Origin of the sequence: Streptomyces sp. F63 (assembly GCF_018070345.1) — a bacterium.
In the GTDB taxonomy this organism is placed as follows: Bacteria; Actinomycetota; Actinomycetes; order Streptomycetales; family Streptomycetaceae; genus Streptomyces.
The window spans coordinates 1-56,802 of sequence record NZ_JAGPXX010000009.1 but is presented as its reverse complement, the minus strand read 5'-3'; the positions used below and the strand labels follow the sequence as shown (position 1 = coordinate 56,802).

Sequence of the window (56,802 nt, the reverse complement as noted above, 5' to 3'; positions counted from 1 at the left end):
CCGGCAGTGTCGTCTGGCAGCTCAACGACTGCTGGCCGGTCACCTCCTGGGCCGCCGTCGACGGCGACGGGCGCCCCAAGCCGCTCTGGTACGCGCTGAAGCACGCCTACGCGCCCCGGTTGCTCACCCTCCAGCCGCGCGACGGGGCGACCGTGCTCGTCGCGGTGAACGACACGGACGGCGCCTGGGCGGGCACGGTGCGGGCGGAGCGGCAGGCGTTCGACGGGACCGTCCTGGACGCCGCTAGTATCGAACTGGACGTGAAGCCCCGGTCGGCAGCCCCGTACACCCTCGCCGAGTCCCTGCTCACGCCCGCAGATCCCGCCCAGGAGGTGCTCGTGCTGACGTGCGACGACGCGCGTGCCGTCCACCTCTTCCGGGAGGACGTCGAACTGGCCTACGACCCGGCGCCGCTGACCGCTGAGGCCGTCGCCGTTCCCGGCGGCTACCGGATCGACGTCACCGCGGCCTCCTTCGCGCGCGACGTGGCCGTGCTGGCCGACCGGCTCGCTCCCGACGCCGAGGTCGACGACATGCTGGTCCCGATCCCCGCGGGTGAGACCCGTTCCTTCACCGTCCGCACCGCCGCCCGGCTGGATCCGGAGCGGCTGACCGGGCCGCTGGTGCTGCGCAGTGCCAACGCGCTCCACGCCCCGGCGGTGTCTTCCTGAGTGGCCGGAGCACAGCGCGAGCCGGCGGGACGTGAGCCGGCCGGGACGGGAGCGGTCGGACTCGTGCTCGCCCGCCCCGCCCGGCTGCTCGGCGTCGAACCCTTCTTCATGGAGTTCATCGCCGGTATCGAGGAGACCCTGGCGGAACGCGGCATGTCCCTGCTCCTCCACGTTGTGCCCGCGCAGGACGCCGAACTCGCCGCCTACGGGCGCTGGGCCGAGCGGCGCCTGGTCGAGGCCGTCGCCGTCGTCAACCTCACCGCGGGCGACCGGCGGCCCGCCCGCCTGCGGGAACTCGGCCTGCCCGCCGTGCTCGTCGGCACCTGGGAGCAGGACCCGTCCGCCCCCGCCGTCCGCACCGACGACGCCGGGGCCGTGCGCGAGGCGCTGGCGCGGCTGCTGGACCTGGGTCACCGGCGCATCGCGCGGGTGAGCGGTCCGGCGGAGCTGCTGCACACCCGGGCCCGGACCGCCGCCCTGGAGGAGGGCTGCCGCGCGGCGGGCCTGGCGCCCCCGGTGATCGTCGAGGGCGACTACTCGGCCGAGTCGGGCGAGCGGCTGACCGCCCGGCTGCTGGGCGCGCCCGAGCCGCCCACCGCGATCCTCTACGACAACGACGTGATGGCGGTGGCCGGTCTGGCGGCCGCGAAGGAGCTCGGCTTCGCCGTGCCGGAGCGGCTCTCCCTCATCGCCTGGGACGACTCCACCCTGTGCCGGCTGGCCACCCCGCCGCTCACCACCATGAGCCTGGACGTACACCAGTACGGCGTCCTGGTCGCCCGGTCCGTGCTCGAACTGGTCGACGGGGGACCGGTGGCGGAGCGCTCCCTGCCCACCGCCCGCTACGTGCCGCGCGGCAGTACCGCTCCCGGTCCGGCCGGTCCGGCCGGCGCCGCGGGTGCCGCGGGTGCCGCCGGCGCCGCGGGTACCGCCGGCGTCTGATCCGTCCCGCACCCCGCCGGCCCGCGGCGCGCCGCCGTCATCCCCCCGCTGTGCCTCCCTCACCGGATGGACACCGGGTATTGGGCGGTGCCCGGGACAGTCATGGCATGCTCTCGACACCGACCGCTTCGGCGGGCACGTCCTCGTACACCATGGCGATAGCCGACACCGATGAGCTGATCCACGCCGCGCAGCGACTGCGCCACCAGGTCTTCGCGGAGGAGCGCGGCGCCCGGCTGCGCCCGACGGCGGACGGGCGGGACACCGACGCGTTCGACGACGTGATGGACCACCTCGTCGTCACCGACACGGCGACCGGCGAAGCCGTCGGCACCTACCGGCTGCTGCCCCCCGGCCGCAGCGAGCACCTGTATTCCGAAACCGAGTTCGACCTGCGCACGCTGCCCGCCGAGGTGCGCGCCTCCATGGTCGAGGCCGGCCGGGCCTGCGTGCACCCCGCGCACCGCACGGGCGGGGTCATCAACCTCATGTGGTCCGGGCTCGCCCGCTACGTCCTGCTCTCCGGGCACCGCTATCTCGCCGGCTGCGCCTCGGTGCCGCTGGGCGACGGCGGGCAGGCGGCGGCGAACGCCTGGCTGCTGGGCACCACCCGGCACGCCGCCCCGCCCGAACTGCGCGTCCAGCCGCTCGACCCGTGGACCCCGCCCCGCCCGGTGGACGCCCGGCCGGACCCGCTCGCCCTGCCACCGCTGCTCCGCGGCTATCTGCGGGCCGGCGCCTGGATGTGCGGACCGCCGCAGCACGACCGGGTGTTCGGCGACGCCGACTTCTTCGTCCTGCTCGACACCGAACGCATGAACGACCGCTATCGGCGCTTCTTCCTGGGCGACCTCCGGTGAACCCGAACCCCTGGGCCCCCGGCTCGTCCTGCGCCCCGGCCCGCTGCGTCGCGCACGCCGTCCCGCCGGTGCGCCCGGCGCGTGCCCTGCGCCGCACCGCCGGCTTCGCCCGGGAACTCGCCGGAGCGCTGCGCGACGGCGACGGCATCGCCCGGCCGGAGACGCTGCGCCTCCGGGCCCGGGCGCTGCTCGACGCGCTCGGCGTACGGCTGGAGACCCCGGACGGCGCCGTCCTGAGCGCCCCGCGCGCCCCGCGCGCACAGGCCGCGCGGGGGGAGCCGGGCGGCCCCGCCGCCGCGCCCGGCACCCTGGTCGTCGCCAACCACATCTCCTGGCTCGACGCCGTCGCCCTGCCGGCCGTCGAACCGGTGACCCTGCTCGCCAAACGCGAGGTCGGGGAGTGGCCGGTCGTCGGACCGATGGTCCGGCGCGCCGGTACGCACTTCATCGACCGGGGAAGCCTGCGCGAACTCCCCGGCACCGTGGAGGCCCTGGCCGGGCTGCTGCGTGCCGGACGGTCGGTGGCCGTCTTCCCCGAGGGGATCACGCACTGCTCGGCTCCCGGCGGCCGGTTCCGGCCCGCCGCGTTCCAGGCGGCGCTCGACGCCGGGGCGCCGGTGCGTCCCGTCACCATCGGCTACGAGCAGGCGGGCGTCCCGAGCACCGTGGCGGCGTTCGTCGGCGAGGACGGTTTCGCCGGCTCGCTGCACCGGGTGCTGACCGCCGGTGCGCTCACCGTCCGGATCCGTGTCCATCCGCCCCTGCTGCCGGTGCCCGGTGTGGACGACCGGCGCTCCCTGGCCCGGCGCGCGCAGGCGCTCGTACGGGAAACCGCCCCGGCGCGGTGCCCCGGCGCGCGTTCCGTCGGCTCACTCCCCGCCGCCACGGATCCGGGTCTCCGGCCGGCGGCGGCGGGCACGGGAGCAGGGAGGCCCGGGCCGCTGCTCACCGGGCGGTCCGGACCCCCTGAACATCCGTGAACATCCCCTGACCCGCCCTCCGCCGGCCGCGGGGGGCGGAAGCGGCCGCCGGCGTCCCGTGCCCGGGCGGACGGGTGTCCGCGCCGTCAGGCCCGCGCCTTGGCGCGGTCGAGCGCGGCGATGCCGACGGCGGCCAGTGCGATCTGGATCAGCCACTCGATCCAGTCGGGGCCGCTGGTGTCGGAGACGCCCAGAGCCCCCGCGAGAGCCGTACCGATCAGCGCGGCGACGATACCGACGAGGATCGTCCACAGCACACCGATCCGCTGCCGGCCGGGCAGGACCAGCCGGCCCAGCACCCCGATGACGATGCCGATGATGATCGCACTGATGATGCCCGAGATCTCCATGACTGCCTCTCCGTACCGACTCCGTAGTGACTTCGGTTCGAACCGCGGTGTGTACGGTCCTTCTGCCCCGGCATGTGCGCGTCACTCGGGTCCTGTCGCCGGAGCCCCGCCCGGCCGGTTCCTCAGCCCGCCGGGTACAGCGCCCGTACGGCGTCCACCGTGTCCGCCTCGGACGCGGGCTTGTCCTCGCGGTAACGGAGCACCCGCGCGAAGCGGAGGGTGATGCCCTCCGGATAGCGGGAGGAGCGCTGCACGCCGTCGAAGGCGATCTCGACGACCAGCTCCGGCCGGACGGTCACCCCCCATGGCTCCCGCGCGGTGGCCAGCTCCAGCAGCCGCTCCGTCTGCCAGGCGAGCAGCCGGTCGGTCAGCCCCTTGAACGTCTTGCCGAGCATGGCGAACGAGCCGTCCGGCCGCCGTGCGCCGAGATGGAGATTGGAGAGCTTGCCGCTGCGCCGTCCGTGGCCCCACTCCGCGGCGAGCACCACCAGATCGAGGGTGTGCACCGGCTTCACCTTCAGCCAGGAGGCACCGCGCCGCCCCGCGCGGTACACGGCGTCCAGTGCCTTCAGCACGACTCCCTCGTGCCCGCGCTCCAGGGTCTCGGCGGCGAACTCCCGCACCGCCCGCCGCGTCTCCTCGGTCTCCGGGGCGGCCGCCACCAGACGCCGTACGCGCAGCGGCTCCGGCACCACCCGGGCCAGCTCCGCATGGCGCGCGGAGGCGGGGAGTTCCAGCAGGTCACGGTCGTCCACGGCCAGCAGGTCGAAGAAGACGGCGGAGAGCGGCAGCGACCGCCGGGCGGCGGAGACGTCCACGCGCGAACCGACCCGCCCGGAGACCTCCTGGAAGGGCCGCGGCCGGCCGTCCTCCCCCAGGGCGATCACCTCCCCGTCGAGCACGGCGCGGTCCGCCGCGAACTCCCGGGCCGCATCGGCGACTTCCGGCAGCCGGCCGGTGATCTCGTCCAGTGTGCGGGTCCAGATCCGTACCGTGTCGCCGTCCCGGTGGACCTGCACCCGGATGCCGTCGAGCTTCTCCTCGACCGCGCACGGACCCAGTGTGTCCAGGGCCTCGTCCACGGTGTTCGCGGTGTGCGCCAGCATCGGCAGCACCGGGCGGCCGACCCGCAGCCGGAAGCCGGCGAGCGCTGCCGGCCCCCGCTCCAGCAGCACCTCGGCGACGCCGCCCAGCGAGCCGCCCAGCATCACGGCGCGGCGCACCTCGGCGGGCTCCGCGCCGGTGGCGGCGGCCAGCCCCTCCACGGCGAGCGCGTCCAGCGCGCCCTGCCGCGGCTCGCCGGAGAGCAGCCCGAGCAGGAAGCGTTGTTCCTCCTCGGTCGCCGCTTCCAGCAGCGCACCGACCAGCCGTTTCCGCTCCGCCAGGGCGCCGGTGCCGGAGACGGCCGCGATCGCGCCGAGCGCGGCGTCGACCTCCAGGACGGACAGCCGCGGCTCGGGTGCGGGCGGGCGGGGCTCCCTGAGCACGCTCCAGCCCACTCCGATCCGCCGCTGGGGCAGCCGGCCCGCCAGATAGGTGATGATCAGGGGGGCCTCGGCGGGTTCGGCGTCGCGGAAGAGCCGGGCGAGGAGACGCGTCTTCTCCGAGCGGGCGGCGGTGGCGGCGACATCCCTGGACGTCTCCGCGAGTTCGGCCAGCAGCATGCCGTCATCCCTACCCGCGCTCCCGCCCCGCAGCCCGGAAAACCGGCATTCGGCCGCACACGGGTGATACCTCTTCCGCTTCTTCCGGCGGTGCGGCGGAGGATGTGACCGCCGGTCCATTGCCCCTTGCCCAGCGCGACGAAAACCGCGCCGGTGGCTGTGGGGAAAAGCTTCCGTGATCCCGCTCCGGAAAAGCTGCCAGAAATTCCCTGCCGGGAACCAACCGGTGGAACGTTCCGCACGTCATCCCTATCGACCGGGAGACCTGGATTGAGGCCCCGGCCTTCTGCTCGCGCCCCGGGAGGTGAGGCCCGTGGGGGTGGAGTGACGCATGTCACGGCGTGCGGTTACGGCGCTGACGTGCGCCCCCGGGAAAGGCGAGGGGGCCGGAGCGGTGCGCACCGCTCCAGGGAAAAGGGGGAATTGCGGACTCCGCGGAAACGGTGCGGAGCGGCTCGGATACCTGTGGTGCACGTGCAAAGGCTCATGCAGGTGCATGGGGACGCGGTTATGATCCGGGCAGCCCACAACCCCCCACACATGCGGCGGGATACCGCCGGCTATTTCGGGAGAGTCCTGTGCATCACACGTACAACGGTATGGCCGCCACGGAACTGAGGGAGGTGGTGTGGCAGAAGAGCCGGCACAGCAATTCTCAGGGCGCTTGTGTGGAGTTCGCCAAGCTGCCCGGAGGGGACGTCGCGGTGCGCAACTCGCGCCATCCCGACGGGCCCGCACTGATCTACACGCCCGCCGAGGTCGAGGCGATGCTGCTGGGCATCAAGGACGGGGAGTTCGATCACCTGATCAGGGACTGACCTGCCGCGGCAGGCAGTCCTCACGAGGAGAGCGAGCAGGCAGGCCGGGTCGCCGTCCCCGGCCGGTCCACCCGGGAGCCCGCACCCCACCCCACGATCCGGGGGCTCCCGGCGCACAGGGTTCCCCGGCGTGCACGCACCCGTCCGGAACCGGCGCCTTCCGTGCCGGCCCGTCGGCACGGGCGGTCGGAGCGGGGTCCGTCAGCCCGCCGGTACCGCCGGCAGCCGGAACAGCGCCCAGACGACCTTCCCGCGCAGCGTCCCCGCGAGCGGATGCCAGCCCCAGTTGTCGCTGAAGGCCTCGACGAGATGGAGTCCGCGGCCGGATTCCCCCGCTCGGTCCGGATCCTCCGGCAGATGCCTTCCCGTGACCGGGCTGTCCCGGCTGGGATCCCGTACGGCGCAGACCAGGTGAGTGGTCCACCGCATCAGGTGCAGCCGCACGGCCGGTTCCGCCCGGCACGCCCCCGCGGCCGGGTCCTGGCGGACGGCGGCGGCCAGGGGCTCCGGTACGACGTTCGGCAGGGCGTGCCGCAGCGCGTTCGTGACCAGTTCCGAGACCACCAGCGCGACCGTGTCGGCGTGGTCGTCCAGACTCCACTCCGAGAGCGCGGCCGTGGTGAACCGGCGTGCGCCGCTCACCGAGGCGTAGTCCGGGGTGAGGGAGCAGGTGGCGCTGCTGGAGACCGCCTCATAGCCGATGGGCGGAAGCTCCCGCCGTAACGGCTCGAGCATGGTCGATCCTTTGGTCCCCATGCGAGGCACTCCTGGCCCAAGTGGAATCGGTCGAGGCAGCCGTGCTGTGGTGCTTGGGTCCATCGTTCCCAATGCGCACCCCGGATGCAAGGGCAGATGCACGTGCAGCTGACGTGATCGCCCCGGTATGCCAGGAGTTGGGCGGTTAATCTTCGGCCGCTGCTTTACCAGATTTCCCGTCCCCATCTCATCTGTGTAACCGGACCGGCACGCAACGGAGCCCGGAAGTGGCAGACTTCGTCTGTTGACGGTCGCGGTGCATCAACTACGGAGACAGGTAGTCGGTACATGAGCACAGGGCAGCCGGGAAGCGGAACCGACGGAGCGGGAGGATCCAGTGGCTCGATGGTGCGCCGCATCCTCCTCGGCTCACAGCTCAGGCGGCTCCGCGAGTCCAGGGGCGTCACCCGCGAGGCGGCGGGATACTCGATCCGCGCCTCCGAGTCCAAGATCAGCCGGATGGAGCTGGGCCGGGTGAGTTTCAAGGCCCGGGACGTCGAGGACCTGCTCACGCTCTACGGCGTCACGGACCCGGCCGAGCGCGACGCCCTCCTGGGCCTGGCCCGGGAGGCCAATGTCGCCGGCTGGTGGCACAGCTTCAGCGATGTGCTGCCGGGCTGGTTCCAGACCTATGTCGGCCTGGAGGGCGCGGCCTCCGGCATCCTCGGCTACGAGGTGCAGTTCGTCCCCGGCCTGCTGCAGACGGAGGGGTACGCCCACGCCGTCGTCACCCGCGGCCAGCCCGGCGCCGCGCCGTCCGAGGTCGAACGCCGCGTCGCCCTGCGCCTGGAGCGGCAGAAACTGCTCGTCGCCGAGCACGGTCCGGAGTTCCACCTCATCCTGGACGAGGCGGCGCTGCACCGGCCGTACGGCGACCGCGGTGTGATGCGCGATCAGCTCCGCCATCTCACCGAGCTCTCCGAGCACCCGCGGATGACGCTCCAGGTCATGCCGTTCTCATTCGGCGGCCACGCCGGTGAGAGCGGGGCCTTCACCCTGCTGCGCTTCCCCGAGTCCGACCTCTCGGACATCGTCTATCTGGAGCAGCTCACCAGCGCGCTCTACCTGGACAAGCCCGAGGACGTGCGGCAGTACCGGCGCGTGCTGGACCGCTTGCGCGCGGACAGCCCCGACCCGGCGGGGAGCCGTGACCTCATCGGGAAAATCCTCCGGGACCTCTGAGACATCAGTACGATGACAAACCGTCAGGAGTCCGAACCCTCCGCGGGCGCCCCGCCCGGCGCTCCGGTCTCCACGTCAGGGGTGGCATGTCCTACTTCGCAGAATTGGCCCACCAGTACATAGCCGGTGAATGGAAAACCGGCTCCGGATCGTGGGACATCATCGATTTCAACCCCTACAACGGGGACAAACTGGCGGCCATCACCATCGCCACCACCGACGAGGTCGACGAGGCGTACCGGGCCGCCGAGCGGGCCCAGCGCGCGTGGGCGGCCACCAATCCCTACGCCCGCCGGGCCGTCTTCGAGCGGGCGCTCACCCTCATCGACGAGCGCCAGGAGGAGATCACCGAGGCGATCATCGCCGAACTCGGCGGCACACGCCTCAAGGCGGCCTTCGAACTCCACCTCGCCAAGGAATTCCTGCGCGAGGCGATCCTGCTGGCGGTCCGGCCCGAGGGGCGGATCCTCCCGGCGGCGGCCGACGGCAAGGAGAACCGGGTCTACCGGACGCCGGTCGGCGTCGTCAGCGTCATCAGCCCGTTCAACTTCCCGTTCCTGCTGTCGTTCAAGTCCGTCGCCCCGGCCCTCGCCCTCGGCAACGCCGTCGTCCTCAAGCCGCACCAGAACACCCCGATCGTCGGCGGTTCCCTGGTCGCGAAGATCCTGGAGGACGCCGGTCTGCCGCCCGGGGTCCTGAACGTCGTCATCACCGACATCGCCGAGATCGGTGACGCCTTCATCGAGCACCCGGTGCCCAAGGTCATCTCCTTCACCGGCTCGGACAAGGTCGGGCGCCACGTGGGCACCGTCGCCGCCTCGCACTTCAAGCGCTCGGTCCTCGAACTCGGCGGCAACAGCGCCCTGATCGTGCTGGAGGACGCCGACCTCGACTACGCGGTCGACGCGGCGGTGTTCAGCCGCTTCGTCCACCAGGGACAGGTCTGCATGTCCGCCAACCGTGTGCTGGTCCACCGCGCCGTCCTCGACGAGTTCACCGAGAAGTTCACCGCCAAGGTCCGCTCCCTCAAGGTGGGCGACCCGGCCGACCCGGAGACCCAGATCGGCCCGCTGATCAACCCCGCGCAGGCCGAGGCCATCACCGCCCTGGTGGAGCGCACCATCGAGGCCGGCGCGACCGCCCTCGTCCGCGGCGAGAGCGACGGCACCCTGGTGTCGCCCACCGTCCTCACCGATGTGCCGGAGGGCTCGGACGCCCTCTGCCAGGAGATGTTCGGACCCGTGGTCGTCCTCGTCCCCGTCGAGGACGAGGACGAGGCGGTGCGGATCGCCAACGACACCCCGTACGGGCTCAGCGGCGCCGTTCACACGGCCGACGTCGAGCGCGGTGTGCGGATCGCCCAGCGGATCGAGACGGGCATGATGCACGTCAACGACAGTACGGTGCACGACGAGCCGATCGTGCCCTTCGGCGGGGAGAAGCACTCCGGCCTCGGCCGGCTCAACGGCGACGCCATGATCGAGGCCTTCACCACCACCAAGTGGATCTCGATCCAGCACGGCAGGAGCGTCTTCCCCTTCTGACCCCGGCGACGCCCCGGCGCGGGGGAATCGCCGGGCGCACGCGGACAGCCGCACGCACCACCGCATCACCGCACCGAGGCCCGGGCACCCGCCGCCCGGGCCTCGGTGCGTTGCCGGTCCCCTGCGTTGCGGACCGGAGCTGACCGCAAGTCCTCATAGCGTGAGGGATGTTCCGAACGACCGGTGCGTATGCGGCCGGACCGGCGCGTACCCCTACAGAAAGGCCATCCCCATGCCCACTCTCGTGGAAGCCGAGGACCGCGGTGACGAGCGCGGCGCCCTGCTCGCCTACCTGGAGGCGCAGCGCGGTGCGGTACGGCGCTCGCTGCTCGGGCTCACCGAGGAGCAGGCGGCGCGGAAGCCGACCGCCGGCGCGCTCTCCCTCTCCGGACTGCTCAAGCACCTGGTGGAGACGGAGGACGGCTGGGTGCGCACCGCCCGGGGCCTGAAATACGCGGCGGAGCGCGACGAGTCCAACTGGCACGAGAGCTTCCAGCTGATCGGTGACGAGACGATCGCCGGCAAGCTGGCCGAGTGGGAGGAGGTCGCGGCCCGCACCGAACGCTTCGTCCGCGCGGTGCCGGACTTCGACGCGACCTTCGCACTGCCCGAAGCGCCGTGGTTCCCGCGCGGCGCCGAGCGGTCGATGCGCTGGCTGGTCCTGACGCTCATCCAGGAGGTCGCCCGGCACGCCGGCCACGCCGACATCATCCGTGAATCCCTGGACGGCAGGACGGCGTTCGAACTGGTCGACATGGCGGCCGGGGCGGAGGAGGACCGGGGCGCCCGGAAACGCGCCACCGCCTGACCCGCCTTCCCGAGCCCCGCGTGCCGCTGCCGGGCGCCCGCCGGGAATCGCGGGACAGCCCTTAGGGTGACGCCGTACGGACCGGACGGCAGGGAGGGGAACGGCCGATGTCGGCGACGCGACTGCTGGTGCTGGGCGCCGTCCGCCAGCACGGCCGGGCCCACGGCTACCAGGTCCGCAGCGACCTGGAGTACTGGGGCGCCCACGAGTGGTCGAACGTCAAGCCGGGCTCGATCTACCACGCCCTCAAGCAGATGGCGAAGCAGGGCCTGCTGCTGGCGCACGACACCGAGCCGAGCCCGGCCGGCGGCCCGCCCCGCACCGAGTACGAACTGACCCCGGAGGGGGAGCGGGAGTATCTGGCGCTGCTCCGCGAGGCCCTGGTCCGGCACGACCAGAAAACCGATCTGCTGACCGCGGGGGTCGGCTTCCTCGTCGACCTGCCGCGCGAGGAGGCCGTCTCCCTGCTGAGGCGGCGGGTGGCGGCGCTGGAGGCGTGGCGGGACGAGGTCGAGCGGGAGTGGCTGCCGCCGGCACCCCCCGAGGAGTGGGGCCACATCGGGGAGATCATGCGGCTCTGGACCCATCTCGCCGAGAGCGGCGCGGAATGGACGCGCGGGCTGATCGCCCGGCTGGAGGGCGGCGCCTACGTCATGGCCGGTGAGGGCGAACGCTCGGTGGACGTCCTGCCGGACGGCGCGGAGAACCCCTACGCGGACCGGAACGCCCGCCGCCTCCGGGCCCCTGGTTCCGGGCCCGAGCCGGGACCGGAACCGGAGTCCGAGCCCGGCTCCGGTTCCGGTCCCGGTCCCGGACGGGACGGGGCCGGGAGGCAGGGCTGACCGGCCCCGTCCCGCGTTCCGTCCGTCATCCGCCGTCCCCGGCCGCCCCGGCCTTGAGCGCCCGGGCGAACCGCACCACCCGCTCGGCCTGTACCCGGGCGGCCCGCAGCGTGGTCTCGTCCACCGGCTTCTGCCCCTGGGCGTCCACGTGCGAGGTGCCGTACGGATTGCCGTCGGTGAACTTCGACGGATCGGTGTAGCCGGGGGCCACCACCACCCCGCCGAAGTGGTAGATCGTGGTGTAGAGCGCGAGCAGAGTGGACTCCTGGCCGCCGTGCGGCGTTGCCGAGGAGGTGAAGCCGCTGTAGACCTTGTCGGCCAGCTTCCCCTCGGACCACAGCCCGCCGAGGCTGTCGAGGAACTGCTTGAGCTGTGAGGACACATTCCCGTAGCGGGTCGGAGTGCCGAAGATCACCGCATCGGCCCAGAGCATGTCGTCCGGGCCGGCCTCGGGGACACCGGCCGTCGCATCGGCGTTCGCCGCCCATGCCGGATTGGACTCCACCGCAGTCCGGGGCGCGAGTTCGGCCACCCGGAGCAGCCGCACCTCCGCTCCGGCCTTCGTCGCGGCGTCCGCGATCTCCTTGGCGACGGCGGTGTTCGTCCCGGTGGACGAGTAGTGGATGACGGCCAGACGCACGGCGCCGGTCATGAAACGGACTCCTCCCTTGACGCGAACCCCGGTGAGGGGGCGGACCCACCGGGTGCCCGCTGCGGCGACGGGCAAGCCCCGCACCGGCGATCCGGTACCGCACGGCGGGGCGGCGGACGGGTACGGGCTCCGGAACCCCCCGCATTTCCGGGGCGTTGGTAGCTTTGGGAGGGCTGTACAGTCGCCCCACGAACCGCGCCCGGGCCCCGCTTGAGCCTGCGCCCCGAACCTGGAGTCTCTACTTCCGTGACCACCCTCGCGCTCGGCCCCAGCTGGCTCGACCCGGACTATCTGATCCAGACCTTCGGCCTGATCGGCGTGCTGGCGATCGTGTTCGCCGAGTCGGGCCTGTTCTTCGGCTTCTTCCTGCCCGGTGACTCCCTGCTCTTCACCACCGGTCTGCTGGTGGCGACGGACACGCTCAGTTACCCGCTCTGGCTGATCTGCACACTCGTCGTCGTGTCGGCGGTCCTGGGCGACCAGGTCGGCTACCTCTTCGGGCGCAAGGTCGGGCCGGCGCTGTTCAAGCGGCCCGACTCCCGGTTCTTCAAGCAGGAGAACGTCGAGAAGGCGCACGACTTCTTCGAGAAGTACGGCCCCAAGTCGCTGGTCCTGGCCCGCTTCGTGCCGATCGTGCGGACGTTCACCCCGATCGTCGCCGGTGTGAGCCGCATGAACTACCGCTCGTTCATCACCTTCAACGTCCTCGGGGGCACGCTCTGGGGCGCCGGTGTGACGGTCCTCGGCTACTTCCTCGGTCAGATCGACTTCGTGCACGCCCACATCGAGAAGATCCTCATCCTGATCGTGCTGGTCTCGGTGCTGCCGATCGTCATCGAGGTGCTCCGGGCCCGTGCCCAGTCCCGCCGCGCGGCGGGAGGCCCCGAGGAGCCGGCCGCGGTCCGCCCCGACCCCGCCCCCGGGCCGCAGGACGGCCCGGAGCCGTTCGGGCAGCCGGGGCAGCCCGCCCCCGCATACGGCGGGCAGCCGCAGCAGCAGCCGTACGGTCACCCGGGCCAGTACGGCCAGCAGCCGCAGCAGCAGCCGTACGGGCAGCCCGGTCAGTACGGTGAGCAGCAGTACGACGGCCGGTACGGTCAGCAGGGCTACGGCGAGCAGCAGCCGTACGGCCGGCCGGATCAGTACGGCCGGCAGCAGCCGCAGCCCTATGGGCAGCCGGATCAGTACGGCCGGTAGCCCCTGCCCGTACGGACGGACGGCCGGCCGTCCGTCCCGTCCCGGCCCGGCCCGGTCGGCCGGGCGGCACCGGCGCCGTCGCCCGGGCTGCGGCCCCGCGGTCAGAATCCGCGGGTGCGCTTGGCCGCCCGCCGCTCGCCCGTCTCGGCCTCCACCGTCGGCCGCTTGAGGAAGAGCCGGGCCAGCTCGCCCCCCAGGTTCACCCCGATGGCGATGGCCAGAGCCAGGGCCACGGCCTTGGTCAGCGAGCCGAGTCCCGCGTTGAGATCGCCCTGCGCGATGCCGAGCAGGCCGAAGTAGGTCGCGCTACCGGGCAGCAGCGGCCCGATCGCGGCCGTGACGTACGGCAGCGCGGAGGCGTACCGGTAGCGGGACAGCAGTTGTCCGAAGAGACCGACCAGCCCGGCCGCCACGGCGGTCGCGGCCACCGGCGAGATCCCGCCGACGTTGTTCATCGCGCCGTAGACGGTCCAGGCGATGCCGCCGTTGAGGGTGGCCGCCAGCACGGTGGAACGTTCCTGCTGGAGCATGATGCAGAAGGCCAGCGCCAGCAGCATCGCCGCGACGATCTGGGTCACCGGCCGGTAGTCGCTGCCCAGCGACTCGGCCGGTTTCAGTCCGGCGCCCAGCTCCACGCCCACCACCAGCACCAGCAGCACCCCGGTCACGATGCCCACGATCAGATACGCGACCTCCAGCAATCGGGCGGACGCGGTGATGTAGTAGCCGGTCAGCCCGTCCTGCACCCCGGCGACCAGCGCCCGCCCCGGGATCAGGGCGAACAGCCCGCCCGTGATCACCGCGGACGGTTTGACCTCCGCGTGCACCAGCACCAGCGTCACGCCCATCGCGGCCGGCGGCATCGCGGCCGCCACGAACTGGTAGAACTCCGGGAGCCCGCGGCCCGAGGCCAGCCAGGCCAGCCGGTCGCCGAGCATGGCCCCGGCCGCCGCCGCCAGGAAGACGAGCCAGCCGCCGCCGACGAGGGTGCTCGCCGAGCCCGAGAGCAGTCCGGCGGCCAGGGTCAGCGCCCAGCCGGGGTAGGGGTGGCGGTTCCGCCGGATGTCGGCCAGCCGCCGGTACGCCTCCTCCAGCGTGATTTCCGTGTCCTCCGTGGTGATGTCGTCCACCAGCCGGTAGACGGCCGACAGCCGCGTGTAGTCGGTGACCCGGCGGCGCACCGTCCGGCTGGCCGTGACCGGGTCGTCCACCAGCGACGGCTGATAGGTGACGGAGAGCAGGGTGAAGGTGACGGTCGGCTCACAGCGGTCCAGCCCGTAGGCGTGGGCGACGCCGAACATCGCCGCCTCGACGTCCTCCGCGCCCTCGCCGCCCGCCAGCAGGAGTTCCCCGATCCGCAGCGAGATGTCCAGCACCCGGGGGACGGCGGGCCCCGACTCGTCCTCGTGGCGCTCCGCCCGGTCGGGCAGCGGGCGGTCCCCCACCGGCATCCGCAGCATGGTGCGCATCCGGTCCTGCCAGGGCTGGTCCTTGGAGAGCCGGACGGCGGGTATGCCCTGCGGGGGAGTGAAGGCGGGGAAGGCGCTGGGCCGGTTCCGGCCGTTCCCGTCCGGCGTCTGGGGCTGCCGCCCGCCCGGGGGCGCGAAGGCCGAGCCCTCCGGTTCGGGCGGCGACTCCTGCGCCAGGCCGGTGGGCAGGGCGAACTCCGAGGTGGGGTGCTCGTCCTCCGGGGGCGGCGGCAGGGGGACGCCGAGCGGTGGTGTGAAGGCGCTGCGCGCCTCGTCGGACTGCGGCTTGCGGTCCTCGGCGTCCTCCGCGCGCTCCGGCCCGTGGGCACCGCCGTGCCGCTGGGTGTCCGCCACCACGTGCTCCGTTCCTCCTCGTGGAACTCTCGTCCGTCCCTCCGGGTCCCCCGTTCCCGGCCCCGCCCGCCACCAGCCACCATGGCGCATTCCCGAGGTGCTCGCCCGGTATGTCGCACCCGCCCGGGCGCCCCGGGCAGCGAGCGGGCGGCGCACCCGCGTGGAGTGCGCCGCCCGTCCGTCCCGCCGTCCCGCCGGGCCGCCGCGCCGGCGGGCCCGTGGCCGGATCACTCCGGCGCGATCACCGTCAGTGCGCCCCTCCGGAGGCCTCCAGGCGCTTGATGGACGCCTCGACCTCGGCCTCGGCCTCGGCGCGGCCCACCCAGTTGGCGCCCTCGACCGACTTGCCGGGCTCCAGGTCCTTGTAGACCTCGAAGAAGTGCTGGATCTCCAGGCGGTCGAACTCGGAGACATGGTGGATGTCGCGCAGGTGCTCGACGCGCGGGTCCGAGGCCGGCACGCACAGCAGTTTGTCGTCACCGCCCGCCTCGTCCGTCATCCGGAACATGCCGATCGCGCGGCACTTGATGAGGCAGCCGGGGAAGGTCGGCTCGTCCAGGATGACCAGGGCGTCCAGCGGGTCGCCGTCCTCGCCGAGGGTGTTCTCGACGAACCCGTAGTCGGCCGGGTAACTCGTCGAGGTGAAGAGCCGGCGGTCCAGGCGGATACGGCCCGTCTCGTGGTCCACCTCGTACTTGTTGCGCGAACCCTTCGGGATCTCGATGGTGACGTCGAACTCCACGGGTGGCTCCTCCATGATCAGGCCATAATTCTGATGGTTAAGTGTCCCTTACGCGGGGGCGTGGGTGCGAAAGGGGCTGGTCCGAAGTGCCCGAGGCCGGATGGTGGCGGTTCAGGTGGCCCGTCGGCGGGTGGTTGGCCCTTCCGCCGTGGCACCTGGCGGCGGGTTCCGCCGTACTCGGGCTCGTCATGGCGGCCGGAGCGGTGACCGCGGCCGGCCCATGGGACTCCGGACAGCGTACGGCCGAGCGGGCTCGCGCGGCCCACTGGAACGGCGAGGGTGGCGAGCGTCACGATGGCCGGTCACCTGCGACGTCGGCCACGGAGGAGTCCGCTTCCGCGGCCGCCGCGGTCCTCGCCGCGCTCGGCGGCGCGGCGGACTCGCCCGGGGCCGCCCCGCCGCCCACCGCGACGGGCCTGGAGGACGCTCTGACCCCGCTGCTGGACGATCCGGCCCTGGGCGCGCTGAGCACCGCCGCGGTGGCCGACGCCGCCACCGGCGAACTGGTGCACGGCACCCGGGAGAAGACCCCCGCCGTACCGGCCTCCACGATCAAGATCGCGACATCCGTGGCCGCCCTCACCGCCCTCGGCCCCGACCACCGGCTGACCACCGAGGTGGTCTACGGGCCGGGCAAGGGCGAGGTCGTGCTGGTCGGCGGCGGCGACCCGACCCTCACCGCCCGGGACGCCCGGCAGCCCGGGAACCCGGCGAGCCTGCGCGACCTTGCCGACCGCACCGCGCGCGCCCTCAAGGAGGACGGCGTCGGGAAGGTCGCTCTGGCGTACGACACCTCGCGCTGGTCCGGACCCACCCGGCACCCCATAGGGCCCAACGACAACATCGCCCCGGTCGTCCCGCTGAGCACCGACGCGGGCCGCCTGGACGACAGCCGCCGCGGCCCGGCGCCCCGGTCCGCCGACCCCGCCGCCGACGCCGCGAGGACCTTCGCGGACCTGCTGCGCGACCGCGGCCTCACCGTCAAGGGGAAGCCCCGGCACGCCGAGGCCGGAAAGGACGCCGAGCGGGTCGCCGCCGTCCGCTCCATGCCCGTCTCCGCCCTCGTGGAACGGGCCCTGACCAACAGCGACAACGACATCGCCGAGGCCCTCGCCCGGGAGACGGCCGTCGCCGCCGGCGAACCGGCGAGCTTCACCGGCGCCGGCCGGGCCGTACGGGCCCGGCTCGCCGGACTCGGCCTGCCGCTGGCGGGCGCCCGGTTCGCCGACGGCAGCGGCCTCGACCGGGACGACAAGATCTCCGCGGCACTCCTCGCCCGGCTGCTGGTCCGGGCCACCGACCCCGAGCGCCCCGAGCTCCGCCCGGTCCTCACCGGTCTGCCCGTGGCCGGATTCAGCGGCACCCTCCGCAGCCGCTACGCGGACGCCTCCGCGGGCACCGGCATGGTCCGCGCCAAGACCGGCACCCTCACCGGTGTGAACGCCCTCGCCGGCACGGTCGTCGACGCCGACGGCCGGCTGCTGGCCTTCGCGTTCCTCACCAATGGCAGCAGCGACGCCCACGGCGCCCAGGCGGCCCTGGACCGCATGGCCTCGGCCCTGGCCAACTGCGGCTGCCGCTGACCACTCCCGGCCCGGGCGGGCGCTCACCGGCCCGGCGGCCGCGCCCCGGCCCCGGCGCGCCGGGGCCGGGCCGGGCACGTCACCGGAGCCGCCGCACCGTGCGGGCCCGCCGCCCGCCGCCCGCCCCCGGCGCCCGCCCCCCGGGTCCCGTCCGGTCCCGTCCGGAGACGTGACGGACACCTCCGCCCCCGCCCGGCCCGCACCCCGCCAGGAGCTTCTCCCGCTCCCTCCGCATGCCACGTACGGTGAAGTCATGACGAGTTTCGGCGGTGCCCAGATGGTCGACTGGAATCTCGCGGTCGCGACCGCGACCCGGCTGGTACGGCCGGGCCCCGAGGTGAGCCGTGACGAGGCGCGCGCGATCGTGTCGGAGCTGCGCCGGCACGCCGGTTCCTCCGAGGAGCACGTGCGGGCCTTCACCCGGATGGCGGCAGCGCACGCCGACGGTGCCGTGCCGGACCCCGGCGCCGGTACCCCGGTCCTCGTCATCGACCGGCCGGGCTGGATCCGGGCCAATGTCGCCGGCTTCCGCGAGCTGCTGAAGCCGCTGCTGGAGAAGGTCGAGGGCCGCCGCGCGGCCCGTCCCGGCGGGGCCGTGCTCAGCGCCGTGGGCTCCAAGGTGACCGGCATGGAGCTGGGTGCCCTGCTCTCCTTCCTCGCCTCCCGCGTCCTCGGCCAGTACGAGACCTTCGCCCCGCCGGGCCGCGACCTGCCGGCCGGGGCGAACGGCGGCAGGCTGCTGCTGGTGGCCCCGAACATCGTCCACGTCGAGCGCGAACTCGACGTCGAACCCCACGACTTCCGGCTCTGGGTCTGCCTGCACGAGGAGACCCACCGCACCCAGTTCTCGGCCGTCCCCTGGCTCAGCGATCACATCGAGGGCGAGATCCAGACCTTCCTCGCCGAGACCGACATCGACCCCGGCACCCTCCTGGAACGTGTCCGCGAGGCCGCCCAGTCCCTCGCGGGCGGCCGGCCGGAGGGCGAGGGGGACAGCGGCCGCAGCTTCGTCGAGCTGGTGCAGACCCCCGCCCAGCGGGAGGTGCTGGGCCGCATCACCGCCGTGATGTCCCTGCTGGAGGGCCACGCGGACTACGTCATGGACGGGGTGGGGCCGGACGTCGTCCCCTCCGTGGCCGAGATCCGCGAGAAGTTCCAGCAGCGCCGGGCGAGTGGTGCGGGGCGGCTCGACCAGGCCCTGCGCAAGCTCCTCGGCCTGGACGCCAAGCTCCGCCAGTACCGCGACGGCGAGCGCTTCGTCCGCGCCGTGGTGAACGAGGTCGGCATGGACGGCTTCAACCGGGTGTGGACCTCGCCCAACACCCTGCCGACCAAGGCGGAGATCGCCGCCCCGGCCGAGTGGGTCGCCCGGGTGCACCGCAAGGAGGGCTGACCCGGGCCGCCGGCTGTCCGGCGCCGGCCCCGCCCCGGTCCCCGCGGTGAGCGCGGGCCCTTGTCAGTCCGCGTGCGGTCCGCCCCGGTCGGGGACAGGACCGAATGGAAGTCCTGCAGATCACCCGTCCGAGGGACCGTGGGATACCGGAAGGCGTGCGATGCTCGGGTAACGGCTCGCCTCTGTCACCATCTACACACACAGTGTGACGGAAGCCCGAGTGTCGAGGGGCGGTCCGCCGTCCCCCGGCCCGCACGGCCCCCGAGACTTCTCCCCCTGACAGGAAGGGAACCGGACATGGGTCCCCATCCAGCGGTCGCGGCGATACGCCTGGCGGTCCGCCGCACGCTGCACGACCTCCTCGCCGAGCTCGCCGCCGCCGGCACGCTTCCCCCTCCCTTCTCTCCGTCCGCCGTCTCCTCCCCATCCCCGTCCCCATCCCCCGCCGGACGTCCCGAGCCGTCCGGCCGCGCGGCTCCGGCCGCCCCCGACGCCCCTCTGGTGCTCGCCGCCTGCAGCGGTGGCGCCGACTCCGTCGCGCTCGCCTCCGCGCTGTCCTTCGAGGCGCCCAAGCTGGGCATCCGCGCGGGCGGGGTCACCGTCGACCACCGCCTCCAGCCCGGCTCCGACCAGCGCGCCGCCGAGGTCGCCACTCGCCTGCGCGAGCTCGGCCTCGACCCCGTCGAGACGGTCGCGGTCGACGTGGGCCGGACCGGCGGCCCCGAGGCCGCCGCCCGTGACGCCCGCTACGCCGCCCTCGACGCCGTGGCGGACCGGTACGGGGCCCGCGCCGTCCTGCTCGGCCACACCCGCGACGACCAGGCGGAGACGGTCCTCCTCGGGCTGGCCCGCGGTTCCGGCATCCGCTCGCTCTCCGGCATGGCCGCCGTCTCCGGCAGGGACGGCCGCTACCGGCGCCCGTTCCTCCGGCTCGACCGGCAGACGGCGCGCACGGCCTGCCTCGCCCAGTCCCTGCCGGTCTGGGACGACCCGCACAACAGCGACCCCTCCTACACCCGCTCCCGGCTGCGCCACGAAGGGCTGCCCGCCCTGGAGAAGTCCCTGGGCAAGGGGGTGATCGAGGCCCTAGCCCGGACCGCCCAGCTCTCCCGTGACGACGCCGACGCCCTCGACGTCTGGGCCGACGACGCCGAGCGCTCCGTCCGGTCCCGTCCGTCCGGCACCGGGCCGGACGGCCTCGACGTGGCCAAGCTCGCCGCGCTGCCGCCCGCCATCCGGCGCCGGGTGCTGCGGCGCGCGGCCATCGCCGCCGGTTCGCCCGCGGGTTCGCTCTTCGCCCGGCACATCGAGGAAATGGACCGGCTGGTCACCGACTGGCACGGTCAGGGTGCCCTCAACCTCCCCGGGCGCGTGGAGGTCCTGCGGCGATGTGGCAATCTGGTCATCGGGCGGCGCGATCAGACCGCCGCCGAGCACTGAGCCGCCTCCCGACGTCTCCTCCCGGCCCCGCCGGGAGCGGGCGCTGCCGGGACCGGGCCGTAACGACCGAGAGTGACACGGGTGGACGACAAGGACATGGGCACCGACCTTCAGTCGGTGCTCATCACCAAGGAACAGATCGACACCAAGCTGGCCGAGCTGGCCGCGGAGATCGACGCCGAGTACGCGGGCCGGGACCTGCTGATCGTCGGAGTGCTCAAGGGCGCGGTGATGGTGATGGCGGACCTGGCCCGGGCGCTGTCGACCCCCGTGACCATGGACTGGATGGCGGTCTCCTCGTACGGGGCGGGCACCAAGTCCTCCGGTGTGGTCCGGATCCTCAAGGATCTGGACACCGACATCGCCGGCCGCGACGTCCTCATCGTCGAGGACATCATCGACTCCGGCCTCACCCTCTCCTGGCTGCTGTCCAACCTCAGCTCGCGCGGACCGGCCTCGCTGGGCGTCTGCACGCTGCTGCGCAAGCCCGAGGCCGCCAAGGTCGACATCGACGTCAAGTACGTCGGCTTCGACATCCCCAACGAATTCGTCGTCGGCTACGGCCTCGACTACGCGGAGAAGTACCGCAACCTCCCCTTCGTCGGGACACTGGCGCCGCACGTCTACGGCGGCTGAGCGGCCGGAGGCGGCCCGCGGGAACGCCGGGCGCCGCCGCGGCGTTGAGATTTGTACGGACGGTGGTCATTCGCCGCCCGGGCAGCGCCCGGGGCGGAAGCTGAGGTACCGTCCGAAGGCAAGTCTTCAACAGGTCGAGTAATTCACCGTACGCACGGCCGGCTCACCGAGAAGCCGGCGTGCCTCACTGTGGCAGGAGGGACGGGGCGCCCGCGCCCCGTATGGATGGACGTGAAGCGCTACTTCCGTGGGCCGGTCATGTGGATCGTGCTGGCCGTCCTCGCCGTGGTCGTGTTGATGCAGGTCGTCGGTTCGTCCGGCGGCTACAAGACGGTGGACACCGGCCAGGTCGTCAACGCGATCGCCGACAACAAGGTCAAGTCCGCCGAGCTCACCACCGGCGACGAAAGCAAGATCAAGATCGAGCTCAAGGACGACGTCGAGATCGAGGGCAGCGACAAGCTGCAGGCGAGCTACATCGGCGATCAGGGCACCGAGCTCGCCAAGGACCTCCAGGCGAGGGTCAACGACGGGGACAAGAGCACGCTGCCCGACGGGTACACCGTCTCCCCGCAGTCGCAGAACGCCTTCGTCAGCGTGCTGCTCTCGCTCCTCCCCTTCGTCCTCATCGTGCTGGTCTTCCTGTTCCTGATGAACCAGATGCAGGGCGGCGGCTCCCGGGTCATGAACTTCGGGAAGTCCAAGGCCAAGCTGATCACCAAGGACACCCCGAAGACGACCTTCGCCGATGTGGCGGGGGCCGACGAGGCGGTCGAGGAGCTCCACGAGATCAAGGAGTTCCTGCAGGAGCCGGCGAAGTTCCAGGCCGTCGGGGCCAAGATCCCCAAGGGCGTGCTGCTCTACGGCCCGCCCGGCACCGGCAAGACCCTGCTCGCGCGCGCCGTGGCCGGCGAGGCGGGCGTTCCGTTCTACTCGATCTCCGGCTCCGACTTCGTCGAGATGTTCGTCGGTGTCGGTGCCTCCCGGGTCCGCGACCTCTTCGAGCAGGCCAAGCAGAACGCCCCCGCGATCGTCTTCGTCGACGAGATCGACGCCGTCGGCCGGCACCGCGGTGCCGGCATGGGCGGCGGCCACGACGAGCGGGAGCAGACGCTCAACCAGCTGCTCGTCGAGATGGACGGCTTCGACGTGAAGGGCGGCGTCATCCTGATCGCCGCCACCAACCGGCCGGACATCCTCGACCCCGCGCTGCTCCGCCCGGGCCGCTTCGACCGGCAGATCGCCGTGGACCGGCCCGACATGCAGGGCCGGCTGGAGATCCTCAAGGTGCACCAGAAGGGCAAGCCGGTGGCGCCCGACGTGGATCTGCAGGCGGTCGCCCGCCGCACCCCCGGCTTCACCGGCGCCGACCTCAGCAACGTCCTCAACGAGGCCGCCCTGCTGACCGCCCGCAGCGACGCCAAGCTGATCAACAACCACTTCCTGGACGAGGCGATCGACCGTGTCGTGGCCGGACCGCAGAAGCGGACCCGGATCATGAGCGACAAGGAAAAGAAGATCACCGCGTACCACGAGGGCGGGCACGCCCTGGTCGCGGCGGCCTCCCCGAACAGCGATCCGGTGCACAAGATCACGATCCTGTCCAGAGGCCGGGCCCTCGGTTACACCATGGTGCTGCCGGAGGAGGACAAGTACTCCACCACGCGCAACGAGATGCTGGACCAGCTCGCGTACATGCTGGGCGGCCGCGCGGCGGAGGAACTCGTCTTCCACGACCCGACCACGGGTGCCGCGAACGACATCGAGAAGGCCACCGCCACGGCCCGCGCGATGGTCACGCAGTACGGCATGACCGAGCGGCTGGGCGCGATCAAGTTCGGCAGCGACAACTCCGAGCCCTTCGTCGGCCGTGAGATGGGCCACCAGCGCGACTACTCCGAGGAGGTCGCCGCGCTGGTCGACGAGGAGGTCAAGAAGCTCATCGAGACGGCGCACAACGAGGCCTGGGAGATCCTGGTCGAGAACCGGGACGTCCTGGACAACCTCGTGCTCCGGCTGCTGGAGAAGGAGACCCTGAACAAGGAGGAGATCGCGGAGATCTTCGCCCCGGTGGTCAAGCGCCCGGCCCGCCCCGCGTGGACCGGCTCCTCCCGCCGTACGCCCTCCACCCGGCCGCCGGTGCTCTCCCCCAAGGAGCTCACCATGGCCAACGGCTCCCAGTCGGCCGGCCCCTCCAAGATCTCCACGGAGAAGGCCGAGCTGCCCGAGGAGACCCGTCCGGAGAGCTGAGCCTCCCGCCGCGGAATGAGTGCCGCGCCCTCCCGGGTTCTACCCTGGGAAGGCGCGGCATTCATCGTACGGATGTTCGTACAGCGCGTATTCCGTACAGCACGTATCAGGAACGAGGCACCACATGACCGACCCGGTGACGCTGAACAGCGGGCGCGCCGTCGGCGAGTTCGACGAGAAGCGGGCCGAGAACGCCGTCCGCGAGCTGCTCATCGCGGTCGGCGAGGACCCGGACCGCGAGGGACTGCTGGAGACCCCGGCCCGCGTCGCCCGCGCCTACCGGGAGATCCTGGGCGGGCTGCGGCAGGACCCGGAGGACGTCCTGACCACGACGTTCGACCTCGGCCACGACGAGATGGTGCTGGTCAAGGACATCGAGATCGTCAGCCTCTGCGAGCACCACCTGCTGCCCTTCCACGGCGTGGCCCACGTCGGCTACATCCCGGCCGAGAGCGGCAAGATCACCGGACTGTCGAAGCTGGCTCGCCTGGTGGACGTGTTCGCCCGCCGGCCGCAGGTGCAGGAGCGGCTCACCACCCAGATCGCCGACTCGCTGATGCGGATCCTGGAGGCCCGCGGTGCCATCGTGGTCATCGAGGCCGAGCACATGTGCATGTCGGTCCGCGGCATACGCAAGCCCGGGGCGAAGACCACCACCTCCGCCGTCCGCGGCCAGCTCCGCGACGCCACCACCCGTGCCGAGGCGATGAGCCTGATCCTGGCGCGCTGAACGCCCCCCGGACCCCCGGGACCGCACCGCGGCCCGCGCCCGGTGCTCCCGCGCGCGCCCGGCGTCCGGATTCCTTCGGGAGCGCGCCCCGGGCGCGGTGCCCCGGACGGGGCACGGGCCCTCCGGGGCCTAAGGTGGGGGCATGAGGAGCTTGCGCGGCGTGGTGACCGGTCTGCCGGAGTGGGACCGCTGCGCGGTGATGGGCGTGGTGAACGTCACGCCCGATTCCTTCTCGGACGGAGGCCGGTGGTTCGACACCGGCGACGCAGTCAAGCGCGGTCTGGAACTGGTCGCCGAGGGCGCCGATCTGGTCGACGTCGGCGGTGAGTCGACGCGTCCGGGGGCCTCCCGGGTGGACGAGGCGGAGGAGCTGCGCCGGGTCGTCCCGGTGGTGCGCGGACTGGCGGCCGAGGGAGTGACCGTCAGCGTGGACACCATGCGGGCCTCGGTGGCCGAGCGGGCGGTGGCCGCCGGTGCCGTGCTGGTCAACGATGTGAGCGGGGGCCTCGCCGACCCGGCGATGGTGCCGGTGGTGGCCGGGGCCGGGGTGCCGTTCGTGGTGATGCACTGGCGGGGTTTCAGCCAGGACATGAACGCCCGCGCCGTCTACTCCGACGTGGTCCGCGAGGTCGTGGGCGAACTGCGCCGGCGCATGGACGCCGTGGTGGCCGGGGGTGTCGCGCCGGAGCGCATCGTGATCGATCCCGGGCTGGGCTTCGCCAAGCGGGCCGAGCACGATCTGGCTCTGCTCGCGGCCCTTCCGGAGCTCCACGGTCTGGGCCGGCCGCTGCTGGTGGCGGCTTCCCGCAAACGCTTCCTCGGCCAGGTGCTGGCCGGCCCGGACGGCAGCCCGCCACCCGCCCGGGAGCGGGACGCGGCCACCGCGGCGGTCTCCGCGATCTCCGCGCGGGAGGGCGCCTGGGCCGTGCGGGTCCACGAGGTGCGGGCCACGGCCGACGCGGTGCGCGTGGCGCGCGCCGTCGAGGGGGCCGGGGGGTGAGCCGCCCCGCCCGCAGCACCGACTACGAGCAGGTCGAGCAGGCCAACACGGCCCTCTACGAGGCCATGGAGCAGGGTGACTTCGAGGCGCTCTCCGCGATGTGGCTGCCCGGTGACGTCAGCTGCGTCCACCCGGGGTGGCCGGTGCTGCGGGGCAGCGGCGAGGTGCTGCGGTCGTATGCGCTGATCATGGCGAACACCGAGTACATCCAGTTCTTCCTGACCGACGTCGAAGTGGAGATCGAGGGCGACACCGCGCTGGTGACCTGCACCGAGAACATCCTCAGCGGCGGGCCGGCCGAGGAGGAGGGCGAGCTGGGGCCGCTGGTCGGCCAGCTCGTCGTGGCCACCAACGTCTTCCGCCGCACCGGGGACGGCTGGCGCATCTGGGCACACCACGGCTCGCCGGTACTGGCGGACGCCGCCGGTGAGGACGGCGAGGCGGACGAGGACGAGGAGCCCGGCGGCGCGGGCGGCACCGGTCTCCTCTAGTGCCGTGACCGGGAGGGTTTGCCGGCTCGCGGCGTCCGGTGCGGCATGCCCCCGCCCTTCGGCCGGGGACGGCCCCCACGCCGCGTTGTCGCATCGCCCGCGGACGTCCGGTACTCCGAAGTACGCGGGCGACGCTCCGCCGTGCGATGCACCGCACCGGGCGCCGCGAGCTTCCCGGCAGCCTTCCCGGCCACAGCACCAGCGGGTGGCCCGAGCGTGTTCCAGCTCACCCGTTCGAGCCGCGCCGCAGCCGGGTAAGGAGTGAGAGCGTGGGTCCCGGACCCCGGCGGAGTGCGGCGGCGGGAAGCCGGGCGCGGCCCGCCGGCGCCGCGCGGCACACGCGGGCACGGCCGGACACGGGCGCTGTCAGCGGCCGCCGGTAGGTTCTTCCCTCAGTGGCGTATCCGTCCCGGATCGGGAGGGAGCCGCGTGGGCCGCCTGCGGCACGCTCCGCCCGGCGTTCCGTCCATCCGTAACCGACAGCGGGAGTGACAGTCGTGGACCGAGTCGCGCTGCGCGGCCTCAGGGCGCGCGGACACCACGGGGTCTTCCCCGAGGAGCGGGAGAAGGGCCAGGTCTTCGTCGTGGACCTCGTCCTGGGGCTGGACACCCGCCCCGCGGCGGCCGCCGACGATCTCACGCTGACGGTGCACTACGGCGTCGTGGCCGAGGAGGTCGTCGCCGAGATCCAGGGGGAGCCGGCCGAGCTGATCGAGACGCTCGCCGAGCGGATCGCGGAGCGCTGCCTCCGGCACGAGCCGGTGCGCGAGGTGGAGGTGGTCGTCCACAAGCCGGACGCGCCGATCACCGTGCCCTTCGACGACGTGACCATCACCATTACCCGGAGCCGCCCATGACCACGAGCGACCCGACCGTACAGCCCGTCCCCGCCTCGGTGGTCGACTGGGTGGACGCGGCGGACACCACGCTCTCCAATCCGAAACGGGCCGTGATCGCCCTCGGCAGCAATCTCGGCAACCGCCTGGAAACCCTGCAGGGCGCGGTCGACGCGCTGGAGGACACCCCCGGCGTCCGGGTCAAGGCGGTCTCCCCGGTCTACGAGACGGAGCCCTGGGGCGTGGACCCCGGCTCCCAGCCCTCCTACTTCAACGCCGTGGTGCTGGTGAAGACGACGCTGCCGCCGGGCTCCCTGCTGGAGCGGGCGCAGGCCGTCGAGGAGGCCTTCGAGCGGGTGCGCGACGAACGCTGGGGCCCGCGGACGCTGGATGTCGACATCGTCGCCTACCAGGACGTCATCTCGGACGACCCGGCGCTCACGCTGCCGCATCCGCGGGTTCACCAGCGCGCCTTCGTCCTGGCGCCGTGGCACGACGTCGAGCCGGCCGCGGAGGTGCCCGGTCACGGCCCCGTGGAGGAACTGCTGGCGGACATCCCCGGCCAGGGCGTGGAGCGGCGCGCGGATCTGGAACTCCGACTGCCCGAATAGCCGTTACCCTCGTGTCCACCTCCGGTGACCCGTGGTGCGGAGGTGGGTTCCGTCCACCAGGAAGAGCGAGGCGAGCACTCGGTGAGGCAACTTCGGATCAGAGTGCTGGGCGGGATCTTCGCCGTCGCCGGTGTGCTCGCCTGGGCGGTCGCCCGGCTCTGGGACGCCTACGGTTCGCTGCCGGGTGTGCCCTTCGCCGCGCCCGTGGTCCTGGCGGCCATCGCCGCCGTCCTCGCCGCCACCGCGCTGTCGCTGCGCAGCAGGCTGAAGGCCCAGCGGGAACGGCAGCGGGGGGCGAAGGGCGTCGATCCGATGGTCGCCGCGCGGGCGGTGCTCTTCGGCCAGGCCAGCGCGCTGGTCGCCGCCCCGGTCGCCGGGATGTACGGCGGTGTGGGGGTCTTCCTGCTGGCGAACGGGCTGGGCGGGGGCAGCCGCGGCGGCCAGGCCCTCTACGCCGGACTCTCGGTCCTGGCGGGGCTGGCGGTGGTGGCGGCCGGGCTGCTGCTGGAACGGGTCTGCAGACTCCCCGAGGACGAGGACGACGAGGGCGGCCCGGGAACGGCCCCGGCCTGAGCCGCCGGCCCCGGCCTGAGCCGCCGGCCCCGGCCTGAGCCGCCGGCCCCGGCCTGAGCCGCCGGCCCCGGCGGTCCTCGCATCGCTGCCGCGGGACGACGGGGAGTGCCTGCCGGCGGTGCCCGGGGCCGGCCGCCCCGGCCGGGTCAGCGGTCGGGCACGGTCTCCACGGTGACCTCGGTGCGGGGGAGCGCGTGCGCGTCCGCGCCGATCGAACGGCGCAGGGCCTCGTGGAGGCGGGCCGGGGTGAGGACGCCCAGGAAATGGTCGCCGTCGAGCACCGCGATCCAGCCGGCGTCGTGCTGGAGCATGGTGGCGAACGCCTGCTTGAGCGAGGAGCCGACCGGAAGCCACGCCTCCATCCGGCGGGTGTGGTACCGGACGGTGTCGGTGCGGGTCCCGGCGGCACTCCTCCTATCGCTTCCGGCCCCGGCCCCGGTGTCGGCCCCCGCCCCGGAGCCGGTTCCCCGGCCGGGGGGAGCGCCGGCGGCGGCTCCGGCCCGGGCCGTGTCGGCCGGCAGCCAGCCGTGGAGGCGCCCCGCCTCGTCCAGGACGACCGCCCAGCGCGCCCCTTCCGCCGTCAGCCGGCGCACGGCCGCACCGAGCGAGTCGTCGAGGCGGACCACCGGCGGCCGCTCCAGGTCGCCGGGTTCGACGGGGGTGACCGAGAGCCGCTTCAGCCCGCGGTCCGCGCCCACGAAACCGGCGACGTACGGGGTGGCGGGGGAGCCGAGCACGGCGGCCGGGGCGTCGAACTGCTCGATCGTCCCGTGCCCGTAGACCGCGATGCGGTCGCCGAGGCGGACCGCCTCCTCCAGGTCGTGGGTGACGAAGAGGACCGTCTTCCGCAGCGTCGACTGGAGCTTCAGGAACTCGTTCTGCAGCCGCTCGCGTACCACCGGGTCGACCGCCCCGAACGGCTCGTCCATCAGCAGCACGGGCGGGTCGGCGGCCAGCGCGCGGGCGACGCCCACGCGCTGCCGCTGCCCGCCCGAGAGCTGGTCGGGATAGCGGCCGCCGTACACGGCCGGGTCCAGGCCGACGAGGTCCAGGAGTTCGGCGGCGCGCTCGCGGACCGCCTTCCGCGGCCGGCCGAGCAGGCGCGGCACGGTGGCGGTGTTGTCGAGGACGGTGCGGTGCGGGAAGAGGCCGACCTGCTGGATGACGTAACCGATGCGGCGGCGCAGCCGCACGGGATCGGCCGCGGCGATGTCCTCGCCGTCCAGCAGGATCCGGCCGGAGGTGGGCTCGATCAGCCGGTTGACCATCTTCATCGTGGTCGTCTTGCCGCAGCCCGACGGGCCGACGAGGGTGACGAGTTCACCCTCCGCGACCTCGAACGAGAGGTCGTCGACGGCGGTCGTGCCGTCGGGATAGCGCTTGGTCACCTGCTCGAAGCGGATCAACGGTCCCCCCGGGACGACGGCTCCGGCTCCCCGGCCGGGCCGTGGTGCCCGGACCGGGTCCGGCGCTCCACGATACCGGCGCGGCAAGCCGTCCCCCGGGGAGTTGTCCGACCCGGGGGATAGGGTCGCCGCAGGGCGAGCATGAGGAGAGCGTACGGCGGGAGGCCGCACGGGCGGCACGGGACGGGCAGAGGGCAGGAAGCGCGGAGAGAAACGGCTGGCAACGCACCGCGAGGGGGGACGGGTCGTGAGCGGGCAGAACTGTCTGACGGCGAACGCATGGATCTGCGGGGAGTATCTCCGCACCCGCTCGCAGGAGTTGCTGGACGCCACGGCCCAGCATGTGCTGATCGCGCTCTCCTCGGTGGTGATCGGTCTGCTGGCCGCTCTTCCGCTGGCGCTGCTGGTCCGCCGGTGGCGCGGGCTGGCCGGGCCGGTGCTGGGGCTCACGACCGTGCTCTACACGGTTCCGTCGCTCGCCATGTTCGCCCTGCTGATGCCGGTGTTCGGGCTGTCGGCCTCGGTGGTGGTGACGGGCCTCGCGCTGTACTCGCTGACGGTGCTGGTGCGGAACATCCTGGCCGGCCTCGACGCCGTCCCCGCCGGAACCCGCGAGGCGGCGCGCGGGATGGGATACGGCCCGGCGCGGCTGCTGTTCGAGGTGGAGTTGCCGCTCGCGCTGCCCGCGCTGGTGGCGGGACTGCGGATCGCGGCGGTCTCCGCCGTGTCGCTGACGACGGTCGGGGCGATCGTCGGCCACGGCGGTCTGGGCAACCTGCTGTACGCGGGCCTGGACAGCTTTTTCAAGGCGCAGGTGCTGACCGCCTCGGTGATCTGTGTGGTGCTGGCCGTGCTGGCTGACCTGCTGCTGCTCGGTGCGCAGCGGCTGCTGACGCCGTGGACCCGGCACATACGGTCCGCCCGGGTGTCCGCCCGCCCGGGCGCCGCGCCGTCCTCCTCTCCGGCGTCTTCTCCCCCGGCTCCGTCCTCCGGTCCTTCCGCCGCCCCGGGCGCGAAGAAGGCGGGCTGAGCGCATGGGTGTACTGGCGGAAGCCTGGAACTGGCTGACCACCTCCGCCCATTGGGCCGGTGACACGGGGGCGGGGGCGCGGCTCGCCGAGCATCTGTGGCTGACGGCGGTGAGTCTCGGGCTCGCCTGTGCCGCCGCGCTGCCCGTGGCCCTGTACCTGGGACACCGGGGGCGGGGCGGAGCGCTGGCGGTCAACCTCTCCAACGCGGGGCGGGCGGTGCCGACGTTCGCGGTGCTGGTGCTGCTCACGCTCACCCCGCTGGGGCGTCACGGGGACCTGCCGACGGTGCTCGCGCTGGTGCTGTTCGCGGTGCCGCCGCTGCTGACCAACGCCTACGTCGGGATGCGCGAGGCGGACCGGGACGTCGTGGAGGCCGCGCGGGGGATGGGGATGTCCGGCGGCCAGGTGTTCGTCCGGGTGGAACTGCCGCTGGCCTTCGCCCTGATCACGACGGGGGTGCGCTCGGCGGCGATCCAGGTCGTCGCCACGGCCACCCTGGCCGGGCTGGTGGGCGGCGGCGGACTGGGACGGATCATCACGGCGGGGTTCAACACCTACAGCACCCCGCAGGTGGTGGCCGGCGCGCTGCTGGTGGCCGCGCTGGCGCTGACGGTCGAGGCGCTGTTCGCGCTGGTGCAGCGGCTGCTCGACCCGCTCCGGCGGAGAGGCCGGGCGGTCCGGTCCGGTGCGGGCGGCGGCCGGTCCGGTGCCGGTGGCTCCCGGTTCCGCCCCCGGGCGGCGCGGTGACGGCGGCCCGCGCGGTGACGGCGGCCCGCGCCGTGACGGCGGTCCGCGCCGCCCCGGGCCGGCTGTGCGCCCGCTCCCGCGTCCCCGTCCCGCATTCCCGTCCCCGCGTCCCCGTCCCCGTGTCCCCGCGTCCCCGTCCTGGAACCCCCTCACGAACCGGAAGGTGTCCCGATGACCAGAACCGCGCATTCCGCACGCTGCCGCCGCGTCCTCGCCGCCGTCGGCCTCGCCGTCCTGGCGGCGGGACTGACCGGCTGCGGGGGCGAGAGCCTGGAGGAGAAGGGCGGCGGCGCCGGTGACTCCGGCAAGGGCTCGCTCGTGATCGGCTCGGCCGGCTTCACGGAGTCCGCGCTGATGGCCGAGTTGTACGCGGCGCTGCTGGCGGATGCCGGGTACGACACCTCGGTCAAGACACTCAAGAACCGCGAGTTGTACGAACCGGCGCTGGAGAAGGGCGAGATCGATGTCGTGCCCGAATACGCGGCCACGCTCGCCGAATTCCTCAACGCCAAGGAGAACGGCGCGAAAGCCGAGCCCGTCGCCTCGGCCGATGTCGGCGAGACCGTCACCGCGCTGAGGAAGCTCGCCGGACCACGCGGTCTGAAGGTACTCCGTGCGGGTGAAGCCGTGGACCAGAACGCCTTCGCCGTCGCGAAGGAATTCGCCGAAGAAAACGATCTTGAAACGCTCTCCGATCTGGGCGCCTCCGGGAAGCCCGTCCGGCTCGCCGCGGGCGACGAGTGCGACATCCGCCCCTTCTGCCGGCCCGGACTGGAGAAGACGTACGGCATCGACATCACGGCCGTCGATCCCAAGGGCGTCGGCACCCCGCAGGCCAAGCAGGCGGTCAAGGACGGCACCGACCAGATGGTGCTGACCACCACCACCGACGCCACACTGGAGGAATTCGGTCTGGTCCTCCTCGCCGACGACAAGGGGCTGCAGAACGCCGATAACGTGCTTCCCGTGGTGAACGCCGAGGACGCCGGAGGCAAGGACGTCGAGACCGCGCTCGGCCGGCTCACCGACACCCTGTCGACCCGCGATCTCGTCGAACTCAATCGCCGGATCGACGCGGACCGGGAGAAGCCCGCGGATGTGGCGGCCGACTACCTCAAGTCCAAAGGCCTGCTTGACACGTAACCGGCGGAAAACAGATTGTCGCCGTGGTCCCATCTACGTCAGGCGCACGGTAAGTTTCTGGCCATGCCACGTGGACGCCACCGCCATTCGCCACCCCTGCACCGGCTTCTGCCTCCGTCGACCGTCATCGGTGTCTCGGCCGCCTGTGCCGTCGGCGCCCTGCTCACCGACGATCCGGTGGCGCTGCGGCTGCTGGTGGTGGCCGCGGCGGCCGCCGCCGTCACCGGCGCGGTGCTCATGCGCGCCTGGGACCGGGCCGCCGGCAAGCAGGTCGCCGACCTCCACCGGGCCCGCACGCGCGACGAGTGGCGCGCCGAGGAGCGGATCGCCGAACTGGAGTCGGACGTCGAGGAGTTCCGCGAACTCCGCGCCGAACTGGAGGCCAAGCTGCGGGCCAAGCGCACCGAACTGGCCCGGCTCCGCAACGAGCACGCCGGACTGCTGCGCCGCTACGCCACCGCGGAGACCGAACGGGCCAGCGCTCTGGAGGGCCGCCGGCTGCTCGCGATCGAGGCCGGACCGGCCAGGCCCGCCCTCGGCGGGGACGGCACCCCCACCCCGGCGGCCTACCTCCGGGCCTCGGAGGCGCTGCGGCGGCTCGCCCGCAACGGCGCCCGCCAGCAGGCCGAGCGCACGGTCCTGGCTGCCCGCCGGCGGGAGGCCGAGCAGGCCGGCCGGAGTGAGGCGGACGAGCCCCGGGGAAAGCACGCGGCGGCCGCCGGGAGCGACGGCGGTGACCGTACGGCCGCCGCTCCCAGCACTCCCGCGCCGCGCGAACAGCACACGATGCCGGCCGCCTCCGCCGTGGTGCCGTACGAGCCCCGGCGCGGCAGCGCACCGCGCACCGAGGGCGGTTTCGACTTCTTCGGTACGCAGTCCGAACGGGCCGCGCGGCAGCGGCCGGAGCTGACGGCCGCGGCGCCGGAGGAGGATCTGGCCGATGTGATCGGCGCCGAGGCGTTCGCCGAGCACGAGGCGCGACAGGCCGAGCCGGCCGGGGAGGGCGAGCAGGCCGAGCCGGCGGGCGAGCAGGCCGGCCGGGCCGGGGAGACCGGGCAGCCGGCTCAGGACGGCGAACGGTCCGCACGGGCCGGTCAGTCCGGACGCCCGCAGCCGGCGAAGCGGACCCGGCAGACGCCCCCGCAGAGCAAGCGGAACGGGCAGCGTTCGGACGCGTCGCGTGACACGCCGCGTGACAAGCCGCGCCCCGGGAAGAGCCGCGGCCCGCAGCCGCTCTCGCAGAAGCAGCAGTCCGAGCGGCGGCAGCCGTCGCCGCGGCGGCCCGGCCGGGCCGCCGCCCGTCCGGAGGCGGAGGAGCCGGAGCAGGCGCAGAACGAGGTCATCGACCTCACCGAGCACGACGAGACGGAGCAGCTCAACCTGCGTGAACTGCGCGCCCACTCCTCCTGAGCGCCGCCCACTCCTCCTGAGCGCCGCCCGCGCCGCCCGCGCCGCCCGCGCCGCCACCGGCGGCACCGCCGCTCCGACGCGCCCGTCGGGGCGGCGGTGCCGTGTGGCCGCCGGCCGGCTATTTGTCGATGTCGCCCACGACGAAGAAGAGCGACCCCAGGATCGCCACCATGTCGGCGACCAGCGTCCCCGGGAGCAGTTCGGCCAGCGCCTGGATGTTGTTGAACGAAGCCGAGCGCAGCTTCAGCCGGTACGGCGTCTTCTCGCCCTTCGACACCAGGTAGTAGCCGTTCAGCCCGAGGGGGTTCTCCGTCCAGGCGTAGGTGTGTCCCTCGGGGGCCTTCAGCACCTTCGGCAGCCGCAGATTGACCGGCCCGGCAGGCAGCGCGGCCAGCCGGTCCAGGCAGGCGTCGGCCAGGTCCAGCGCGACGTGCGTCTGCTCCAGCAGGCATTCGAAGCGGGCCAGGCAGTCGCCCTCGTCACGGGTGACGACCCTCAGTACGTCGCCGAGCTCGCCGTAGGCCAGGTACGGCTCGTCACGCCGCAGGTCGAAGTCGACCCCGGAGGCGCGCGCGATGGGCCCGCTGATCCCGTAGGCGTGCACCGCCTCGGGCGACAGCACCCCCACGCCGCGGGTGCGGCCGCGGAAGATCTCGTTGCCGAGCACCAGGTTGTCGTAGTCGCCCATCCGGGACCGCACGGAGGCCACCGCCTGCCGGACCCGGCCCGTCCAGCCCGCGGGCAGGTCCTCCTTGAGCCCGCCGACCCGGTTGAACATGTAGTGCATCCGGCCGCCGGAGATCTCCTCCATGACCGCCTGCAGGTCCTCACGCTCCCGGAAGGCGTAGAACACCGGGGTGATGCCGCCGAGTTCGAGCGGGTAGGAACCGAGGAACATCAGATGGTTCAGGACCCGGTTCAGCTCGGCGAGCAGGGTCCGCGTCCACACGGCCCGCTCGGGCACCTCCATGCCGAGCATGCGCTCGACGGCGAGCACCACGCCCAGCTCGTTCGAGAACGCCGAGAGCCAGTCGTGCCGGTTGGCGAGCACGATGATCTGGCGGTAGTCACGCGCCTCGAACAGTTTCTCCGCGCCCCGGTGCATGTAACCGACGACCGGCTCGGCGGAGAGGACGCGCTCCCCGTCCAGCACGATGCGCAGGCGCAGCACGCCGTGCGTGGACGGATGCTGCGGGCCGATGTTGAGCACCATGTCCGTGCTCTCCGCCGCGCCGCCGATCCCGACTGTCGTCTCCGTCATGGGAACAGTCTGGCAGTTGCGGAGTCCGCCTACGCTGGTGGCATGGAGACGGGGACGGGCACGGGCCGGGGAACGGACGCGGGCGCGACCGGGGGCGGCGGCGCCGGCAGCGCCGGCGGCCCGGGTGACGCGCGTGAGGACACCGGCACGGGCGGCGGCACCGGGCGCGGCGGCACCGGCGACGGCACGGGGGCCGGCCTCGAAGCCGACTGGACCGGGCTGCCGCGCGGACTGCTGCGGCTGCGCCGCTTCGTCCTCGTGGCGACGGTGCCGGTGCTGACCGCCGGACTCGGTGCGCTGCTGTGGTTCACCGCCGGTCCCGGCTGGGCCCTCGTCGCCGTACCGCCCGCGCTCCTCGGCGGCTGGGGCTGGTGGCTGCTGGAACGCAACTGGCGCTCCTGGCGCTATGCCGAGCGGGCCGACGACCTGCTGATCAGCCGGGGTGTGCTGTGGCGGGAGCTGACGGTGGTGCCGTACGGGCGGATGCAGCTCGTGGAGGTCACCTCGGGGCCGCTGGAACGGCACTTCGGGCTGGCGAGCGTGCAGCTGCACACCGCTGCGGCCGCCACCGACGCCCGTATCCCCGGTCTCCTGCCGTCGGAGGCCGCCCGGCTGCGCGACCGGCTCACCGAGCTCGGCCAGGCCCGATCGGCGGGACTGTGACCGGCGCGGGCGCGGGCGCGGGCTCCGGCGCGGGCCCCGGGCCGGGCGCGGACGCCGAAGCCGACGCCGATCCCGCCCCCGCCCCCGGCCGCGCCGCGCCCGGTGAGCGCCGGCTCCACCCCGTCACCCCGCTGCGCCGGGCCTGGGCGCCGATCGCCATCGCCGTCGGGTGGGTGGTCCACGACCTCGACCAGGCGCAGAAGTGGGCCGGCGCGCTGACCCTGACCCATGCCCTCCTCGGCCTGCTGGTCGTCGTCCCGGCCGCCGCCTCGTACGGCTTCCTCAGCTGGTGGTTCACCCACTTCGCGGTCACCGGCACCGAACTGCGCGTCCGTACCGGCCTGTTGTTCCGGCGCACCGCGCACATCCGGCTGGACCGGCTGCAGGCCGTGGACGTCACACAGCCGCTGCTGGCCCGCGTGATCGGCGTCGCCAAGCTCAAGCTCGACGTCCTCGGCACCGACGCCAAGGACGAACTGGCGTTCCTGAGCAACAAGGAGGCCCGCGAGCTCCGGGCCGAGCTGCTGGCCCGCGCGGCGGGTATCGCCCCGGAGTCCGCGCGGGACGTCGGCGAGGCGCCCGCCCGGCAACTGGCGCGTGTCCACCCCCGGACCCTCGCCGTGGCGATCCTGCTGCTCGCGGGAGTCTGGGCGGGCCTGGCCGCCGCGGCCGGGGTCACGGCGGCGGTCTGGGCGCTCAGCGGCAGCCCCTGGCCGGCCCTGGCGGCGGCCATTCCGTCGATGGGCGCGTTCTGGGCGGCGAGCGCGGGCCGGTACATCACCGAGTACGACTGGACGGTGGGCGAGTCGCCGGACGGGCTCCGGCTCGACCACGGGCTGCTGGACCGGGCGCACGAGACGGTGCCACCGGGGCGCGTGCAGACCGTGCGGATCGTCGAACCGCTGCTGTGGCGGCGGCGCGGCTGGGTCCGGGTCGAACTGGACGTCGCCGGCTCGAAGAACACCGTGCTGCTGCCCGTGGCGGACCGGGACACAGCCGGGAGGGTGGTCGCGCGCGTGCTGCCGGGGGTGGACATCCGGGCGGTGGCCGCCGCGCTGAGCCCGGCACCGCGGCGGGCGCGCTGGTGTGTGCCGCTGTGGTGGCGGGGCTACGGATTCACGGCCGGGGGACCGGTGTTCGCGGCCCGGCACGGGCTGGTGAGCCGTGCACTGTCGCTCGTACCGCACGCGAAGGTGCAGAGCGTGCGGCTGCGCCAGGGGCCGTGGACGCGGGCGCGCGGGCTGGCCGATGTCACCGTCGACACCGGCGCCAACAAGTCGGTGACGGCCCGGCTCCGCGACGCCGCCGAGGCCCGGGCCGTGATCGGGGCCCAGGCCGACCGCTCCCGGACGGGCCGCCGCGAGGCGCTGCCGGACCGCTGGATGACGAGCCGCTGACGGCGTCCGGCCCGGCGGGGCGGTGTCCGGGCCCCCGGATCAGCGGCTCCGACGAACACCCCCGGAGCCGGTGACATCACCCCGCCGCCGTCCCCGGCTCCGCCGCTCCCGCCACCAAGCCCGCGGGCAGGGCCGTGCCGACGGGCTGGAGCAGCCAGCCGAACGCCCCCAGGCCGGACGGGTCGGTCAGCTCGGCCGCCTCCCCGGCCCGGCCCAGCGCCCGCACATACGCGGCCGGATCCCGGGACGCGAGGGAGAGGGGCGGCCTGCCGCCGCTGAGGCCCAGCGCCCGCAGCGCCTCCCGCTGGGTCAGCAGCACCGGAGCGCCGGACGGCTGTCCCGGGCCCCGTCCCTGTCCCTGTCCTTGTCCTTGTCCCTGTTCCTGTCCCTGTTCCTGTCCCTGTTCCGGGCCCCGCCCGGAGCCCGGGACGGCTCCCAGCCGGTGCCCGGAGACCTGGTCCCGCCCGCCCTCACGCGCGCCCTCCGGTGCTCCGGCCCGTGCGTCTCCTCGCGGGCCCCGCTCGGCGGCGGCCGTCCGCCCGGCCTCCGCGCAGGCGTCCAGGGCGACATGGGCCGTGAGGTCGCAGGAACCGTCCGGTACGGGCGGCACCTCGCGGCCGCTCCGGAAGCCCGTGAGCGTGCCCAGCGGCGGCCGGGACGCCCGCGTGTGGGCGTAGTCGGCGGCCACCGCCAGCCCGCGGTCCAGCACGCGTACGGCCCGGGCCCAGGCGGCGTCCCTGGGGTGTCCGATCTCCGCGCGCGAGCCCGGTACGGAGTCCGGTGGCCACCACCGCCGCAGCCACTCCGCGTCCCGCCCGCCGACCGGTCCGCCGAGCTCCTCCCGCCCGTCCGGGCCGACGAGGACCAGGCGGGGGGTCCCCCGGGCGTCCGTCTCCGCCACATCGACCGGGACGTTGTCCAGCCACTCGTTGGCGAACAGCAGTCCCCGCAACCCCTCCGCCGGATCCGGGAGTTCGCGGTACCAGACGATGCGCGGGTCGAGCCCGCCGGGGCGCGCGGCGCGCTCCACCGCGTACGGACGCAGCCGCGCACCCAGGGCCGGGGGGACGGCCGCGAGCACCCCGGAGAGCAGTTCGCCGCGCCCCGCGCCGACATCCACCAGCGCCAGTTCCGCCGGCCGGCCCAGTGCGTGGTCCACCCGCGCCAGCAGCTCCGCCACCGCGGCCGCGTAGAGCGGCGAGACGTGGACGGAGGTGCGGAAGTGGCTCGCGGGCCGCTCGCGCAGATAGAAGCCGCCCGGTCCGTAGAGCGCCTGTTCGGCTGCTTCCCGCCATCCCCGCGCGCTTCCCGCGCCCTGCGGGCCGGGTGGGCCGGGGAGGGCCCGGGAATCCCGGCGGCTTCCCGCCGTGGGGACCGCGCCGTCCGTACCGTCCGCACCGTCCCCGCGCGCGCGGTGTCCGCCGTCCCCGCCGTCCCCGCTGCCGTCGTCGGCCACGTCCTCACTCGTCACCCGGCCACGGTAGGCGCACCGGCGGGCGGCGCCGGGGATGGGTGATGTGTCCACCTTGGGGAGTAGGCGCCGGAACCGAGGATCGGCCGTCCGGTTGACCCCTACACCTACCGGTTGTCCCTACGCTGGGTCACGTGCAGCGTCTCTACGACTTCCTCCGCAGGCACCCGACCGGTGTCGACAGCTTCTGGGCTGCCGTCCTGCTGATGTTCGGGGGGCTGTGGGTCGCGGAGGAGACGGCGGGCGATCCGGGGCGGCGGTTCGCCGGGATCCTCGTCATCGCCGCGCTGTGCACGGTGGTCGCCCTGCGTCGCCGGGCGCCGGAGCTCATGCTGCTGACCGCCGCGGGAGCGGGCGTGGTGCAGCTCCTCACCGACATCCGGCAGAACCCGGCCGACTTCGGCATGCTCGTGATCGTCTACACCGTCGCCGCCAACGGCGCGCGCTGGGCCTCCCGGTTCGCTCTCGCCGCGGGGCTCGCGGCGCCCACTATCTACAACTTCCGCTGGCCGCCGCACGGCCCCGACATGGGTCCGTTCGTGGTCGTCGTCATCTTCATGACCGTTCCGTTCGCCCTCGCCTGGGTGCTCGGCGACTCGGTCCGCACCCGCCGCGCCTACTACGCCCAGCTGGAGGAGCGCGCCGCCCGGCTGGAGAAGGAGCGGGAGGCGCAGGCCAAGGTGGCGGTGGCCGCCGAACGCTCCCGGATCGCACGGGAGTTGCACGACGTGGTGGCGCACAACGTGTCGGTGATGGTCGTCCAGGCGGACGGCGCGGCCTATGTCCTGGACTCCGACCCGGAGCAGGCCAAGCAGGCGCTGGAGACCATCTCCGGCACCGGACGCCAGGCACTCGCGGAGATGCGCCGGCTGCTGGGCGTGCTGCGCACGGGGGAGAGCGACGAGAGCGGGGAGTACGTGCCGCAGCCGGACGTCCGGCAGCTCGGCGATCTCATCGAACAGGTGCGGGGCGCCGGGCTGCCGGTCGACTTCCGGGTCGGCGGCAGGCCGCGTCCGCTGGCGAGCGGTGTGGAGCTCACCGCGTACCGGATCGTCCAGGAGGCGCTGACGAACACCCGCAAACACGGCGGCCCGGACGTCGGGGCGTCCGTACGGCTCACCTACGGCGACAGCGAGCTCGAACTGCTGGTCGAGGACGACGGCCGGGGCGCGCAGCGGCAGCTGTACGAGACGGGCGGCTCGGACGGGCTCGGCCAGGGCCTGATCGGCATGCGGGAACGCGTCGGCATGATCGGGGGCAGGCTGGACGCCGGGCCCAGACCGGGCGGCGGCTTCCGGATCAGCGCGGTGCTGCCGCTGAAACCGGCGGGCTGAGGCCGCCGCCCCGGGACCGTCCGGGCACGCCTCTCCAGCCGCCCTCCCCGTCCGCGAGCTGCGTCCCGGGCACCTTCCTCGGGCGCCCGCCCGGCACCACCTCACCCGCCCCTCGGAAAGGGAACACATGTCCATTCGCGTGATGCTCGTCGACGACCAGGTGCTGCTGCGCACCGGCTTCCGGATGGTGCTGGCGGCGCAGTCCGACATGGAGGTCGTCGCCGAGGCCGGTGACGGAGCCGAGGCCCTGGAGGTGCTCGGCCCGGCCGGCCCGGACGTCGTCCTGATGGACGTCCGGATGCCCCGGCTCGACGGCGTCGAGGCCACCCGGCGGATCTGCGCCCGGGAGGGCGCGCCCAAGGTGCTGATCCTGACGACCTTCGACCTCGACGAGTACGCCTTCTCCGCGCTCAAGGCGGGCGCCAGCGGCTTCATGCTCAAGGACGTGCCGCCGGCCGAACTGCTGTCCGCCATCAGGGCCGTGCACAGCGGGGACGCGGTGGTCGCCCCGAGCACCACCCGCCGGCTTCTCGACCGCTTCACACCCCTGCTGCCGGGCCCCGCCGACGTCCCCGCCACCGGCCGCATCGGACGGCTCACCGAGCGGGAGCGCGAGGTGATGCTGCTGGTGGCGCAGGGCATGTCGAACGGAGAGATCGCCGCCCGGCTGGTCCTCTCGGAGGCCACGGTCAAGACCCATGTGGGCCGCATCCTCACCAAGCTGGAGCTGCGCGACCGGGTCCAGGTCGTCGTCCTGGCCTACGAGACCGGCCTGGTCCGCGCGGGCGGCATGCCGTAGCCGCCGGCACCGGCCGGGCGAACCGCCGCTGCCGGGGGCCCGGCGGCTGCCCGGACCCGGCGGCTGCCCGGACCCGGCTGTCGTCCCCGGACCGGTGGGACGTCCCGGGCGCCGCCCCGCTCAGCTCTCCGTCCGCTCCAGGAACCCCAGGAACTCCGCGACCGCCTCGGTGACGTCCCGCGCCGTCCACTCCAGGCCCGGGCCGGCGACCGTCACCTCGGTCATCGCCAGGCCCGGGACGCGCTGCTCGTCCCACCAGGCACGGAACAGCAGCGTCCCCGTCTCCTCGGCCTGCCGCGTCCCCGCCTCGGTCAGCGCGTCCGCCGGGTACGGCAGCCACACCTGGAACTCGTGCGTGTGCGGCGGCCGCGGATGCACCCGGAACCACGGCAGTCCCGCGGCCGCCAGCCCGTCGCCCAGCGCGGCCGCGACGACCCGGGCGTGCGCGACGTACGACGGCAGCCTCGGCAGTTCCCGGTCCAGTCCGGCCAGGGCGCTGAGCACCGCCGGCCACTGCTGGTACAGCTGCCCGCCGTACCGGTGCCGCCAGGCCCTCGCCTCCGTGACGAGAAGCTCCGGGCCGGCCAGCGCGGCCCCGGACAGCCCGCCGAGCGACTTGTAGAACGACACGTACACGCTGTCCGCGAGCGCCGCGATCTCCGGCAGCTCCCGGCCCAGATGGGCGGCGCACTCCCAGATCCGCGCGCCGTCGACATGCACCACGGCGTCCCGTTCCCGCGCGGCCCCGGTGACCGCCTCCAGCTCCTCCCACGTCGGCAGGACGAACCCCGCCTCCCGGAGCGGCAGTTCGAGCATCAGCGTGCCGAACGGCTCGTCCAGCGCGCGCACCTCCTCCGCGGACGGCATGCGGGGCTCCTGCGTCGGGTGGACCGTCCGCAGACCGCTCAGCACCGACAGGGCGTCCCGCTCGTGCCGCACCGGGTGCGCCAGCGGATGCAGGGCCACCGTCGCGTTCCCCGTCCGGCCGGCCCAGCAGCGCAGGGCGACCTGCTGGGCCATCGTCCCGGTCGGGAAGAACGCGGCGGCCTCGGTGCCCAGCAGCCCGGCGACGCGGCGCTCCAGGGCCTCCACAACTCCGTCGCCGTAGACGTCGGCCCGCTCGGTGAGGTCGTACGCGGCGGCCGCCTCCGCCGCCAGCCGCTCCAGGCGGCCGCCGATGGTCTCCGCCGGCGCCACCTCCGCCAGTCTGCGGCGGGCCCCGCCCCAGGCGGCGAGCCGGCGGGCCCGCCCCTCGTCGTTCGTGTCGTACACCATGCGCCGATGATGTCGCACGGATCGCCGGTACGCCGGGCGCCCCGGACGGAGCCTCTGCCCGGACGGTGCGGAGCGGCGCCCGGGCACAGTGCGGGAAGGCGGCGGGCCGTCCTCGCGTAGCATGGCCGGGACACGTCCGGTACCGCCCCTGGCTCTCCCGAACCGGGCAGGCGGACTGGAACGGAAGGCCGTATTCCGTGAACACACCCCCTCTCCCCGAGGCCAAGGACCGCCCCGCCAGGCTCGCCGTCGGGGTCGTCGGCGCGGGCCGGGTCGGCCCCGCGCTCGCCGCCGCGCTGCGGCTCGCGGGGCACCGACCGGTCGCCGCCTCCGGCGTTTCCGACGCATCGGTGCGCCGGGCGGCCGACATGCTGCCCGAGGTGCCCCTGGTGTCGCCCGCGCAGGTTCTGGCCCGCTCCGAGCTCGTTCTGCTGACCGTCCCCGACGACGCCCTGCCGCGGCTCGTCCAGGGGCTGGCGGAGACCGGTGCCGTCCGCCCCGGGCAGCTCCTCGTGCACACCTCCGGCCGTTACGGCACCGCCGTGCTGGACCCGGCCCGCAGCGCCGGCGCGCTGCCGCTGGCCCTGCACCCCGCGATGACGTTCACGGGCACCGCCGTCGACGTCCAGCGGCTGGCCGGCTGCTCCTTCGGCGTGACCGCGCCGGAGGAACTGCGGCTGGCCGCCGAGGCCCTCGTCATCGAGATGGGAGGCGAGCCGGAGTGGGTCGAGGAGTCGGCCCGTCCGCTGTACCACGCGGCGCTGGCCCTCGGCGCCAACCATCTCGTCACGCTGGTGGCCCAGTCGCTCGAACTGCTGCGCGCCGCCGGTGTGGGCGCCCCCGACCGCATGCTGGGCCCGCTCCTCGGCGCCGCCCTGGACAACGCCCTGCGCTCCGGTGACGCGGCCCTGACCGGTCCGGTCGCGCGCGGGGACGCCGGCACGGTGGCCGCGCACGTCGCCGAGCTGCGCGAGCACGCGCCGCAGACCGTCGCGGGCTATCTGGCCATGGCACGCGCCACGGCGGACCGCGCCATGGCCTCCGGCTTGCTGAAACCGGAGCTGGCGGAAGACCTGCTGGGCGTGCTCGCGGACGGAGGCACCCGATGACGGACGACCGGAACCCGCCGGTGAGCCCGGCCCGGGACGCGGGCGCGACCGCCGCCCCGGACACGGCGGTTGAGCGCACGGCCGCTGACCGCACGGCCGCCGACCGGGACGCGGCCACCGTCGCAGGCCCCGCCGCGGGCACCGGCAGCGCGCCGCCGCCCAGCGGGCCCGCGCCCGCGCTCATCCGCACGGCGGCCGGACTGCGCTCCCTGCGGCGGCGCGGCGAGCGCGCGGTCGTGATGACGATGGGAGCCCTCCACGCGGGGCACGCGGCCCTGATCCGCGCCGCGCGCGACCGGGTCGGCCCGGACGGCCAGGTGGTGGTGACCGTGTTCGTCAACCCGCTGCAGTTCGGTGCCGGGGAGGACCTCGACCGCTATCCGCGCACCCTCGACGTCGATCTCGCCCTCGCCGCCCGGGAAGGCGCGGACGCCGTCTTCGCGCCGTCCGCCGACGAGGTCTACCCGGGCGGGGAGCCGCAGGTCCGGATCTCCGCGGGGCCGATGGGCGAACGGCTGGAGGGCGCCAGCCGCCCCGGGCACTTCGACGGCATGCTGACCGTCGTCGCCAAGCTGCTCCACCTCACCGCCCCGGACCTCGCCCTCTACGGCGAGAAGGACGCCCAGCAGCTCGCGCTGATCCGGCGCATGGCGCGCGACTTGAACTTCCCCGTCCGGATCGTCGGCGTCCCGACCGTCCGGGAGCCGGACGGGCTGGCCCTGTCCAGCCGCAACCGCTATCTGTCCGCGTCCGAGCGCGGCACGGCGCTGGCGCTGTCCCGCGCCCTGGCGGCGGGCCGCGAGGCGGGACGCCCCGCGCGGTCCGTGACGCCGGGGGACCGCGCGCCGTCCGTGACGCCCGGCACGCCGTTGCCGGAGCCGCCGCCCGCGCCGGCCGCGGGCCCGGACGCCGTACGGGCCGCCGCCCGCGCCGTGCTGGACGAGGCCGCGGAGCACCGGCCGCCGCTGGAGACCGACTACCTGGCGCTCGTCGACCCGTCCGACTTCACCGAGGTCCCGGCCGGCCACCGGGGCGAGGCCGTGCTGGCCGTGGCGGCCAGGGTGGGCACCACCCGACTGATCGACAACATCCGCCTGCAGTTCGGAGCCCCCCGATGAGCCTGCCCGGCACGAGCCCGTCCGTCCCGATGGGCCCGTCGCGCGCGCCATACCGGCACCCCGGCCGGGGAGCCGCCGTCCGGGGAGCCGCCGTCCGGAGAGCCCCGGCCCCCGCCGCCCCGGCAGGTGCCCCCGCCGCCCCGGCAGGTGCCCCCGCCGCCCCGGCAGGTGCCCCCGCCGCCCGCGAGGCCACCGCCGCCCGCGAGGCCCTCGCGGACCCCGGGGGCGGAATGCTGACCCGAGCAGGCACGCACCTCTCCTCCGGAGCCGCCCTGTGAGCACACCGGACAACGGGCGCCAGCCCCATCGGCCCCACCACGTCCAGCGGCCCCACCACCCGCACCAGGCCCACCAGTCCGGCCGGACCGCCCCGGCCGACCGGCCCGGCCTCTCCTCCACCGGCCCCGAGGCCCTCGCACTGACCGCCCCGCCGCCCGGCTGGGCCATCGAGGCGGACGTCGTCGTGGTCGGTTCCGGCGTCGCCGGGCTGACCGCCGCCCTCCGCTGCGCGGCGGCCGGCCACCGGACCGTCGTCGTCACCAAGGCGCGGCTCGACGCGGGCTCCACCCGCTGGGCGCAGGGCGGCATCGCGGCGGCCCTCGGCGACGGGGACACCCCGGATCAGCACCTGGACGACACCCTGGTCGCGGGCGCCGGGCTGTGCGACGAGACGGCCGTGCGCGCCCTGGTCACCGAAGGCCCCGACGCCGTGCGCCGGCTGATCGGCAGCGGCGCCCGGTTCGACACCGACGCAGGCACCGGCGAGATCCTCCTGACCCGCGAGGGCGGCCACCACCGCCGCCGGATCGCCCACGCCGGCGGCGACGCGACCGGCGCCGAGATCTCCCGGGCGCTGGTCGAGGCGGTCCGCGGGGCCGGGGTGGAGACGGTCGAGAACGCCCTCGTGCTCGATCTGATGAAGGACGCCGAGGGCCGCGCCGCGGGCGTCACCCTGCACGTCATGGGCGAGGGGCAGCGGGACGGCGTGGGCGCCGTGCGCGCCCGCTCGGTGGTGCTCGCCACCGGCGGCATGGGGCAGGTGTTCTCCGCGACCACCAACCCGGCCGTCTCCACCGGCGACGGGGTGGCGCTGGCCCTGCGGGCCGGCGCGGAGGTGTCCGATCTGGAGTTCGTCCAGTTCCACCCGACCGTGCTGTTCCTCGGCCGCGGTGCCGAGGGTCAGCAGCCCCTGGTGTCGGAGGCGGTCCGCGGCGAGGGCGCGTACCTGGTGGACGCCGGCGGTGTGCGCTTCATGCGCGGACAGCACGAACTGGCCGAGCTGGCGCCCCGCGACATCGTCGCCAAGGGCATCATGCGCCGCATGCGCGAGACCGGCGCCGACCACATGTACCTCGACGGCCGCCACTTCGGCGCCGAGATGTGGGAGCACCGCTTCCCGACGATCCTCGCGGCCTGCCGGTCGCACGGCATCGACCCGGTGACGGAGCTGATCCCGGTCTCCCCGGCCGCCCACTACGCCAGCGGCGGGGTGCGGACCGATCTGCGCGGCCGGACGACCGTTCCCGGGCTCTACGCCTGCGGCGAGGTCGCGTGCACCGGCGTGCACGGCGCGAACCGGCTGGCGTCCAACTCCCTGCTGGAGGGCCTGGTGTTCGCCGAGCGCATCGCCGCCGACATCTCCGGCACCGCCCCCGCGGAAACCGGCACCCCCACCGCGTCCGGCGCCGCCACCATCCCCGACGCCGCCCCCGGCGGCCCTCTCCTCGTCCCCGAGGCCCGCTACGAGATCCAGCGCATCATGACGGCCGGTGCCGGAGTCCTCCGCAGCGCCGCCAGCCTCGCCGCCGCCGCGGACGGCCTGGAGCGGCTGCACACCACGGCCGCCGCCGAACTGCGCGTGGACGGCAAGACCGCCGAGCCCTGCGTGGAGAGCTGGGAGGCCACGAACCTGCTGCTGGTCTCGCGGGTCCTGGTCGCCGTGGCCCGCGAGCGCGAGGAGACCCGCGGCTGCCACTGGCGCGAGGACCGCCCCGACCGCGACGACACGCACTGGCGCCGCCACCTCGTCGCCCGCCTCGGGCCCGGTGCCGAACTGGCGATCACCTCCACGGACACGGCAGACTTCCCGCCCGTACGCCCCGGCGCGAGCGCCGGAGCCGAACCCGGCGCGGAATCCCCCGGAGCCTCCCGCGGCCCCGCCGGCCGGGCGGACGCCTCCGCGGAGGTCCGGACGATCCACCCCGAAGGGACAACTCGTGAACACCCCTGACCGTCCACAGCCCGTGGACCTTCCGCTGCTCCAGATCGGCGGCCCCTCCGCCGGGGCGGACGGCGGCGGGTGCGGCGACTCCTGCGGCTGCGGCGACGGGGGCGAGGGCTTCGACCTGGACCCCCTGGAGTGCGGCCTCGATCCCGCGCTGGCCGAACTGCTGGCCCTGGGCGGTCTGGACCCCGTCCAGGTGGAGGATCTGGCCCACGTCGCCATCGAGGAGGACCTCGACCACGGCGTGGACGTGACGACGGTGGCGACGATCCCCGAGGACGCCGTCGCCACCGGCGACTTCACCGCCCGCCAGGCGGGCACCGTCGCCGGCCTGCGCGTCGCGGAGGCGATCCTGTCGGTCGTCTGCACCGACGAGTTCGAGGTCGAACGGCATGTGATGGACGGCGACCGGGTCGAGCCCGGCCAGAAGCTGCTGACCGTGCGCACCCGCACCCGGGATCTGCTCACCGGCGAGCGCAGCGCGCTCAACCTCCTCTGCCGGCTCTCCGGCATCGCGACCGCCACGCGCGCCTGGGCCGACGCCCTGGAGGGCACCGGAGCGGCCGTCCGCGACACCCGCAAGACCACCCCCGGGCTGCGCTTCCTGGAAAAGTACGCGGTCCGCTGCGGCGGTGGTCTCAATCACCGCATGTCGCTCTCGGACGCCGCGCTCATCAAGGACAATCACGTGATCGCGGCGGGCGGGGTCGCGGCGGCCTTCAAGGCCGTGCGGAGCGAGTTCCCGGACGTGCCCGTCGAGGTCGAGGTGGACCGGCTCGACCAGATCGAGCCGGTGCTCGCCGAGGGCGCCGACCTGATCCTGCTGGACAACTTCACCGTCGAGGAGACCCGCGAGGCCGTCGCCCTCGTCGCGGGCCGGGCCCGCCTGGAGTCCTCCGGCCGCCTCGGCCTCGACAACGCCCGCGCCTACGCCGCGACCGGGGTCGACTACCTCGCCGTCGGGGCGCTCACCCACTCCTCCCCCATCCTCGACATCGGCCTGGACCTGCGCGACGAGCAGCGGACCGCTGCCGGCGCCGGGGCGGGCGACGCCGACGACCGCGCGGAGGCGTGAGAGACGATGCTGCTCACCATCGACGTCGGCAACACCCACACCGTCCTCGGCCTGTTCGACGGCGAGGACATCGTCGAGCACTGGCGGATCTCCACGGACGCCCGCCGCACGGCCGACGAACTCGCCGTGCTCCTGCAGGGCCTGATGGGCATGCATCCGCTGCTCGGCGACGAGCTCGGCGACGGCATCGAGGGCATCGCGATCTGCTCCACCGTCCCCTCCGTGCTGCACGAACTCCGGGAGGTCACCCGCCGCTACTACGGCGACGTGCCGGCCGTGCTCGTCGAACCCGGGGTCAAGACGGGCGTCCCCATCCTCATGGACAACCCGAAGGAGGTCGGCGCCGACCGCATCATCAACGCCCTGGCGGCCGTCGAGCTCTACGGCGGCCCGTGCGTGGTCGTCGACTTCGGCACCGCCACCACCTTCGACGCGGTGTCGGTGCGCGGCGAATACGTCGGCGGCGTGATCGCCCCGGGCATCGAGATCTCCGTGGACGCCCTCGGGGTGCGCGGCGCCCAGCTCCGCAAGATCGAGCTGGCCCGGCCGCGCAGTGTCATCGGGAAGAACACCGTCGAGGCCATGCAGTCCGGCATCCTCTACGGCTTCGCCGGCCAGGTCGACGGCGTCGTGGGCCGGATGGCCGCCGAACTGGCCGACGACCCCGACGACGTCACCGTGATCGCGACCGGCGGCCTCGCCCCCATGGTGCTCGGCGAGTCGGCCGTGATCGACGAGCACGAGCCCTGGCTGACCCTGATCGGCCTCCGCCTGGTCTACGAACGCAACGTCTCCCGCACCTGACGGAACGGGCTCCGCCACCGGCTCGCTCCGCCCGGCGGACGGTGCCGGGCACGGGCCGCCCCCCACCGCGAGGACCCACGCGTCGGGGGCACGCCCGGAGGCGGCACACACGGCGAATAATGTCCGTTAAGTGGTAAAAATCTGCTTATGCCCATGCCTCTTGATTCCCGCGGCGCCCTGGCGTTCAGCGCCGACGAAGTGTCCGTCCTGCGCCGGGCCCTGGCCCTCGCCCTGCGGCCCGGTCCGGCTTCCGCCCACTCCGGCGGCCCCGAGCGGGCCGGGGAGCGCCGGGATCTGGAGCGCCTCGCCGGGGACGTGGCCGAGGCGGTGCGCGAGAGCGCCAGGCTGCGCGCCTTTCTCCAGGCCGACCTGGCCCGCTACCGCGCGGCCCTCCCGGGCTCGTCCACCGGCTATCTGGACCGGCTCCGGGAGGCCGCCGGCACCGGCCGCCCGCCCGGGGAGGAGGATCTCGCCGCGCTCCGTTCGCTCTGCGCCGATCCGGCGGTGAGCCCCGCCGACGCCGCCCGTGCCCGCGCCCTGCTGCGGAACGGGGAACGCCGCGGTGTCACCGGGCACGCCGTCCGTCCCGCGGTGGGGGAGCCCGCCCCGCACCGGCCTCCGGCCGCCCCGCGTCCGCGCCCCGCCGCCCGGCCCACCACCCGGCTGGCCGCCGTGCCGGGCCCCGTCCGGCGCCTGCTCGCCGTGCCGGCCCTCCCCGTCCCCTCGGCCCCCTCCGTGCTCCCGGTCCTCCCCGGAAGCCGTACGGCGACGGCCGCCGAACCGGCCAAGCGGTCCCGCCCGCGGCGGGACACGGACCCCGCCGAGAAGCCCCCGGCCGGCCGCCCCGATCCGGAGCGCCCCGCCGGGCCCGAGTCCGAACCCCCCGCCCGCCCGGTGCCCACGCCGGCCGAGGTCTTCCCGCCGCGCCGGCCCCCGGCCCCCGCGCCGCCCCAGCGGCCGGAGGAGGGCCGCGCGGCCGGCTGAGGGAGGCGGAGGGAGCCGGAGGCCCGGTGGCCCGCCCGGCTCGTTACCCTGGTCGGTATGGAATACGTTGCCGCGCTTCTGCCCTCCACGGTCATGGCCGTGGCCTTCATCGCGCTGATCGTGACGATCGTGAAGAGCCAGGGCGGAGCCAACAAGGCCAAGGAGGACGCCGCGGTCGACGCGGCGCTGTCCCGCGCCGAGGCCGCCCGCCCCGGTACGCCGCCGGAGGGCGGCCCCGCCTCCTGAGGGCTCCGCCGGGCACGACCGGCCGCAGGGGCCGGAAGGGCGCGGTCCAGGGACGGGCATGTCCCCGGACCGCGCCCTTTTTCGTGTCCGAATGGCCGGAATTCTGAGGTTCTGCCGCTAGGGTTTCCTGGTGCCTCGACCATTGGGTGAGCTGGAAGACGCCGTGATGACGCGGGTGTGGCGATGGAACCGCCCGGTCACCGTCCGGGAAGTCCTGGAGGACCTCCGGAAGGAACGCCCGATCGCCTACACGACGGTCATGACCGTATTGGACAACCTGCACCGGAAGGGCTGGGTCCGCAGAGAAGCGGAAGGCCGGGCCTATCGATATACGGCCGTCTCCACCCGGGCCGCCTACTCCGCCGCCCTCATGAACGAGGCGTGGGCCGCCAGCGACAACCGCGCCGCCGCCCTTGTCGCCTTCTTCGGGATGATGTCGGAGGAAGAGCGGGAAGCCCTCCGCGACGCCATCCGCGTCGTACGGCTGGACCGTCCCGATGAGGGGTCCGAGGCGGCGGAGCGATAGCGTCCGTGCATGTCCCCAGTATCAAATGAGGTCGCGGTCCGGCGGGCGAGGACGAGCGATGTCCCCGCGATCCGCGGTCTCATCGACGGCTACGTCCGCGACGGTATCCTGCTCGACAAAGCGACGGTGACGCTTTACGAGGACATCCAGGAGTTCTGGGTGGCCGAACGCACGGGGGACGCCCGGGTCATCGGCTGCGGCGCACTCCACGTCATGTGGGAGGACCTGGCGGAGGTCCGCACCCTGGCCGTGGATCCCGCCGCGAAGGGCTCCGGTGTCGGCCACCGCGTCCTCGAGGAATTGGTACAGACCGCTCGCCGCCTCGGGGTTCGCCGTATTTTCTGCCTTACCTTCGAAGTCGACTTCTTCACCCGGCACGGCTTCACGGAGATCGGCGACACCCCGGTCGACGGCGATGTCTACAGCGAGCTGCTCCGTTCCTATGACGAGGGCGTGGCCGAGTTCCTCGGGCTCGAACGGGTGAAGCCGAACACCTTGGGTAACAGCCGGATGCTTCTGCACCTGTGACCGCGAGGTTATTCGCGCGTCTTCGTTCCGCCGTCTTCGGCAGTCCTTCCCCCGGCGCCTTCCGGGCACCTTACCCGAGTCTTCCCCGGCGTCTTCCCCGACGGAACCCATACCCTATGTCCGAAACGCGTACCTTTTTCGCGCCGATGCCGCACTGAACCCCACCCAGGGGTTTGTGTTTTTCCCTGAAAGGCGGTTTGCTTTCCGTCGTACTGCTTTTTCGATGAAAGGGAATCCGGTGGCACAGAAGGTTCAGGTCCTTCTTGTTGATGACCTCGACGGTGGCGAGGCGGACGAGACCGTGACGTTCGCTCTCGACGGCAAGACTTACGAGATCGACCTCACCACCGCCAATGCGGACAAGCTCCGGAGTCTTCTGGAGCCGTACACCAGGAGCGGGCGGCGCACCGGCGGCCGTGCGGCCGGCGGCCGAGGAAAGGCCCGGGGCACCTCCACGGGCGGCAGCCAGGACACCGCGAAGATCCGCGCGTGGGCGAAGGAGAACGGCTACGAGGTCAACGACCGCGGCCGTGTCCCCGCCACCGTGCGCGAGGCCTACGAGAAGGCGAACGGCTGACGCCGGCCGCGTCGCAGCAGCCGGGCCCGGTGGCACTCCGTCGCCGCCGCGCCCAGGAGCCGCACGAGATCGGGGGCGGACGCACCGGCGCCCCCGGCCCGTCTCCCGCCGCGCAGTGTCGCCGCGGGCAGGGCCGGCTCCACCGCACGCCCCGGCACGGGCGGGCGCAGCCAGACGGGTCCGCCGCCCGCGCCGCGGGCCAGGGGAGCGGCCGTCCGCCCGCCCGCGCCGAGCGCGCTCAGATCCAGGGGGACGCCGCCCCACTCCAGCCAGCGCAGCAGCTCCGGCAGCTCCTCGGCGCTCCCCGCCGCCACGAGCAGCCGCATCCGCGAGCCGTGCAGCGCGACCGGTCCGGTGTCCGGCACGCGCCGCAGCACGGCGAGTCCCGCGGCCGCGGGCAGCTCCAGCACGTCGAAGCGCACCCCGGTGAGCAGCTCCAGCGGGGCGCCGCCCGCCGTGGGCCAGCCCAGCCCGTGCTCGTACCACTCGCGGGCCGAGCGTTCGTCCGCGGGCACCGTGCGGGGCCGGCCGGAAGCCGTCGTCATGCCCGGAGCAACGGAACGGGGGCCGTTCGGGTTACGCAGAGTTGGCGAGCGGGTACGGAACGTGGTAGCGACGACGGCGTGCAAGGCGCCCGAGGGGGCGCAATGGTGTTCGCCCGTAGCTGAGTGACGGGGGTCGCGCCGCATGGACCGCCGGTCCCCGGGGGTAAGACTTGCCTTGTGGGAGGGACGGAGCGCGGTTGCCGCGGGCCCGGAGCACCGCCCGGCGTTCGCCATCGGCGTACTGCCGACGTGGATAGATGCCTGGCCTGCGGGAACATCGTCTCGCACCATCGGGTTGGAGCTGTTGTCGGCTGTCCGGGGCAGGAGACTTGTGGGAGTAAGTCCCCGTAACCAGCGGGGGAGACCGGACGGGTGTCGGCAGATGGAATGAGCTGTCCCCTGTTGCGGGACTAGCATGCGGAAGGACAGGGAGGGGACCGTCCCCGATCTGCCCGACCGCTCTGAGGAGCGATTAACGATGTTCGAGAGGTTCACCGACCGCGCGCGGCGGGTTGTCGTCCTGGCTCAGGAAGAAGCCCGGATGCTCAACCACAACTACATCGGCACCGAGCACATCCTCCTGGGCCTGATCCACGAGGGTGAGGGTGTCGCCGCTAAGGCCCTGGAGAGCCTCGGGATTTCGCTCGAGGCGGTCCGCCAGCAGGTGGAGGAGATCATCGGCCAGGGCCAGCAGGCCCCGTCCGGTCACATCCCCTTCACGCCCCGTGCCAAGAAGGTCCTGGAGCTGTCGCTCCGCGAGGCCCTCCAGCTCGGCCACAACTACATCGGCACCGAGCACATCCTGCTCGGCCTGATCCGCGAGGGCGAGGGCGTCGCCGCCCAGGTCCTCGTGAAGCTGGGCGCCGATCTGAACCGGGTGCGGCAGCAGGTCATCCAGCTGCTCTCCGGCTACCAGGGCAAGGAGGCCGCCACCGCGGGCGGCCCGGCCGAGGGCACGCCCTCGACCTCCCTCGTCCTGGACCAGTTCGGCCGCAATCTCACCCAGGCGGCCCGCGAGTCCAAGCTCGACCCGGTCATCGGGCGCGAGAAGGAGATCGAGCGGGTCATGCAGGTGCTGTCCCGCCGGACCAAGAACAACCCGGTCCTCATCGGCGAGCCCGGCGTCGGCAAGACGGCGGTCGTCGAGGGCCTGGCCCAGGCCATCGTCAAGGGGGAGGTGCCCGAGACCCTCAAGGACAAGCACCTCTACACCCTCGACCTCGGCGCCCTGGTCGCCGGCTCCCGCTACCGCGGTGACTTCGAGGAGCGCCTGAAGAAGGTGCTCAAGGAGATCCGCACCCGCGGCGACATCATCCTGTTCATCGACGAGCTCCACACCCTGGTGGGTGCGGGCGCCGCCGAGGGCGCGATCGACGCCGCGAGCATCCTCAAGCCGATGCTGGCCCGCGGCGAGCTGCAGACCATCGGTGCCACCACGCTCGACGAGTACCGCAAGCACCTGGAGAAGGACGCGGCCCTGGAGCGCCGCTTCCAGCCCATCCAGGTCGCGGAGCCGTCGCTGCCGCACACCATCGAGATCCTCAAGGGTCTGCGCGACCGTTACGAGGCGCACCACCGCGTCTCCATCACGGACGCCGCGCTGGTGGCCGCCGCGACCCTCGCCGACCGCTACATCTCCGACCGCTTCCTGCCGGACAAGGCGATCGACCTGATCGACGAGGCCGGCTCCCGGATGCGCATCCGCCGGATGACCGCTCCGCCGGACCTCCGCGAGTTCGACGAGAAGATCGCGAACGTCCGCCGGGACAAGGAGTCGGCGATCGACTCCCAGGACTTCGAGAAGGCCGCGTCGCTCCGCGACAAGGAGAAGCAGCTCCTGGCCCAGAAGGCCAAGCGGGAGAAGGAGTGGAAGGCCGGCGACATGGACGTCGTCGCCGAGGTCGACGAGGAGCTGATCGCCGAGGTCCTCGCCACGGCCACCGGCATCCCGGTCTTCAAGCTCACCGAGGAGGAGTCCTCGCGGCTGCTCCGCATGGAGGACGAGCTCCACAAGCGCGTCATCGGCCAGGAGGACGCCATCAAGGCGCTCTCCCAGGCGATCCGGCGCACCCGCGCGGGGCTCAAGGACCCGAAGCGTCCCGGTGGCTCGTTCATCTTCGCCGGCCCGTCCGGTGTGGGTAAGACCGAGCTGTCCAAGACGCTCGCCGAGTTCCTCTTCGGTGACGAGGACGCGCTGATCTCCCTCGACATGTCGGAGTTCAGCGAGAAGCACACGGTGTCGCGGCTCTTCGGTTCGCCCCCCGGCTACGTGGGCTACGAGGAGGGCGGCCAGCTCACCGAGAAGGTGCGCCGCAAGCCGTTCTCCGTGGTCCTCTTCGACGAGGTCGAGAAGGCCCACCCGGACATCTTCAACTCCCTGTTGCAGATCCTGGAGGACGGCCGGCTGACCGACTCTCAGGGCCGGGTCGTGGACTTCAAGAACACGGTCATCATCATGACGACCAACCTCGGCACCCGGGACATCTCCAAGGGCTTCAATCTCGGCTTCGCGGCCCAGGGCGACGTCAGGAGCAACTACGAGCGGATGAAGAACAAGGTCAACGAAGAGCTCAAGCAGCACTTCCGTCCCGAGTTCCTCAACCGTGTCGACGACACGGTCGTCTTCCACCAGCTCACCGAGGAAGACATCATCCGCATCGTCGACCTGATGATCGCCAAGGTGGACGAGCGCCTGAAGGACCGCGACATGGGCATCGAGCTCAGCGGTGAGGCCAAGTCCCTGCTCGCGAAGAAGGGCTACGACCCGGTCATGGGCGCCCGGCCGCTGCGCCGGACGATCCAGCGCGAGATCGAGGACCAGCTCTCGGAGAAGATCCTCTTCAACGAGCTGCGCCCCGGTCACATCGTGGTCGTGGACATCGAGGGCGAGGGTGACCAGAAGAAGTTCACCTTCCGCGGCGAGGAGAAGTCCGCGCTGCCGGACGCTCCGCCGATCGAGTCCGCCGCCGGCGGCGGCTCGGGCCCGAACCTGAGCAAGGACGCGTGACCGCTCACGCGGAGCACTGAGCGCCGCGCGGCAGGCGGCAGGCCGAGGGGCGGCCCGGAACCGATGGGTTCCGGGCCGCCCCTTTGGTTTGCGGTGGTCATGGCTTTTCGCGCTGGTCAGAGCGGCCGGACGATCCGCACCGACTCCGGAAGACGGCCGGTCTGCCGGACCGGGGTCCGCGGGCCCGGGGTGACGGTCTCCAGACGGGGCAGGGCGGCCAGGGGGCGAGGTCCTCCGGGTCCTGGATCTCCGGCACGGGGCGAAGGCGACGAAGGGAGTCCACGCCTTCGGGCCGGGGCGGGGCGGCCGGGCCGGGCGGTCGGGACGGTGACCGGCTCCGGACGGCTCACACCGTCACCACGTGGAGGTTCTGCGGGATGCCCTTGGCGGGCAGCACATGACTGCTGAGCGTCAGGGTGTGCAGGCGCGGGAAGGAGCTGAGCCATTCCAGGCCGGTGCCCAGGTCGTAGGCCAGCCAGAGGTGCGTCAGCTTCTCGGCGGCCAGCCCCTCGACCAGCTGCCCTGGGGTGAACCGTCCGGCGATCTGGACGGCCGGGCGGCCCCCGAGGCGGTGCAGTGCGCGCAGTTCCGCCGGGTCGGACACGGGGAAGTCCAGGGCGCGCTCGTCGAGGTGGGCGAGGACCTCGTCGGCGTACCGGTCGGTGTCGTACCGGCGCCAGGCGCCCGCGAGCAGGGAGCGGATGTGCCAGGACTCGCGGTCCCGCAGCCGTACCAGGTAGTCGATGGCCCGGTCGTCGGCGATGGACGTGGCCGTGACGGCCAGCAGGTACGCCTCGGGGTCGGGAAGGCCGGCCGGGTCGGGCAGCATCTCCAGGGCGATCGGCCCGATCCAGCCGAGCGCACGGGCGGCCGCCTCCGTGGTCGGGCGGACCATGTTCTTGGTGTACTGGTGCACCCTGGCCCGCACCCCGGGATCCAGTTCGGTGACGTGCTCCAGGCAGGCCGCGGCGAGCAGCTTGCGATGCCGGGCCTCCACGGGCTTGGCGCCCGGCCGGGCGGCCAGCAGGCCCTCCAGCAGCTTGGCGCACTCGTCCGGCCGGGCCAGTGCCGCGGCCATCCGGACGACCTCCTCCCAGTCGTCCTGGTGGGCGTGGCCGATGAGGAAGTCGAAGTCGTGGCGCTCCACGGCGGCCCGGGCGCTCAGATAGTCCTGGAAGGTGCGGTGGACGAAGTCCACCGAGCCGGGGGTGGGCTCCCGCAGCAGTCCGGTGCGGTTGAGCAGATGCCGGTAGATCTCCGCGGGCCCGCCCTGCTCGAGGGCCTCCGGTATCGCCGGCAGATGGCGCTCCAGGATGTCCACGGCCGTGCCGACGTCCATCTCCGAGCGCTCGTGGACCAGCATCCAGTGGGCCAGCTTCTGGAGCAGCTGGACCTTCGACTCCTGGGCCAGGTCGATGCCGTCGGTCGTGGCCATGTCCCGCTCCCGGTCCCGGCGCTCCAGCAGCATGGAGAGCGCGGCGTCGTACAGGGCGCGGCGGCCCCGCGGCAGGTAGCCGCGGCGGTCGCGGTGCAGGGCGCAGAGCAGGCCGCACATCAGCGGGTTGGTGGCCAGTCTGCCGAGTTCGCGGGTGGTGCGCACGGCCGTCAGCAGGGTGCTTTCGTACTCGTCCAGCCGGTGGAGGTCCTTGGGCTCCTCCGCTCGCGCCGCGGCGTGCCAGCGCTGGATGAACGCGGCCACGCCCTCCCGGCTGAGCGGGGCCAGCTTGAGCTCGGTGAAGCCGTCGTCGGCGAGCCACGCCTCGGGCACCGCGGACGGCCGGGAGGTGACGAGCCAGATGTTGCCGGGGTGCGCGGCGATCAGCGCCCGCAGTTCGGCCCGGAGCTGCTCGCGGAGGCCCTCGGGGGCCTCGTCGACCCCGTCGACCAGCATCAGGCCCCGCGCGCCGGCCAGGACGCGTCCGGCCCAGCCCGGCGGCTGGTCCTCCGCGCACGGGTGCCGGACGGCGGACAGGAACTCGCCGGGGCCCGGGAACCCCTTGTGCGGGAAGCGCCGCACGGGCAGGACGAACGGCACCCGGGCGCGGAGCGGGGCCAGCTGGTCCGGCAGCTCGTCCCGGGCCGTGGAGACCGCCAGCCACTGGACCAGGGTGGTCTTGCCCGAACCGGCCACCCCGCGCAACAGCACCTTGTCCCGTCCGGACAGCGCCTGCTCGGCGGGGAGCGCGGGCGGCGGCTGCGGAACCGCCGTCCCGCTGCGGTCCGGGCCGATCTCCGCTTCCAGGCTCAGGTACGCGGCGTCCAGCGGCCAGGTGTCGGGCGAGTGGTTGAGATCGATCCCGTAGATGGTGAGGTGGTTGTGTCCGGCGATGATGTCCTGGGCGTAGCGCTCCTCGAACGCGGCATCCTCGGGATGCATGTCCCGTCCCCCCGGGCTGTGGCGGCAGCTCTACAGCTCTCTGGGCACCCAGCGTAGGGGAGCCGAGCGCTGTGTGAACCGGCTCGGTGCCGGTTCATCGGGCGGCTGCCCGGCTGCCCGGCTGCCCGGCAGCTCGGCGGGTGAACGGGCGCTGCGCGGGGTGAGGGTTGGGGTGACCCGGGGCCGGGCCGGCCGGCCGGGTGCGGACGGCCGGGTGCGGACGGCCGGTCCGGTCCTCCGGGCTCCGCCGAGAAGTCGTTGATCTCGGTTTTCGGTGACCTGCCGCACGTGGCCCGGTTCACGTACGAGGGGGGATAGGAGACCGCGGGCCCGTGGGGTGTCCGGGGGGTGGTGCGCCGTCGGGCCGGGTG

52 protein-coding genes (1 of these 52 only partly in view) are annotated in these 56,802 nt (G+C 73.6%); 40 read left to right on the top strand and 12 right to left on the bottom strand.

The window, feature by feature from the left end; all coding sequences use genetic code 11:
- The 4 genes from KBZ10_RS12635 to KBZ10_RS12620 form a co-directional block, all read left to right on the top strand.
- Positions 1-671, top strand: partial view of a glycoside hydrolase family 2 protein gene (locus KBZ10_RS12635; RefSeq protein ID WP_210987683.1) — the end only. 1,810 nt of this gene lie to the left of the window's left edge; only the last 671 of its 2,481 coding nucleotides appear in the window; its start codon lies off the left edge, out of view; its stop codon occupies positions 669-671.
- On the top strand, positions 672-1,613 hold the full coding sequence (locus KBZ10_RS12630) for a substrate-binding domain-containing protein (protein ID WP_210987682.1): 942 nt from the start codon (positions 672-674) through the stop codon (positions 1,611-1,613).
- A 107-nt stretch (positions 1,614-1,720) separates the two neighbouring features.
- Complete coding sequence (locus KBZ10_RS12625; protein WP_210987681.1) at positions 1,721-2,473, top strand: GNAT family N-acetyltransferase; 753 nt, start codon at positions 1,721-1,723, stop codon at positions 2,471-2,473.
- On the top strand, positions 2,470-3,453 hold the full coding sequence (locus tag KBZ10_RS12620; RefSeq protein WP_210987680.1) for a 1-acyl-sn-glycerol-3-phosphate acyltransferase: 984 nt from the start codon (positions 2,470-2,472) through the stop codon (positions 3,451-3,453). The genes KBZ10_RS12625 and KBZ10_RS12620 overlap by 4 nt, the downstream gene beginning before the upstream one ends.
- An 86-nt stretch (positions 3,454-3,539) precedes the next feature.
- Here KBZ10_RS12620 and KBZ10_RS12615 read toward each other — a convergent pair whose 3' ends face one another.
- Both KBZ10_RS12615 and KBZ10_RS12610 read right to left on the bottom strand, forming a co-directional pair.
- Complete coding sequence (locus tag KBZ10_RS12615) at positions 3,540-3,803, bottom strand: GlsB/YeaQ/YmgE family stress response membrane protein (RefSeq protein ID WP_210987679.1); 264 nt, start codon at positions 3,801-3,803, stop codon at positions 3,540-3,542.
- A gap of 122 nt (positions 3,804-3,925) precedes the next feature.
- Positions 3,926-5,467 carry an ATP-dependent DNA ligase gene (locus tag KBZ10_RS12610; RefSeq protein WP_210987678.1) on the bottom strand — a complete coding sequence of 514 codons (1,542 nt, stop codon included), beginning with the start codon at positions 5,465-5,467 and terminating at the stop codon, positions 3,926-3,928.
- A gap of 578 nt (positions 5,468-6,045) precedes the next feature.
- Between KBZ10_RS12610 and KBZ10_RS12605 the strand changes: the two genes are divergently transcribed.
- A complete protein-coding gene (locus KBZ10_RS12605) occupies positions 6,046-6,285 on the top strand; it encodes a DUF397 domain-containing protein (protein WP_210987677.1) in 240 nt (79 codons plus the stop codon).
- A gap of 201 nt (positions 6,286-6,486) precedes the next feature.
- Here the strand turns inward: KBZ10_RS12605 and KBZ10_RS12600 are convergent, their stop codons facing one another.
- Positions 6,487-7,041: an ATP-binding protein gene (locus KBZ10_RS12600; protein ID WP_210987676.1), complete on the bottom strand. Its 555-nt coding sequence runs from the start codon at positions 7,039-7,041 to the stop codon at positions 6,487-6,489.
- Between the two features lie 345 nt (positions 7,042-7,386).
- On the opposite strand from KBZ10_RS12600, the gene KBZ10_RS12595 reads away from it, so the two are divergent.
- The 4 genes from KBZ10_RS12595 to KBZ10_RS12580 all read left to right on the top strand — a co-directional run bounded on the left by KBZ10_RS12595 (position 7,387) and on the right by KBZ10_RS12580 (position 11,417).
- Positions 7,387-8,223, top strand: a complete 837-nt coding sequence (locus tag KBZ10_RS12595; protein ID WP_210987675.1) for a helix-turn-helix transcriptional regulator — start codon at positions 7,387-7,389, stop codon at positions 8,221-8,223.
- An 86-nt stretch (positions 8,224-8,309) separates the two neighbouring features.
- Entirely contained in the window at positions 8,310-9,767 is a 1,458-nt protein-coding gene (locus tag KBZ10_RS12590; protein ID WP_210987674.1) for an aldehyde dehydrogenase family protein, read from the top strand.
- 232 nt (positions 9,768-9,999) lie between these two features.
- A complete protein-coding gene (locus tag KBZ10_RS12585; protein ID WP_210987673.1) occupies positions 10,000-10,575 on the top strand; it encodes a DinB family protein in 576 nt (191 codons plus the stop codon).
- 107 nt (positions 10,576-10,682) lie between these two features.
- On the top strand, positions 10,683-11,417 hold the full coding sequence (locus tag KBZ10_RS12580; protein ID WP_210987672.1) for a PadR family transcriptional regulator: 735 nt from the start codon (positions 10,683-10,685) through the stop codon (positions 11,415-11,417).
- Between the two features lie 25 nt (positions 11,418-11,442).
- On the opposite strand, the gene wrbA is transcribed toward KBZ10_RS12580, so the two are convergent.
- Positions 11,443-12,069: an NAD(P)H:quinone oxidoreductase gene (gene wrbA, locus KBZ10_RS12575; protein WP_210987671.1), complete on the bottom strand. Its 627-nt coding sequence runs from the start codon at positions 12,067-12,069 to the stop codon at positions 11,443-11,445.
- A 246-nt stretch (positions 12,070-12,315) separates the two neighbouring features.
- On the opposite strand from wrbA, the gene KBZ10_RS12570 reads away from it, so the two are divergent.
- Complete coding sequence (locus KBZ10_RS12570) at positions 12,316-13,266, top strand: DedA family protein (RefSeq protein WP_210987670.1); 951 nt, start codon at positions 12,316-12,318, stop codon at positions 13,264-13,266.
- 101 nt (positions 13,267-13,367) lie between these two features.
- Here KBZ10_RS12570 and KBZ10_RS12565 read toward each other — a convergent pair whose 3' ends face one another.
- A complete protein-coding gene (locus KBZ10_RS12565; protein ID WP_210987669.1) occupies positions 13,368-15,179 on the bottom strand; it encodes a threonine/serine exporter family protein in 1,812 nt (603 codons plus the stop codon).
- Between the two features lie 157 nt (positions 15,180-15,336).
- Entirely contained in the window at positions 15,337-15,831 is a 495-nt protein-coding gene (locus KBZ10_RS12560) for an inorganic diphosphatase (RefSeq protein ID WP_019707647.1), read from the bottom strand.
- Positions 15,832-16,019: 188 nt separating this feature from the next.
- Between KBZ10_RS12560 and dacB the strand changes: the two genes are divergently transcribed.
- The 11 genes from dacB (at position 16,020) to KBZ10_RS12505 (ending at position 27,374) form a co-directional block, all read left to right on the top strand.
- Positions 16,020-17,414 (top strand): D-alanyl-D-alanine carboxypeptidase/D-alanyl-D-alanine-endopeptidase, encoded by a 1,395-nt coding sequence (gene dacB / locus KBZ10_RS12555; protein WP_210987668.1) that lies wholly within the window; start codon positions 16,020-16,022, stop codon positions 17,412-17,414.
- Between the two features lie 253 nt (positions 17,415-17,667).
- Positions 17,668-18,807 carry a zinc-dependent metalloprotease gene (locus KBZ10_RS12550; protein WP_210987667.1) on the top strand — a complete coding sequence of 380 codons (1,140 nt, stop codon included), beginning with the start codon at positions 17,668-17,670 and terminating at the stop codon, positions 18,805-18,807.
- Positions 18,808-19,104: 297 nt separating this feature from the next.
- The gene (gene tilS, locus KBZ10_RS12545) at positions 19,105-20,247 is read left to right on the top strand and encodes a tRNA lysidine(34) synthetase TilS (protein ID WP_210987666.1); all 1,143 of its coding nucleotides are present in this window, start codon (positions 19,105-19,107) and stop codon (positions 20,245-20,247) included.
- Between the two features lie 96 nt (positions 20,248-20,343).
- The gene (hpt, locus tag KBZ10_RS12540) at positions 20,344-20,883 is read left to right on the top strand and encodes a hypoxanthine phosphoribosyltransferase (RefSeq protein WP_210987790.1); all 540 of its coding nucleotides are present in this window, start codon (positions 20,344-20,346) and stop codon (positions 20,881-20,883) included.
- Positions 20,884-21,108: 225 nt separating this feature from the next.
- Positions 21,109-23,133: an ATP-dependent zinc metalloprotease FtsH gene (gene ftsH, locus KBZ10_RS12535; RefSeq protein ID WP_210987665.1), complete on the top strand. Its 2,025-nt coding sequence runs from the start codon at positions 21,109-21,111 to the stop codon at positions 23,131-23,133.
- Positions 23,134-23,257: 124 nt separating this feature from the next.
- Complete coding sequence (folE, locus tag KBZ10_RS12530; RefSeq protein WP_210987664.1) at positions 23,258-23,863, top strand: GTP cyclohydrolase I FolE; 606 nt, start codon at positions 23,258-23,260, stop codon at positions 23,861-23,863.
- Between the two features lie 142 nt (positions 23,864-24,005).
- Positions 24,006-24,863: a dihydropteroate synthase gene (gene folP / locus KBZ10_RS12525; RefSeq protein WP_210987663.1), complete on the top strand. Its 858-nt coding sequence runs from the start codon at positions 24,006-24,008 to the stop codon at positions 24,861-24,863.
- Positions 24,860-25,354, top strand: coding sequence for a nuclear transport factor 2 family protein (locus KBZ10_RS12520; RefSeq protein ID WP_210987662.1), 495 nt, complete (start codon positions 24,860-24,862; stop codon positions 25,352-25,354). The genes folP and KBZ10_RS12520 overlap by 4 nt, the downstream gene beginning before the upstream one ends.
- 497 nt (positions 25,355-25,851) lie before the next feature.
- A complete protein-coding gene (gene folB / locus KBZ10_RS12515; protein ID WP_210987661.1) occupies positions 25,852-26,211 on the top strand; it encodes a dihydroneopterin aldolase in 360 nt (119 codons plus the stop codon).
- Positions 26,208-26,801, top strand: coding sequence for a 2-amino-4-hydroxy-6-hydroxymethyldihydropteridine diphosphokinase (folK, locus tag KBZ10_RS12510; protein WP_210987660.1), 594 nt, complete (start codon positions 26,208-26,210; stop codon positions 26,799-26,801). The genes folB and folK overlap by 4 nt, the downstream gene beginning before the upstream one ends.
- Positions 26,802-26,882: 81 nt before the next feature.
- Positions 26,883-27,374: a DUF3180 domain-containing protein gene (locus KBZ10_RS12505; RefSeq protein ID WP_210987659.1), complete on the top strand. Its 492-nt coding sequence runs from the start codon at positions 26,883-26,885 to the stop codon at positions 27,372-27,374.
- 146 nt (positions 27,375-27,520) lie between these two features.
- On the opposite strand, the gene KBZ10_RS12500 is transcribed toward KBZ10_RS12505, so the two are convergent.
- Entirely contained in the window at positions 27,521-28,780 is a 1,260-nt protein-coding gene (locus KBZ10_RS12500; protein WP_210987658.1) for an ABC transporter ATP-binding protein, read from the bottom strand.
- A 247-nt stretch (positions 28,781-29,027) separates the two neighbouring features.
- Between KBZ10_RS12500 and KBZ10_RS12495 the strand changes: the two genes are divergently transcribed.
- The 4 genes from KBZ10_RS12495 to KBZ10_RS12480 all read left to right on the top strand — a co-directional run bounded on the left by KBZ10_RS12495 (position 29,028) and on the right by KBZ10_RS12480 (position 33,111).
- Positions 29,028-29,810, top strand: coding sequence for an ABC transporter permease (locus tag KBZ10_RS12495; protein ID WP_210987657.1), 783 nt, complete (start codon positions 29,028-29,030; stop codon positions 29,808-29,810).
- Positions 29,811-29,814: 4 nt separating this feature from the next.
- Positions 29,815-30,558, top strand: a complete 744-nt coding sequence (locus KBZ10_RS12490; protein ID WP_210987656.1) for an ABC transporter permease — start codon at positions 29,815-29,817, stop codon at positions 30,556-30,558.
- Between the two features lie 171 nt (positions 30,559-30,729).
- Positions 30,730-31,701, top strand: coding sequence for an ABC transporter substrate-binding protein (locus tag KBZ10_RS12485; RefSeq protein WP_210987655.1), 972 nt, complete (start codon positions 30,730-30,732; stop codon positions 31,699-31,701).
- Positions 31,702-31,764: 63 nt separating this feature from the next.
- Positions 31,765-33,111: a hypothetical protein gene (locus KBZ10_RS12480; protein WP_210987654.1), complete on the top strand. Its 1,347-nt coding sequence runs from the start codon at positions 31,765-31,767 to the stop codon at positions 33,109-33,111.
- A 118-nt stretch (positions 33,112-33,229) separates the two neighbouring features.
- On the opposite strand, the gene KBZ10_RS12475 is transcribed toward KBZ10_RS12480, so the two are convergent.
- A complete protein-coding gene (locus KBZ10_RS12475; protein WP_210987653.1) occupies positions 33,230-34,372 on the bottom strand; it encodes an NADH-quinone oxidoreductase subunit D in 1,143 nt (380 codons plus the stop codon).
- A 42-nt stretch (positions 34,373-34,414) separates the two neighbouring features.
- Here KBZ10_RS12475 and KBZ10_RS12470 point away from each other — a divergent pair, with 42 nt between their 5' ends.
- Positions 34,415-35,035 (top strand): PH domain-containing protein, encoded by a 621-nt coding sequence (locus KBZ10_RS12470; protein ID WP_210987652.1) that lies wholly within the window; start codon positions 34,415-34,417, stop codon positions 35,033-35,035.
- Positions 35,032-36,432: a PH domain-containing protein gene (locus KBZ10_RS12465; protein ID WP_210987651.1), complete on the top strand. Its 1,401-nt coding sequence runs from the start codon at positions 35,032-35,034 to the stop codon at positions 36,430-36,432. The genes KBZ10_RS12470 and KBZ10_RS12465 overlap by 4 nt, the downstream gene beginning before the upstream one ends.
- A 76-nt stretch (positions 36,433-36,508) precedes the next feature.
- Here the strand turns inward: KBZ10_RS12465 and KBZ10_RS12460 are convergent, their stop codons facing one another.
- The gene (locus KBZ10_RS12460) at positions 36,509-37,903 is read right to left on the bottom strand and encodes an SAM-dependent methyltransferase (protein WP_307847368.1); all 1,395 of its coding nucleotides are present in this window, start codon (positions 37,901-37,903) and stop codon (positions 36,509-36,511) included.
- Positions 37,904-38,037: 134 nt separating this feature from the next.
- Here KBZ10_RS12460 and KBZ10_RS12455 point away from each other — a divergent pair, with 134 nt between their 5' ends.
- Together KBZ10_RS12455 and KBZ10_RS12450 are read left to right on the top strand one after the other, a co-directional pair.
- Positions 38,038-39,237: a sensor histidine kinase gene (locus KBZ10_RS12455; RefSeq protein ID WP_210987650.1), complete on the top strand. Its 1,200-nt coding sequence runs from the start codon at positions 38,038-38,040 to the stop codon at positions 39,235-39,237.
- A 127-nt stretch (positions 39,238-39,364) separates the two neighbouring features.
- Positions 39,365-40,036, top strand: coding sequence for a response regulator transcription factor (locus KBZ10_RS12450; RefSeq protein ID WP_210987649.1), 672 nt, complete (start codon positions 39,365-39,367; stop codon positions 40,034-40,036).
- Positions 40,037-40,156: 120 nt separating this feature from the next.
- On the opposite strand, the gene KBZ10_RS12445 is transcribed toward KBZ10_RS12450, so the two are convergent.
- On the bottom strand, positions 40,157-41,311 hold the full coding sequence (locus tag KBZ10_RS12445; protein ID WP_210987648.1) for a low specificity L-threonine aldolase: 1,155 nt from the start codon (positions 41,309-41,311) through the stop codon (positions 40,157-40,159).
- Positions 41,312-41,508: 197 nt separating this feature from the next.
- Between KBZ10_RS12445 and KBZ10_RS12440 the strand changes: the two genes are divergently transcribed.
- The 10 genes from KBZ10_RS12440 to KBZ10_RS12395 all read left to right on the top strand — a co-directional run bounded on the left by KBZ10_RS12440 (position 41,509) and on the right by KBZ10_RS12395 (position 50,502).
- Positions 41,509-42,420 carry a Rossmann-like and DUF2520 domain-containing protein gene (locus tag KBZ10_RS12440; protein ID WP_210987647.1) on the top strand — a complete coding sequence of 304 codons (912 nt, stop codon included), beginning with the start codon at positions 41,509-41,511 and terminating at the stop codon, positions 42,418-42,420.
- A complete protein-coding gene (gene panC / locus KBZ10_RS12435) occupies positions 42,417-43,538 on the top strand; it encodes a pantoate--beta-alanine ligase (RefSeq protein WP_210987646.1) in 1,122 nt (373 codons plus the stop codon). The genes KBZ10_RS12440 and panC overlap by 4 nt, the downstream gene beginning before the upstream one ends.
- A gap of 418 nt (positions 43,539-43,956) precedes the next feature.
- On the top strand, positions 43,957-45,768 hold the full coding sequence (locus KBZ10_RS12430; RefSeq protein WP_210987788.1) for an L-aspartate oxidase: 1,812 nt from the start codon (positions 43,957-43,959) through the stop codon (positions 45,766-45,768).
- Positions 45,755-46,837: a carboxylating nicotinate-nucleotide diphosphorylase gene (nadC, locus tag KBZ10_RS12425; protein ID WP_210987645.1), complete on the top strand. Its 1,083-nt coding sequence runs from the start codon at positions 45,755-45,757 to the stop codon at positions 46,835-46,837. Before KBZ10_RS12430 ends, nadC begins: the two co-directional genes overlap by 14 nt.
- Positions 46,838-46,843: 6 nt before the next feature.
- Positions 46,844-47,641, top strand: coding sequence for a type III pantothenate kinase (locus KBZ10_RS12420; RefSeq protein ID WP_210987644.1), 798 nt, complete (start codon positions 46,844-46,846; stop codon positions 47,639-47,641).
- A gap of 153 nt (positions 47,642-47,794) precedes the next feature.
- On the top strand, positions 47,795-48,625 hold the full coding sequence (locus tag KBZ10_RS12415) for a hypothetical protein (RefSeq protein WP_307847367.1): 831 nt from the start codon (positions 47,795-47,797) through the stop codon (positions 48,623-48,625).
- A gap of 57 nt (positions 48,626-48,682) precedes the next feature.
- Positions 48,683-48,871 (top strand): hypothetical protein, encoded by a 189-nt coding sequence (locus tag KBZ10_RS12410; RefSeq protein WP_210987642.1) that lies wholly within the window; start codon positions 48,683-48,685, stop codon positions 48,869-48,871.
- 130 nt (positions 48,872-49,001) lie between these two features.
- Complete coding sequence (locus KBZ10_RS12405; protein ID WP_210987641.1) at positions 49,002-49,397, top strand: BlaI/MecI/CopY family transcriptional regulator; 396 nt, start codon at positions 49,002-49,004, stop codon at positions 49,395-49,397.
- Positions 49,398-49,406: 9 nt separating this feature from the next.
- The gene (locus KBZ10_RS12400) at positions 49,407-49,925 is read left to right on the top strand and encodes an amino-acid N-acetyltransferase (protein ID WP_210987640.1); all 519 of its coding nucleotides are present in this window, start codon (positions 49,407-49,409) and stop codon (positions 49,923-49,925) included.
- Positions 49,926-50,163: 238 nt separating this feature from the next.
- Positions 50,164-50,502, top strand: coding sequence for an Lsr2 family protein (locus KBZ10_RS12395; protein ID WP_210987639.1), 339 nt, complete (start codon positions 50,164-50,166; stop codon positions 50,500-50,502).
- Here KBZ10_RS12395 and KBZ10_RS12390 read toward each other — a convergent pair.
- Positions 50,481-51,047, bottom strand: a complete 567-nt coding sequence (locus tag KBZ10_RS12390; protein WP_210987638.1) for an SCO3374 family protein — start codon at positions 51,045-51,047, stop codon at positions 50,481-50,483. The two genes, KBZ10_RS12395 and KBZ10_RS12390, sit on opposite strands and share 22 nt — an antisense overlap.
- A 478-nt stretch (positions 51,048-51,525) precedes the next feature.
- Between KBZ10_RS12390 and KBZ10_RS12385 the strand changes: the two genes are divergently transcribed.
- A complete protein-coding gene (locus KBZ10_RS12385) occupies positions 51,526-54,054 on the top strand; it encodes an ATP-dependent Clp protease ATP-binding subunit (protein WP_210987637.1) in 2,529 nt (842 codons plus the stop codon).
- A gap of 346 nt (positions 54,055-54,400) precedes the next feature.
- On the opposite strand, the gene KBZ10_RS12380 is transcribed toward KBZ10_RS12385, so the two are convergent.
- Positions 54,401-56,431, bottom strand: coding sequence for an NACHT domain-containing NTPase (locus KBZ10_RS12380; protein WP_210987636.1), 2,031 nt, complete (start codon positions 56,429-56,431; stop codon positions 54,401-54,403).
- Positions 56,432-56,802 lie beyond the last annotated feature (371 nt).

Bases quoted from the DNA above. Each gene is read 5' to 3' on its own strand.
- KBZ10_RS12625 (WP_210987681.1), top strand. From the start codon at position 1,721: ATGCTCTCGACACCGACCGCTTCGGCGGGCACGTCCTCGTACACCATG.
- KBZ10_RS12615 (WP_210987679.1), bottom strand. From the start codon at position 3,803: ATGGAGATCTCGGGCATCATCAGTGCGATCATCATCGGCATCGTCATC.
- KBZ10_RS12610 (WP_210987678.1), bottom strand. From the start codon at position 5,467: ATGCTGCTGGCCGAACTCGCGGAGACGTCCAGGGATGTCGCCGCCACC.
- KBZ10_RS12600 (WP_210987676.1), bottom strand. From the start codon at position 7,041: ATGGGGACCAAAGGATCGACCATGCTCGAGCCGTTACGGCGGGAGCTT.
- KBZ10_RS12595 (WP_210987675.1), top strand. From the start codon at position 7,387: ATGGTGCGCCGCATCCTCCTCGGCTCACAGCTCAGGCGGCTCCGCGAG.
- KBZ10_RS12590 (WP_210987674.1), top strand. From the start codon at position 8,310: ATGTCCTACTTCGCAGAATTGGCCCACCAGTACATAGCCGGTGAATGG.
- KBZ10_RS12585 (WP_210987673.1), top strand. From the start codon at position 10,000: ATGCCCACTCTCGTGGAAGCCGAGGACCGCGGTGACGAGCGCGGCGCC.
- KBZ10_RS12580 (WP_210987672.1), top strand. From the start codon at position 10,683: ATGTCGGCGACGCGACTGCTGGTGCTGGGCGCCGTCCGCCAGCACGGC.
- wrbA (WP_210987671.1), bottom strand. From the start codon at position 12,069: ATGACCGGCGCCGTGCGTCTGGCCGTCATCCACTACTCGTCCACCGGG.
- KBZ10_RS12565 (WP_210987669.1), bottom strand. From the start codon at position 15,179: ATGCGCCATGGTGGCTGGTGGCGGGCGGGGCCGGGAACGGGGGACCCG.
- dacB (WP_210987668.1), top strand. From the start codon at position 16,020: ATGGCGGCCGGAGCGGTGACCGCGGCCGGCCCATGGGACTCCGGACAG.
- KBZ10_RS12550 (WP_210987667.1), top strand. From the start codon at position 17,668: ATGACGAGTTTCGGCGGTGCCCAGATGGTCGACTGGAATCTCGCGGTC.
- tilS (WP_210987666.1), top strand. From the start codon at position 19,105: ATGGGTCCCCATCCAGCGGTCGCGGCGATACGCCTGGCGGTCCGCCGC.
- hpt (WP_210987790.1), top strand. From the start codon at position 20,344: ATGGGCACCGACCTTCAGTCGGTGCTCATCACCAAGGAACAGATCGAC.
- ftsH (WP_210987665.1), top strand. From the start codon at position 21,109: ATGGACGTGAAGCGCTACTTCCGTGGGCCGGTCATGTGGATCGTGCTG.
- folE (WP_210987664.1), top strand. From the start codon at position 23,258: ATGACCGACCCGGTGACGCTGAACAGCGGGCGCGCCGTCGGCGAGTTC.
- folP (WP_210987663.1), top strand. From the start codon at position 24,006: ATGAGGAGCTTGCGCGGCGTGGTGACCGGTCTGCCGGAGTGGGACCGC.
- folK (WP_210987660.1), top strand. From the start codon at position 26,208: ATGACCACGAGCGACCCGACCGTACAGCCCGTCCCCGCCTCGGTGGTC.
- KBZ10_RS12490 (WP_210987656.1), top strand. From the start codon at position 29,815: ATGGGTGTACTGGCGGAAGCCTGGAACTGGCTGACCACCTCCGCCCAT.
- KBZ10_RS12485 (WP_210987655.1), top strand. From the start codon at position 30,730: ATGACCAGAACCGCGCATTCCGCACGCTGCCGCCGCGTCCTCGCCGCC.
- KBZ10_RS12480 (WP_210987654.1), top strand. From the start codon at position 31,765: ATGCCACGTGGACGCCACCGCCATTCGCCACCCCTGCACCGGCTTCTG.
- KBZ10_RS12475 (WP_210987653.1), bottom strand. From the start codon at position 34,372: ATGACGGAGACGACAGTCGGGATCGGCGGCGCGGCGGAGAGCACGGAC.
- KBZ10_RS12470 (WP_210987652.1), top strand. From the start codon at position 34,415: ATGGAGACGGGGACGGGCACGGGCCGGGGAACGGACGCGGGCGCGACC.
- KBZ10_RS12450 (WP_210987649.1), top strand. From the start codon at position 39,365: ATGTCCATTCGCGTGATGCTCGTCGACGACCAGGTGCTGCTGCGCACC.
- KBZ10_RS12445 (WP_210987648.1), bottom strand. From the start codon at position 41,311: ATGGTGTACGACACGAACGACGAGGGGCGGGCCCGCCGGCTCGCCGCC.
- panC (WP_210987646.1), top strand. From the start codon at position 42,417: ATGACGGACGACCGGAACCCGCCGGTGAGCCCGGCCCGGGACGCGGGC.
- KBZ10_RS12420 (WP_210987644.1), top strand. From the start codon at position 46,844: ATGCTGCTCACCATCGACGTCGGCAACACCCACACCGTCCTCGGCCTG.
- KBZ10_RS12415 (WP_307847367.1), top strand. From the start codon at position 47,795: ATGCCTCTTGATTCCCGCGGCGCCCTGGCGTTCAGCGCCGACGAAGTG.
- KBZ10_RS12410 (WP_210987642.1), top strand. From the start codon at position 48,683: ATGGAATACGTTGCCGCGCTTCTGCCCTCCACGGTCATGGCCGTGGCC.
- KBZ10_RS12400 (WP_210987640.1), top strand. From the start codon at position 49,407: ATGTCCCCAGTATCAAATGAGGTCGCGGTCCGGCGGGCGAGGACGAGC.
- KBZ10_RS12390 (WP_210987638.1), bottom strand. From the start codon at position 51,047: ATGACGACGGCTTCCGGCCGGCCCCGCACGGTGCCCGCGGACGAACGC.
- KBZ10_RS12385 (WP_210987637.1), top strand. From the start codon at position 51,526: ATGTTCGAGAGGTTCACCGACCGCGCGCGGCGGGTTGTCGTCCTGGCT.
- KBZ10_RS12380 (WP_210987636.1), bottom strand. From the start codon at position 56,431: ATGCATCCCGAGGATGCCGCGTTCGAGGAGCGCTACGCCCAGGACATC.